Origin of the sequence: Pseudomonas aylmerensis, assembly GCF_001702265.1 — a bacterium.
Classification (GTDB): Bacteria; Pseudomonadota; Gammaproteobacteria; order Pseudomonadales; family Pseudomonadaceae; genus Aquipseudomonas; species Aquipseudomonas aylmerensis.
Map to the genome: position 1 here is coordinate 115,344 of NZ_MAUE01000023.1, position 50,494 is coordinate 165,837.

Annotated in this window: 42 protein-coding genes and 2 pseudogenes (1 of these 44 running past the window's edge); 27 read left to right on the top strand and 17 right to left on the bottom strand. The window is 61.1% G+C overall.

Going from position 1 to position 50,494, the window contains the following annotated elements; translation table 11 throughout:
* A protein-coding gene (locus tag BBG20_RS16200; protein WP_065905071.1) for an OprD family porin crosses the window boundary here: on the top strand, positions 1-768 show its 3' portion. The gene continues 480 nt to the left of window position 1, outside the view; the window shows 768 of its 1,248 coding nt (coding positions 481-1,248); its start codon lies beyond the left edge, outside the window; it ends in the stop codon at positions 766-768.
* Here BBG20_RS16200 and BBG20_RS16205 read toward each other — a convergent pair.
* The gene (locus BBG20_RS16205; protein WP_065905073.1) at positions 765-989 is read right to left on the bottom strand and encodes a DUF2790 domain-containing protein; all 225 of its coding nucleotides are present in this window, start codon (positions 987-989) and stop codon (positions 765-767) included. The two genes, BBG20_RS16200 and BBG20_RS16205, sit on opposite strands and share 4 nt — an antisense overlap.
* A gap of 110 nt (positions 990-1,099) precedes the next feature.
* On the opposite strand from BBG20_RS16205, the gene BBG20_RS16210 reads away from it, so the two are divergent.
* Positions 1,100-2,035, top strand: coding sequence for a LysR family transcriptional regulator (locus BBG20_RS16210; protein ID WP_065905075.1), 936 nt, complete (start codon positions 1,100-1,102; stop codon positions 2,033-2,035).
* A 26-nt stretch (positions 2,036-2,061) separates the two neighbouring features.
* Here the strand turns inward: BBG20_RS16210 and BBG20_RS16215 are convergent, their stop codons facing one another.
* A complete protein-coding gene (locus BBG20_RS16215) occupies positions 2,062-3,204 on the bottom strand; it encodes a cytochrome P450 (RefSeq protein WP_107339010.1) in 1,143 nt (380 codons plus the stop codon).
* A gap of 74 nt (positions 3,205-3,278) precedes the next feature.
* Here BBG20_RS16215 and BBG20_RS16220 point away from each other — a divergent pair, with 74 nt between their 5' ends.
* A complete protein-coding gene (locus tag BBG20_RS16220) occupies positions 3,279-4,046 on the top strand; it encodes an ArsR/SmtB family transcription factor (RefSeq protein WP_065905077.1) in 768 nt (255 codons plus the stop codon).
* A 107-nt stretch (positions 4,047-4,153) separates the two neighbouring features.
* Here the strand turns inward: BBG20_RS16220 and BBG20_RS16225 are convergent, their stop codons facing one another.
* Complete coding sequence (locus BBG20_RS16225) at positions 4,154-4,735, bottom strand: helix-turn-helix domain-containing protein (protein ID WP_065905082.1); 582 nt, start codon at positions 4,733-4,735, stop codon at positions 4,154-4,156.
* A gap of 153 nt (positions 4,736-4,888) precedes the next feature.
* On the opposite strand from BBG20_RS16225, the gene BBG20_RS16230 reads away from it, so the two are divergent.
* Both BBG20_RS16230 and BBG20_RS16235 read left to right on the top strand, forming a co-directional pair.
* Positions 4,889-5,809 carry a DMT family transporter gene (locus BBG20_RS16230; protein WP_065905084.1) on the top strand — a complete coding sequence of 307 codons (921 nt, stop codon included), beginning with the start codon at positions 4,889-4,891 and terminating at the stop codon, positions 5,807-5,809.
* A gap of 241 nt (positions 5,810-6,050) precedes the next feature.
* A complete protein-coding gene (locus tag BBG20_RS16235; protein WP_065905086.1) occupies positions 6,051-7,247 on the top strand; it encodes a GGDEF domain-containing protein in 1,197 nt (398 codons plus the stop codon).
* Positions 7,248-7,630: 383 nt separating this feature from the next.
* On the opposite strand, the gene BBG20_RS16240 is transcribed toward BBG20_RS16235, so the two are convergent.
* From BBG20_RS16240 to hxsD, 5 genes are all read right to left on the bottom strand, one after another.
* Positions 7,631-8,308 (bottom strand): DUF5710 domain-containing protein, encoded by a 678-nt coding sequence (locus BBG20_RS16240; protein ID WP_065905088.1) that lies wholly within the window; start codon positions 8,306-8,308, stop codon positions 7,631-7,633.
* A 177-nt stretch (positions 8,309-8,485) separates the two neighbouring features.
* Positions 8,486-9,094, bottom strand: a complete 609-nt coding sequence (gene hxsA / locus BBG20_RS16245; RefSeq protein WP_065905090.1) for a His-Xaa-Ser repeat protein HxsA — start codon at positions 9,092-9,094, stop codon at positions 8,486-8,488.
* The gene (hxsC, locus tag BBG20_RS16250) at positions 9,091-10,326 is read right to left on the bottom strand and encodes a His-Xaa-Ser system radical SAM maturase HxsC (protein WP_065905091.1); all 1,236 of its coding nucleotides are present in this window, start codon (positions 10,324-10,326) and stop codon (positions 9,091-9,093) included. The genes hxsA and hxsC overlap by 4 nt, the downstream gene beginning before the upstream one ends.
* A complete protein-coding gene (hxsB, locus tag BBG20_RS16255; protein ID WP_065905092.1) occupies positions 10,326-11,813 on the bottom strand; it encodes a His-Xaa-Ser system radical SAM maturase HxsB in 1,488 nt (495 codons plus the stop codon). Before hxsB ends, hxsC begins: the two co-directional genes overlap by 1 nt.
* Positions 11,810-12,109, bottom strand: a complete 300-nt coding sequence (hxsD, locus tag BBG20_RS16260; RefSeq protein ID WP_065905093.1) for a His-Xaa-Ser system protein HxsD — start codon at positions 12,107-12,109, stop codon at positions 11,810-11,812. The genes hxsB and hxsD overlap by 4 nt, the downstream gene beginning before the upstream one ends.
* A 545-nt stretch (positions 12,110-12,654) precedes the next feature.
* Here hxsD and BBG20_RS16265 point away from each other — a divergent pair.
* Positions 12,655-13,365 (top strand): annotated as a pseudogene (locus tag BBG20_RS16265) (LysR substrate-binding domain-containing protein); the annotation flags it as partial.
* Positions 13,366-13,377: 12 nt separating this feature from the next.
* Here the strand turns inward: BBG20_RS16265 and BBG20_RS31855 are convergent.
* The 3 genes and pseudogenes from BBG20_RS31855 to BBG20_RS16275 form a co-directional block, all read right to left on the bottom strand.
* Positions 13,378-13,587, bottom strand: a pseudogene (locus BBG20_RS31855) (SDR family oxidoreductase); the annotation flags it as partial.
* A gap of 36 nt (positions 13,588-13,623) precedes the next feature.
* The gene (locus tag BBG20_RS16270; protein ID WP_065905094.1) at positions 13,624-14,772 is read right to left on the bottom strand and encodes a hypothetical protein; all 1,149 of its coding nucleotides are present in this window, start codon (positions 14,770-14,772) and stop codon (positions 13,624-13,626) included.
* Between the two features lie 202 nt (positions 14,773-14,974).
* Positions 14,975-15,889 (bottom strand): LysR substrate-binding domain-containing protein, encoded by a 915-nt coding sequence (locus BBG20_RS16275; RefSeq protein WP_065905096.1) that lies wholly within the window; start codon positions 15,887-15,889, stop codon positions 14,975-14,977.
* A 247-nt stretch (positions 15,890-16,136) separates the two neighbouring features.
* On the opposite strand from BBG20_RS16275, the gene BBG20_RS16280 reads away from it, so the two are divergent.
* From BBG20_RS16280 to pgm, 4 genes are all read left to right on the top strand, one after another.
* Complete coding sequence (locus BBG20_RS16280; protein ID WP_016975808.1) at positions 16,137-17,159, top strand: zinc-dependent alcohol dehydrogenase family protein; 1,023 nt, start codon at positions 16,137-16,139, stop codon at positions 17,157-17,159.
* Between the two features lie 705 nt (positions 17,160-17,864).
* Entirely contained in the window at positions 17,865-19,289 is a 1,425-nt protein-coding gene (locus BBG20_RS16285) for a hypothetical protein (protein WP_065905159.1), read from the top strand.
* Positions 19,286-20,692: an aminotransferase-like domain-containing protein gene (locus BBG20_RS16290; RefSeq protein ID WP_065905098.1), complete on the top strand. Its 1,407-nt coding sequence runs from the start codon at positions 19,286-19,288 to the stop codon at positions 20,690-20,692. The genes BBG20_RS16285 and BBG20_RS16290 overlap by 4 nt, the downstream gene beginning before the upstream one ends.
* 104 nt (positions 20,693-20,796) lie before the next feature.
* The gene (pgm, locus tag BBG20_RS16295; protein ID WP_065905100.1) at positions 20,797-22,440 is read left to right on the top strand and encodes a phosphoglucomutase (alpha-D-glucose-1,6-bisphosphate-dependent); all 1,644 of its coding nucleotides are present in this window, start codon (positions 20,797-20,799) and stop codon (positions 22,438-22,440) included.
* Positions 22,441-22,506: 66 nt separating this feature from the next.
* Here pgm and BBG20_RS16300 read toward each other — a convergent pair whose 3' ends face one another.
* On the bottom strand, positions 22,507-23,202 hold the full coding sequence (locus tag BBG20_RS16300; RefSeq protein ID WP_065905102.1) for a pirin family protein: 696 nt from the start codon (positions 23,200-23,202) through the stop codon (positions 22,507-22,509).
* A gap of 218 nt (positions 23,203-23,420) precedes the next feature.
* On the opposite strand from BBG20_RS16300, the gene BBG20_RS16305 reads away from it, so the two are divergent.
* Entirely contained in the window at positions 23,421-25,874 is a 2,454-nt protein-coding gene (locus BBG20_RS16305; RefSeq protein ID WP_065905161.1) for a UvrD-helicase domain-containing protein, read from the top strand.
* Between the two features lie 60 nt (positions 25,875-25,934).
* On the opposite strand, the gene BBG20_RS16310 is transcribed toward BBG20_RS16305, so the two are convergent.
* The gene (locus tag BBG20_RS16310; RefSeq protein WP_065905103.1) at positions 25,935-26,207 is read right to left on the bottom strand and encodes a DUF1652 domain-containing protein; all 273 of its coding nucleotides are present in this window, start codon (positions 26,205-26,207) and stop codon (positions 25,935-25,937) included.
* Between the two features lie 257 nt (positions 26,208-26,464).
* Here BBG20_RS16310 and BBG20_RS16315 point away from each other — a divergent pair, with 257 nt between their 5' ends.
* The 4 genes from BBG20_RS16315 to BBG20_RS16330 are packed head-to-tail and all read left to right on the top strand — an operon-like array spanning position 26,465 to position 30,238.
* Entirely contained in the window at positions 26,465-27,274 is an 810-nt protein-coding gene (locus BBG20_RS16315; protein WP_065905104.1) for a helix-turn-helix transcriptional regulator, read from the top strand.
* A gap of 49 nt (positions 27,275-27,323) precedes the next feature.
* A complete protein-coding gene (locus BBG20_RS16320; protein WP_065905105.1) occupies positions 27,324-28,730 on the top strand; it encodes an NAD(P)/FAD-dependent oxidoreductase in 1,407 nt (468 codons plus the stop codon).
* Positions 28,731-28,756: 26 nt separating this feature from the next.
* Positions 28,757-29,098, top strand: coding sequence for a cupin domain-containing protein (locus tag BBG20_RS16325; protein ID WP_065905107.1), 342 nt, complete (start codon positions 28,757-28,759; stop codon positions 29,096-29,098).
* Between the two features lie 60 nt (positions 29,099-29,158).
* Complete coding sequence (locus BBG20_RS16330) at positions 29,159-30,238, top strand: polyamine ABC transporter substrate-binding protein (protein ID WP_065905109.1); 1,080 nt, start codon at positions 29,159-29,161, stop codon at positions 30,236-30,238.
* Between the two features lie 369 nt (positions 30,239-30,607).
* Here the strand turns inward: BBG20_RS16330 and BBG20_RS16335 are convergent, their stop codons facing one another.
* Positions 30,608-31,393: a helix-turn-helix transcriptional regulator gene (locus BBG20_RS16335; protein WP_065905111.1), complete on the bottom strand. Its 786-nt coding sequence runs from the start codon at positions 31,391-31,393 to the stop codon at positions 30,608-30,610.
* Between the two features lie 199 nt (positions 31,394-31,592).
* Between BBG20_RS16335 and BBG20_RS16340 the strand changes: the two genes are divergently transcribed.
* From BBG20_RS16340 to BBG20_RS31860, 9 genes are all read left to right on the top strand, one after another.
* Positions 31,593-32,957 (top strand): APC family permease, encoded by a 1,365-nt coding sequence (locus BBG20_RS16340; RefSeq protein ID WP_065905113.1) that lies wholly within the window; start codon positions 31,593-31,595, stop codon positions 32,955-32,957.
* 9 nt (positions 32,958-32,966) lie between these two features.
* Complete coding sequence (locus BBG20_RS16345) at positions 32,967-34,070, top strand: DmpA family aminopeptidase (protein WP_065905114.1); 1,104 nt, start codon at positions 32,967-32,969, stop codon at positions 34,068-34,070.
* Between the two features lie 366 nt (positions 34,071-34,436).
* Positions 34,437-35,870 (top strand): serralysin family metalloprotease, encoded by a 1,434-nt coding sequence (locus tag BBG20_RS16350; RefSeq protein ID WP_065905116.1) that lies wholly within the window; start codon positions 34,437-34,439, stop codon positions 35,868-35,870.
* Between the two features lie 49 nt (positions 35,871-35,919).
* Complete coding sequence (locus tag BBG20_RS16355; RefSeq protein ID WP_065905118.1) at positions 35,920-36,288, top strand: protease inhibitor Inh/omp19 family protein; 369 nt, start codon at positions 35,920-35,922, stop codon at positions 36,286-36,288.
* 102 nt (positions 36,289-36,390) lie between these two features.
* Positions 36,391-38,142 carry a type I secretion system permease/ATPase gene (locus BBG20_RS16360; RefSeq protein WP_065905120.1) on the top strand — a complete coding sequence of 584 codons (1,752 nt, stop codon included), beginning with the start codon at positions 36,391-36,393 and terminating at the stop codon, positions 38,140-38,142.
* Positions 38,139-39,440: an HlyD family type I secretion periplasmic adaptor subunit gene (locus BBG20_RS16365; RefSeq protein ID WP_065905122.1), complete on the top strand. Its 1,302-nt coding sequence runs from the start codon at positions 38,139-38,141 to the stop codon at positions 39,438-39,440. The genes BBG20_RS16360 and BBG20_RS16365 overlap by 4 nt, the downstream gene beginning before the upstream one ends.
* 2 nt (positions 39,441-39,442) lie before the next feature.
* Positions 39,443-40,888, top strand: a complete 1,446-nt coding sequence (locus BBG20_RS16370; RefSeq protein ID WP_226939994.1) for a TolC family outer membrane protein — start codon at positions 39,443-39,445, stop codon at positions 40,886-40,888.
* Between the two features lie 48 nt (positions 40,889-40,936).
* Positions 40,937-42,367, top strand: coding sequence for a polyurethane esterase (locus BBG20_RS16375; RefSeq protein WP_065905124.1), 1,431 nt, complete (start codon positions 40,937-40,939; stop codon positions 42,365-42,367).
* Positions 42,368-42,452: 85 nt separating this feature from the next.
* Positions 42,453-42,617 (top strand): hypothetical protein, encoded by a 165-nt coding sequence (locus BBG20_RS31860; protein ID WP_162946084.1) that lies wholly within the window; start codon positions 42,453-42,455, stop codon positions 42,615-42,617.
* 42 nt (positions 42,618-42,659) lie between these two features.
* Here the strand turns inward: BBG20_RS31860 and BBG20_RS16380 are convergent, their stop codons facing one another.
* Positions 42,660-42,884 carry a YgdI/YgdR family lipoprotein gene (locus BBG20_RS16380; RefSeq protein ID WP_065905126.1) on the bottom strand — a complete coding sequence of 75 codons (225 nt, stop codon included), beginning with the start codon at positions 42,882-42,884 and terminating at the stop codon, positions 42,660-42,662.
* A 185-nt stretch (positions 42,885-43,069) separates the two neighbouring features.
* Here BBG20_RS16380 and BBG20_RS16385 point away from each other — a divergent pair, with 185 nt between their 5' ends.
* The 3 genes from BBG20_RS16385 to BBG20_RS16395 all read left to right on the top strand — a co-directional run bounded on the left by BBG20_RS16385 (position 43,070) and on the right by BBG20_RS16395 (position 48,112).
* Positions 43,070-44,719 carry a VRR-NUC domain-containing protein gene (locus tag BBG20_RS16385; protein WP_065905130.1) on the top strand — a complete coding sequence of 550 codons (1,650 nt, stop codon included), beginning with the start codon at positions 43,070-43,072 and terminating at the stop codon, positions 44,717-44,719.
* On the top strand, positions 44,716-46,980 hold the full coding sequence (locus BBG20_RS16390; protein ID WP_065905132.1) for an ATP-dependent DNA helicase: 2,265 nt from the start codon (positions 44,716-44,718) through the stop codon (positions 46,978-46,980). Before BBG20_RS16385 ends, BBG20_RS16390 begins: the two co-directional genes overlap by 4 nt.
* A gap of 190 nt (positions 46,981-47,170) precedes the next feature.
* The gene (locus tag BBG20_RS16395; protein WP_065905134.1) at positions 47,171-48,112 is read left to right on the top strand and encodes an alpha/beta fold hydrolase; all 942 of its coding nucleotides are present in this window, start codon (positions 47,171-47,173) and stop codon (positions 48,110-48,112) included.
* Here the strand turns inward: BBG20_RS16395 and BBG20_RS16400 are convergent.
* Complete coding sequence (locus BBG20_RS16400; protein ID WP_065905136.1) at positions 48,075-49,541, bottom strand: sensor histidine kinase; 1,467 nt, start codon at positions 49,539-49,541, stop codon at positions 48,075-48,077. The two genes, BBG20_RS16395 and BBG20_RS16400, sit on opposite strands and share 38 nt — an antisense overlap.
* Entirely contained in the window at positions 49,538-50,248 is a 711-nt protein-coding gene (locus BBG20_RS16405; RefSeq protein WP_065905138.1) for a response regulator transcription factor, read from the bottom strand. The genes BBG20_RS16400 and BBG20_RS16405 overlap by 4 nt, the downstream gene beginning before the upstream one ends.
* Between the last annotated feature and the right edge of the window lie 246 nt (positions 50,249-50,494).

Consider the following 50,494-nt stretch of genomic DNA (forward strand, 5'->3'; position numbering starts at 1 on the left):
AGCGAGATCAACGGCCTGGCGTTGCAGGCCGGCCACTTGAGCACCACAAGCCTGCGCAACGAGGCGGGTGACGAAAAGATGATCGCCATGCTCGGCCATGTACCGCAGCGCGGGGCCGAGAGTGATACCTTCAACTACGTGGGCGGCGACTATGCCTTCAACAGCAAGCGCACCAGCGTCAGTTATTGGCACGGGCAGTTGAAGGACATCTACGCCCAGGATTTCATCGGCCTCAAGCACAGCCAGCCGCTTGGCACCTGGGTACTGGGCGCCAATCTTGGCTATTACACTGCGCGCGAAGACGGCGACCGGTTGCTCGGCAAGATCGACAACCAGGCGTTTTTCTCGCTGTTGTCGGCCAAGCGCGGCGCGCACACGGTCTATGTGGGTTACCAAGCGATGTACGGCGACAGCGCTTTTCCGCGCGTCTTCGCCAACATCAGCCCGCTGGGCAACGAGGTGCCGACCTATGAGTTCGCCTACACCGACGAGCGCTCGTGGCAAGTGCGCTACGACTACGATTTTGCCGCGCTGGGCCTGCCGGGACTGACCACCACCGTGCGCTACATCACCGGCGACAACGTAAAGACCGGTGCCGGCTACGAGGGCAAGGACCGCGAGCGCGACCTCGACATCGGGTACGCCGTGCAAAGTGGCGTGCTGAGCGGCCTGGGCATCCGCATCCGCAATGTGATGGCGCGCTCCAACTACCGCAGCGACATCGATGAGAACCGGCTGATCCTCAGTTACACCTGGAAGCTGCTCTAGACGCCGCCCTGGCAGGTGCCCATCACGCTGTATTTGAGCGTGTGGCTGACGCCCTGGCTGTCGAGATACACCAGGGTCGCGGGCTCGACCTGGCAACTGCCGGGCACCGCCGTGACGGAAACAATCTGCTGGATATCCAGCCCCTGGCTGTCATTGCCGCCGGCGGCGAAAGCGCCGGTGGCGGTGAGCAGCAAAGCAACGCCGAGCAATTGAATTTTCATGGTGTCGTCCTCTATCAACAGGCTCCAGTGTAGTGGCTGCAGCGCCGTATTAAAGACAGGAACCGGTAAATGACCCGTACGTATTGCGTAGCAATCAAGGCCCGACGCTGATGGACGTGTTCAATGGCATGCGGGTGTTTGTGCAGGTGGTCGACAGTGGCAGCTTCGCGGCGGCGGCAGAGGTGTTGAGCCTCTCCGGCGCGCATGTCTCACGTTTGATCGCCGACCTGGAGCAGCACCTGCAGACGCGCCTGCTGCAGCGCACCACCCGGCGCCTGAGCCTGACCGAGTCGGGCGAGCGTTTCCTGCTGCGCTGTCGCGGCATCCTCGACGACATCCGGGACGCCAGCGCCGAAGCCAGCGGCGCCCACCTCAACCCGCGCGGACGCCTGCGCGTGCACTGCATGAGCGGGCTGGGCGTGCTGATCACCCCGCTGATCGCACGCTACAGCGAGCTTCACCCGCAGGTGTCGATGGAACTGAGCTTGTCCCAGCACACCCCCGATCCGCTCGAGGAGGGGCATGATGTGGTGATCTCCATCGCCCACGCGCTGCCGGATTCGGCCTTCGTCAGCCAGACCATCGGCCAGCTGTTCAGCGTGCCGTGCGCAGCGGCCCGTTACCTGGCAAACCATGGCGTGCCCGACCATCCCGGGCAACTGCTGCAACACCGGCGCCTGCACCTGCAGGATTTTCAGGAAGATGAGTGGCGCTTCCAGGGCGAGGCGGGAGACCTCAGCGTTCCCCCCGGCACAGCCTTCCGGACCAACGTGGCCGACGCCATGGTCAAGGCGACGCAAGAGGGCATGGGCATCAGCCTGTTGCCGTTCTTCAGCGCTGCCCCGGCCTTGCAGGACGGCTCGCTGCTACGCCTGCTGCCGGATTATCGGCTGCGTGAGCGCACTATCTTCGCGGTGCACCCCTCGCGGCGCTTTCTGGACGCCAAGGTGCGCACGTGGGTGACGTTTTTGCAGGCCAGCCTGCCGGCGTTGTTGGCCGAGTACGTCGGGGTGGTGGAACAACCGGGGCATTGGGCGCCGCGTTGATCTCGCGGCCTGAGCTAACCCTGCGATCATCGCTGGGTGTCCCGATCACCATGGAACCTGGGAATGCGACCATTGAGGGAGGGCAGATACCGCCAGCGAAAAGCACCCACAGACGCGGCTGGCTGTCGGCGCAGCCATGCCGAGACCGCCTCGGCGGCGATCGCCAAGGCAAGCGACTGGCCTGGACATTGATGTCTTCCCGCGCCAAAGCTGAAGGTTCGTCGCTGGGTTCGTTCGAGCAAGCAGCGATCGGGTTCCGGGTTCGCGCCGGGATCCCGGTTGGCTGAGGCGAGCAATAGGAGAACGGTATCGCCGGGCGCCAGTACGTTGCCCTCGATATTGCATTGCTGGGTGACGAATCGCCGGGTGTTTTGCACCGGTGAGTCGTAGCGCGCCACTTCTGCCACCAGGTCTGCAACCTGCTGCCCGCCTTCAAGCAGTCCAGGCTCACGATGCAGCGCCACGAGGCTGTTGCCGATCAAGCCTGCGCTGGCTTCACAGGTCTGTGACAACAGGCCGATCAGGTTGGCGATCAATGCCTCGCGGTCTCTCCAGGCGGTGGCTGCGCAAGCGCTTTGGACGTGGCTCAGGAAGCGGCTACTGTCATTGGCGTCGCTCAGCAGCGCGCTGAATAATTGCCTGAGTCGAGTCGCCGCGCCATGGGCGCTGTCGAGTTGAATGTCGTCGCTCAGGGGCGACAGGCAGGCAACAAAATCCCGCGTCAGCCTTGCGACGTCCTGTAGGTGGCTGGGTGGGAAGCCTATCAGCGCTGCAATGACGCACACCGGTACGGTGAACATCAATTCATCCAGGTGCTCGACGGGGAGGGTCTCGACCAGGCGTGCCACGAGGCCTGCGATGCGTTCTGTCTCGACAGCGACCAACGCCGGTTCGATGGCCATCCTCGGGCACATGTGCTGCGGGCCCTCGTTCATGCGCATCAAGCGAGCGAAAATCATCCCCGCGGCGCCTTGCGCAATGGCCGCGGGAACCGGCTCGTCCGGCGGACGCACCCGACAGTCGGGATGCCCCAGGAGGGCGTCGACCGCGCTGGCACTACTTGCAATCCATAACCGAAGGTCGGTATCGAAGTACAGCCCACCTTGTCGCCTGAGGCAGGCGTAATAAGGGTAGGGATCGGCATGGGTTGCGGCTTCAAAAGGCGTCATTCCTGGAGTCCTGTTCACAAAGAACGGCTACTATCGAACACCTTTCATGCCGACGATTCGCTCAGGAACGAAATATGGATGCCCAAGGCAATGACAGCGCGATTTCTCGGGTAGCCGGTGCCATTGCCGAGCCTGCGAGGACTAAAATGCTGTGTGCGCTGATGGATGGCCACGCACGTACCAGTACCGAAATGGCGGTTATCGCCGACGTGAGTGCATCCACGGCGAGTGCGCATCTGGTACGGCTCAAAGACGCCGGCTTGGTAAGGCTGCACACGCAGGGTCGGCATCGCTACTACAGCCTGGCGGACGTGCAGGTGGCCCAGGCGATCGAGGCCCTCATGGTGATCAGCCAAAACGCGGACACGCGCTACGTTTCCACGACCCCGAGCCGATTGCAGTTCGCGCGTACCTGTTATGACCACATGGCAGGATCATTGGCCGTGCAGCTGCACGACCACTTCATCGCGTCAGGCTGGCTGACCGTGGCGGTTGCCGGGGACGTCCTGTATCAGCTCACGGCGAGCGGCGAAACCGCCATGACGGGGTTGGGTATCGAGGTGGAAAAGGCCAGGGCCCAGCGACGTCGTTTCGCGTGTTCATGCCTGGACTGGAGCATGCGCCGCCCTCATCTGGCGGGGGCGCTCGGCGCGGCTTTCCTGCAGATGCTCCTGAGCCGCCAGTGGGTTATTCAAGACCTCGACAGTCGCGCACTTGGATTGACAGCCAAGGGGCGGGAAGCGCTGTCTGGCCGGTTCGGGATCACGCTTGAAAGCCCACAGGTGCAGGGATCAGTGCAGCGAAAGATCAACCGATCCGCCGAACTGGCCTATGACGGCTGACGGATACGTGTCGGGAAAGCAGCCTCTGCGTGTTCGCTGAGTATGGGCACTTTGCCGGTGACTTCGGCGCGTGGCTGGTTGTTCGTGCCGTGTCCATGGCCGCCACCTCAGAGATGCTCGATCACCATCACCGCAGTAGTGTCGGCCTCAAGCGCTTCGAACACGTGAGGCGCATTCGCCAGGTAGCTTATGTAGTCGCCCGCGTTCAGCAACACCGGTCCGTCTGCCGGGCCGATGCGGGCACTGCCACTGCACAGCACCACGTGCTCTACGGTGCCTGCCGGGTGAGGCTGGGACAGGCGGACTTCGCCAGGCTGTACCTTCAACCGGTAGAGGTCGCGCCGCACTCCGGCCGGGCAGTCGGCAAGCAGTGTCGCGGCATAATTGGCCGTCTCGGCATACGTCGTCATGCCCTCGTTGGCGCGGATCACCCGCAGGGTTTGCTGGGGTTGCTCGAAGAAGCGAGTGACTTGCAGGCCCATCGCCATCGCCAGCGACCACAAGGTTTCGATGCTGGGATTACCGATTCCCGACTCCAATTGAGACAAGGTCGATTTCGCCACCCCGGCGCGCTTCGCCAATTCGGTCAAGGACAGCCCGGCGGCCAGGCGTTCGCGCTTGATTGAAAGCGCCAGCAGATCGATTCGGCTGGGATTATGGCTCATGGGGCTGTTCGTTATGTCAGTCATTTGTTCTTCAAATCATCCGATTGCGAATTGACGCTCTGGGTTAGCGTGTTCATTATAGTGGTCGTTAGTTCATTATAAAGTTCTATTTGTCGAACTCTCCCGCGAACGGCGGCCTGGGTCACGGCAATGTCGACAGCAAGGAAGCCGAGAGTGATGAAGGCGCAAACCCGTGGGACGTTCGAAATGATTTCGGCCATGCTGATCTCCGGCACGGTGGGCTGGTTCGTCATCATGTCGGGGCAGAGCCCGCAGGCCGTGGTGTTCTGGCGTTGCGTGTTCGGCGCGTTGGCGATGTTGGTCGCGTGCCTGATGCTGGGGGTGCTGCGTCGCCCGCTGATCACTGCCCGGCAGTTCATTTGGGTGTGCCTGGGCGGGGTGGCGCTGATGCTCAACTGGGTGCTGCTGTTCAGTGCCTACCAGCATGCGTCAATCGCCATTGCCACGGTGGTCTACCATGTCCAGCCGTTTATGCTGGTCGGTCTGGGGGCGCTGTTTTACGCCGAACGCCTCAGCATCGCCAAGCTCGGCTGGCTGCTGGTGGCCTTCGTCGGCCTGATGCTGATCGTGTTCGCCAAGGGCGGCGGGCAGGCCAGCGGCGCCGACTACCTGCTGGGCGTCTGCCTGGCGCTGTCTTCCGCCTTCTTCTACGCGGTGGCAGCAGCGATCACCAAGCGCCTCAAGGAGGTGCCCGCGCACCTGATCGTGCTGATCCAGATGGTGGTCGGCGTGCTGGTGCTGGCCCCATTCGTGGACTTCGACAGGGTCGACACGGTCGGGGATGCCTGGATTTACTTGATCATTATCGGCGTGGTTCATACCGGGCTGATGTCGACGCTGCTCTACAGCGCCATCCAGAAAATCCCCACGGCCCTGGTCGGGGCTCTGTCATTCATCTACCCGATCGCCGCCATCCTGGTCGACTGGGTGGCCTTCGCGCATCCGCTCAGCAGCCTGCAAGTGATTGGCGCGAGCGCCATTCTGCTGGCGGCGGCGGGCATGAACTTCGGTTGGTCACTGCGCCGTCCCGGGCCGCAGATAATCGCGCTGACTGACCGCCGTGGTCGCCAGGATTGACTTGGGCGATGTTTCAACTCGGTCACCTGTGGCTGGTGTGGCAGGCGCTGTCATATGACGTTGAGGGTTGGCATACGCTGCTGGTCGCCACTCACTTATCTGAGCAGCAGTGCCTGGCGCTGTTTTGTGGGCCGTTGTGAGCGCTCGGCCGCTTTTTGCCGCCTTTTGCCCCTCCCACCGACAGCATCCTATTCGACTAAACTCCAGCCGAGCTGCTCCTGACAGCGCCTGGTGAGACTCGATGATTGCCCATACCCCCACGCTTTTTGCCTGCGTCGCCTTAGTGGCGACGATCATGGCGTTTTGTCTGATACTGGTCGGCCAGTTCAACCAGCGTGACGGCTTGCTGACCATTGGCTTCGGTTTGCTCGCACATGCCCTGGCTTACGTGGGATACACCTTGTACGGGCACGCGCCGTTGTGGTTGACCTATGGGGCGGCGAACACTTTGCTGGCGGTTGCGCTGGCGTTCTACGGGGCCAGCGTATTTCGAATTGTCGAGTTGCCCGTCTCCTGGTGGCGGATATTTGCACCCGCTGCACTCATGCTCGTATTGATGGCAAGTTTGATCGACACGCTGGAGCCGCGAATGCTCGCGGCCACGTTGGTGTTGATGGTGCAGTGCGCCTTGATCATTTATTGGACGCGGCGCTACATCCCGGCTCAGGGGCGTGCGCGTATGCTGTTGATCATCGGATCGAGCATCAGCTTGATCGGATTGGGCATGCGCGTCGTCGCGATCATCGGCGGCGGGGCTGCCGAGATGCGCTACGACGTCAGCAACCTCAAGCAAACCATTTCAGTCAGCATCGGCACGTTCACCGCCATGATGATTTCCCTGGGACTGGTGCTGCTGGCCAAAGAGCGCAGTGAATCGCTATTCCAGCGCCTGGCGTTAAGAGACGTACTGACCGGCATTCTCAATCGCCGGGCGGTCCTCGAGCAGTTTTCCAAAGAATTGGAGCGCGCGCGTCGAGATGCGTCCTACCTGGCGGTGGCGATGGTCGACATCGACCATTTCAAGCAGATCAATGACGTGCATGGACACCTGGCGGGTGATGAAGTGATTTGCCATTGCGTCAACCACCTCACCCAACGCATTCGTGAATCCGACAGTATCGGTCGTTATGGTGGCGAGGAGTTTCTGGTGCTGCTTCCCCGCACCAGCCCCGAAAACGCCATGGCCGTTCTGGACGCGTTGCGCGCATCGGTGGCGGAGTCGCCGGCGCGGTTTGGCGAGGCAATCATCTCACTGCGCATCAGTATCGGTGTTTGCTGCGTAGTGCCAGACGAACGTGACACCACGGCGAGCCTGCTTGCCCGTGCGGATGCCGCTCTTTATGAAGCCAAGGGCCTGGGGCGCAATACATTGTGTTTGGCAGCGCCACATGTGCATCAGAGTACAACCACGTCCATTTATAGCATTGAGCCCAGGTAAAACGCTTGGCACCGGCGGTGGTGATCGGCATGGGTTATCTGAGCGGGCGGGCGCATTGCGCCGCGCTGCCTTGATCAGCTTTGTTGAACGCCCTTGTACCACTCACTACGACGTACCTATATCCAAGTAGCCATGAATCGTTATCGTGGTGAGGCGGTTTGAGCACTATAACTTCAGCGATGACAGGGACATCAATTAGCTAATAAAACCATCGACCTCGTATTGCTCCAGTGATCGTTTAATTGAGCAATACATTTCTTGGCAAAGTACACGGCGGCCCTTTTTAACTTGTCTCGCTGTTCAGTGACTACTGATTTTACTCAATACCAAAGGTGGGCCTGAGGCCCGTGGGTCCTCGAACTGTCCGGGATTGAATAGGGGAATTAGGGTTGTTCGCGAACCTGCATCCAGTCGAAAAAATCTTCGGATGCAAAGCCGACGCTGCAGTTGGCGTCGAACCGCTCGTTGATTCTGATGAGAGTCATCCGCTGAGCTTCTTGAGGTGAGGTTGGGAAGAAAGCTCCACCAGGTTCGCTGTGCATGAAAAAATCGCCGAGCTTGGCTCCGCAGTTTTCGCAGTGATTCATCAGATAACGGCTGCCCACTGTTTTGCTATAGGCCTGCTTGAATTTGTTGGTGAAGTGATGGATCTGCTTCGTGACCAAGGGAGAGAGGCTGGCGACGTTGGAGACCGTTCCGCGATATCCATGGCACTTCCATTCGCCGAGGTTGCTTGTGAGCGCGAAATCTTCGTCCTCATCCTCGTAGTAATCGAACTCTTCGTGTTGCTCGGGCAGCTTGAACGCAAACACGCGGGTCAAATTAGAGCAGCCCCAGCAGTCTGACACTGACTCTATGACGTAGTAATAAGGTGCTCTGACACTAAATTCGGGGCCGTGCTCCCACTCTGCGTGCTCTGTTACGGGCAGCCATTGAGCCAAGGGAGCGATCTCGACACCCTCGGGGATGTACCAAGTCTTCAGGCTCGGGTCCCACCTGGCACCGAGTGATTTCGCTTCATCTTTTTCTGAGAAGGGGACTTTCAGATCAATCCTTGCCATTTCCGTATCCGTACGTATTGCTGAGTAAGCGCCAGATCACATGCTAGAACCTTCTGGTGCTTTTGGGGATATTCGAATTCTAAAAACATGGCGACAAAGTTTTGTCGACTTGAATGATGTGCTGCATGGGATAACTCCTTCGTTGCTGAACGGACGCCAGCTTTAACCTGAAGCGACTTATGGAATCTTGATACCCAACGCATTCAGCGATGGCGTATCCATCCGGCCATTGACGGTCAGCCCACTGTCCATCTGAAAGGCCATCAACGCACCACGCGTCGCTTTGCCCATTACCCCATCAATGGAGCCTTGGTAATACTGGCGAACCATCAGCGCGGTCTGCACACGGGTGACCAGGTTGCTTTTCTGCTCATTGGTCGCACGACTCTTTGAAGTACTCGAACTTGTCCCGCTGGTAGTGCCAGGCGACTGATAAAGGCTATTGCTGCTGGGGGTGCTGCTCGAAGCACTCGGCGCGCTGTAGCTTCGGGTGCTGGTAGCGGGTGGGCTGTAGTAGCGAGGTGCGCTATAACCACCTGAGCCGCTGTAGTGAGAACTGTGCGAACTGTGGGACCGGTGAGAACTGTGCGATCGATGTGCCGCATAGATGTTGACGGTGTCTGGCGCATTGAGCGTATCGGCAAATACCGGAGGCTGTAGCTTGTCGTTGGGTTGCCAGTTCGCATCGGCGAGCGACATATGGGCCGCCTGTGCCAGGGTAGTACCTGCCATCGGCAGCAAGCTGATCCCACTGATCAGAACTTTCCAGCGGTCGAGCAATTTCACTGTGCACTCCTTGCATAGGCGTTAAAAGCCTCGGTCGATAGTGGTTGTACGCCGCGGCTCTGCCAGCGGTCGTTGTGGGATTTGAAGAAACCAGAGCAATGTTTGACGGCAGCGCATTGCTGGCAGGTATCGATGAACAGGTTCTTCCAGTCCGAGATGCTCTGGCGGGCGAAAAGCGAGAGGTGGGCCGGGATCAGACACAGGGGCAAGTTGTAGATCGAAACCGGCACTCCGCGGTTGAACAGAAAATACGCGGCTTGGCTCAACGACTCCTGATAGTCCAACGGGTCAATCCACAGTTCTTCGTAATTCTTCCTTGCCAGGCCGGTACTTTCGATACCCATCAACGCAACATGCCGCACGAAGGGCAGGTTCCTGAATACGTAGTGGGCGAGTTCGGGCAAGCGTGGCGTGGTCAGGCGATTGAGCACCACGCGTATCTCGATGATCTGGTTGGCGCGGGCCAGGTTGTAAAGACCTTGCAGGGTTTCGCTGAAAGCGCCTGGAGCCTGCACCACATGGTCATGGTCTTCGGCATTGTCTGCATAAAGCGGGATGCCCCAGCTCAACTGAGGGTGGCCGATGGTAGAGAGCGCTGCGATCCAGCTTGAGTCTTGGAACAGACGCCCGTTGCTGAGCACATGAATGGATTTCTGCGGCAAAACGGCTTTGCACTTGGCCAGGATTTCGAGCAAACCGTCGCGATAAAGCGTTGGTTCTCCGCCGCTGATTCCCAGATTTTCCTCGCCCGGGTCCATCAGGTCGATCAGCCGTAGGTTCTCCTCGATGTGCCACCGGTCATTGATATCTTTGGGCGGCTGCGAGCACATCAGGCAGAGGCTGTTGCAACGATCGGTCATGAACAGCAGGTTGCTGTCTGAGCCTCGTCTATAGAGCACTCGCACCAACGCGTTGCCTGGTGTGATGGCAATGACATCGCCGGGCTGCACGACATCCGCGTCTTTTGGGGTGTGCAGGTGTGGCCGCGCGCTGTCGAAGTCGCCGATCAATGGCTCCGGGATCAGGAATCCACCCACTGGTAATGAGAGCAGATGCGGGCTCCGTAGCCGTTCTTCGTTTGGCAGCCAAAGCAGCAGGTCACCGAGCTCAGCGTTTCCGGCACAAACAGCCAGGCCTTGTCCGATGAACTCATCCAGAGTGATGACCTTGAGCAGTTTCGGCTCATTCAGGTGATGGATTTCGAAGTGGGTATCTTTGCGCAGCATCGCCATCAGCCCCTGTAACCCGGAAACCGGACATCGTTGTAAGAGCGCCTGTTCAACCAAGACAGCAGCACCCTCTGCACGTTGTCGTCGCCATCGCAAAGCAGGCCGAAAAGATGCTTCAGCAACCCCATGTTCTTCTTGCAGAAGCTGCTGAACACTCGGTGTCCGATCGGGTCAGCTTGGCGGGCATAGTGTTCGATGGGGTCTGCACCACAGTACGGTACAAGTGCGCAGTCGGTGCAGCCCGGCAGCGCCTCTGCTACACCACTGGCGAGCAACGCATTCATAACCGGCGATGCGAGTAATTCAGACAGGGGTTGCTGCACGGTGCCGAGCTTCAAGCCGTCTTCACCCATCTCCAGCAACATTCGGGCTTCGTCCGAGGGATAGACGTAACCGTCATAGTTGTAAACCAGCGCCGCAGTGCCTGCGCCAGCAGGGGAGCGCAGATCTACATAGCCGGAGGAGAAGGGGGTCAGGATATTTTTCAGCAACAGGCTCGTATAACTCTCTGAGAGGTATACGCCCTGTTGGTTGATATGCAGCAAATAGGCTAGTGCCTTCTTGTAGAAGGCCAGGTATCGCTCAATAGGATAATCAAGTCGATGTGCACTCTTGGTGGCAAACCCATAAGGACTCAGAGGCCGAAGCGAAATGCTGGAGAAGCCTTGGCTAACATACTCATCGATGATCGCTTCAGGTTGTTCAAGGCTTCTTGAAGTCAGCGTGGTCAGCGCGGAAACTGCATCATGACCAAGGCGCTCACGGACCCACTGGATGCCTTTGACAGTGCGTTCGTAGGAGTCTCGTGACGGGGTAGGGCGGTTGGCATTGTGCAAGGGCGCCGGCCCATCGAGCGATGTCGAAAACTGGATGCGGTTTTGCTCTGCGAAGTCGAGTATTTCCTCCGTCAGGTGGTGCAGCGTGGTCGTGATGACGAACTGGATATCCCGTTGTTCGTCCACGTTCCGTTCAACGACCCATTCGACAATCTGGCGGACGCGATCGAAGGCCAGAAGCGGCTCGCCACCCTGAAACTCCACAGTCAGGGCGGGAGCGTTCGATTCGAACAGGCGATCGACCGCCGCCTGTGCATCCGCTTCCGACAGATCGTGGCCGGATCCTCCCAGAGGGGCCCGTGACACCTGGCAGTACTGGCAGGTGTGGTTGCAGCGCAATGTAACCACGAACAAGTGCAGTGCAGGACCCTGGAAGAGGAAGTCCTTGCGGCTGCGATACTGCGCTGCCATTTCCGGGAATGGGTCGTGGCAGCCTGGTTCGTAGATGAAGTGGCGGGCCAGCAGGTCCTTGTAAAAAGGCGTACTTGCTTGAACGTCGAAGTAACTGAGGGCTCGTAATTGCGCGTCGTTCACGTGCATGTACTCACCGGTATCGGAGGTGAGCAGGATGTCACGGTCATGTCCCGTGTTCATGCGCATGAATCGAAAAGGTAGCAAGCGGTAGTGCTTGGCGTCTGTCGCAATCAGTGTCACTGGGAAATCCCACATCCAGCGAGAGCGGCTCGGGCCAGTACTTCGCGCAGCCCAGCAGTTTCACGGTTGATATGATCGCGTAGAGCGAAGTCGTTCAGCTGCTGGAGGATCAGCGAATGAGCCTGTTCCGGGGAAAGCGTTAGCCTTACTTCAGCTGGGTGGGCCGTCAGGCTTATCTGATTGGCTTCAATACCGACCTGGATCGCGACAATGTCGGCCAGAGAATAAGCTACGCGTTGCACTACGCTGAGGGAGTAGGCTGCGCTGTCGAGTTTCAGCGTGACTGGCCATGTCATCGGAATCGGTCCTTCAAATCCGTTGGGAACATGTGGATTTTGCCGGTTGCCAAGGCATTATGCCATCATCTTTTTTTCATTCGCACGCAATTGTCGAGTGTGGTGGGTGGTGCGCTCACTACGGCTCGGTCATTGATACCGGGTAGGATCGAGGATTCTTATCACCATCAGTGTCCCCATTCTCATCAATAGCCTGCTTGGCTTCAGGCTGGGGGCATCCTTTTAAATCATCCGAAGCATGCCCCAAGTCTGGCAATCCTCTGGAAGTGGATGGATCTCCATGGCCTATGAAAAGCCAGAAATGATCAGATAAACGGCCTGCCAGACGGCTTCTATAGACTCTCAGGATCCCCAAAAAACATTTTTACTTACCTCTGGAAAGGTAGTTTCAGGCAGAAAAAATGAGTTATGCCCCTATTTTTGCCCCCACCCGTACCGGGTGTGTGAGCGATCGAGAATGACGATTGCTGACAGAAGACCAAGCTGGTATGGGGTGGCTTTCAGCGTCAGTCAAAAATTGTGAATGGGGGGAGGAGTTCCTTCCAGAGCAACTGTTCAAGCGCGTACAACCGCTGTTGGGCGATCTCGAATGCGCGGTCAACGACGTCACGTCGGAGCGCAACACTCCATCCGGCCTGATCCGCCTAAGTGCGTCCGAGTCGTCATTCAAATGCTTGATCCAGCACGTCATGCCCCAATTCCTCCAGGACAACCCGCAGATCCATATCGAGTGTGTGGCCGATAGCCGCTTGGTCGACATCGTCGCCGATGGGTTCGATGCCGGCATTCGCCTGTTTGATGATGTCCCGCGGGACATGATCGCGGTGCGCTTCGGCCCCGACGTGCGATTTGCCGCAGTGGCTTCGCCCGGGTACCTCAGCCGGCACCCGGCGCCTAGTGCACCCCATGACCTCAAGGCGCATCGATGCATCCGGTTTCGCTTTGCCAGCGGCACGCTGTTTTGCTGGGACCTCGACCATGCGGGCAGGTCAGCCAGCATTGATGTCAACGGGCCCATGACCATGGACAATCTCAACCTGATGACTAAGGCCGCGCTGGCGGGCATTGGCATCGCGTGGGTGCCTGAGCAGCAGGTCGAGGCGCACTTACAGGCCGGGCGGCTGGTCCATCTGCTGCCTCACTGGGGGCCTTCCTATGCCGGTGCATGTCTTTACTACCCGGCTAACCGACACCCGCCGATGGCCTTGCGGATGTTTGCGGAAGCGGTGCGCGAGTGGGTACGCCAGCAAGCTTGACGGCGTTTAGCCCTACTGGTCGTCGCCGTACCAATATTGAGCGGTTACACCGCCGTCTATAAGGAAGTCGCTGCCGGTAATGAATGTGCCTTCAGGGCCCATCAGCAGCGCGGCGACCGTAGCGACTTCATCGGGCGTACCACCCCGCTTGGCGGCGGATTATTCGATCATGCGGCGGTAACCGTCCCCGCGCGGGCCACTGAGCTCATCCCGGGCCAAGGGCATCCGTAGCGGCTGCAGTAGATTTGCAACAGGCCGCTAGACCTTGAGCACGGTATCGTGATCGCTGGGAAAGCGAGTGAAGTGCTGTTCGTAGGATTGCACATCCACCGCCAGCACCAGGTTATCGCCGGCTAGCGAGACTGTCAGCACCACCGGTACCGCACCATTGTTGAGCAGGCGCTTGTCCACCCATTTCCCGCCAACCTTTTTGCGGATCACGGTACGAATGGTGCGCGCTCCCCTTAACTTCGCCGCTACCATATGCCGGGTCCATGACGGCGACACCGAGCTGCCCTGCAGCGGAGGAATCTCGTGGTATCCAAAATCGTCCAGCGGCACTTTCACCGGGGCTACGGCGCTGACTTTTACGGGAGTGTTGAGCGACAGCACATGCAGCGTGCTGCCACGGTAGCAGTGATACAGCACGTGCCGCACTTGGACGGTGGCATCACGCTTGCGCCCAAGCAGGTCGACGAACACCGTGAGGCACTCATCAAACGGTTCGAGCTTCCCAGGAAGGATCTGAAACGCCTCGTAGTAGCCACCGACGCCCGCCTGCAAGGTTCGCTGCTCCCCTAGGTCCTCTTGCATCAGCATCAGCGGTACCATATGAGCGATATGAAAGCGCTTGGTATCTTCCGGGTGCTCCGCGAAGACGCGCGCAAACGTCTCGCCGCGTAGGCGTAGCCAGTGCAAGAGATCGAACGAGCCGCTGCCAGCGATATACACCTTGCCGAAGTAGGGAAGGACTTCCTCCACACGGGTTGCATCGACGGTTTGGAAGCACATGTTGGCGCCAGCAACGCCGATCACCTCGTATTCCGAAAAGCCGCTGTTGTCGGCAATTTGAGTCGCTACCTGGAAACAACCAAATACCCCCGCCCGGCGCACCGTTTCGCGCAACTCATCCGGTAGTGGCAGCGAGTTGTTGAGGACCGCTTGCAGAACCTGGGCGAAAGCGTCGATGTGGCTTACAGTGCCCGCCACCAGGCACTCGATCCTGCCGACCGGCCCCTCGGCCGTGACCATCTTGCGGACAAGGCGGGTGACTTGCAGCCCGTGCCTGGCAAAGTCTTCGGTGGTGCCACCTGTGGGAGTACGTGCCGCTTCGCGCCCCAGGCTCTTGGTTATCAGCACATCGGCGATCGCGATACGCACGTCCTCGAAAAACGCAATGACTGTCATAATTTCCCGTGATCTACAGGCTCATCGTCATGGCAAATTGACATTGTCGAGTAACGAATACAAGTTGCATTTTATTTTCGAGAACTTTCCGCTGCGTGTACTTGAACTGAACTTTGGAATCAAGTGGCGTTGGGCTGACTGCAGTGGGTTAGATTTTCATATGGCTATATGTCAATAATCGTTTTTTGATATGCGCAGTTTTTTACAGGCTATCCGGATCCCCAAAAAACATCTGAATCCGCGACCGCAACCACCGCTCCCCCGGATCATTATCCTGCGACCCTCGCCACGCCATGTGCAGTTCAAACGAGCGCACCGGCAACGGCGGCTCTTCGGCGCGCAGGCCGCCGGCGGCGGTCAGGGCTTCGGCGGCGTAGTCGGGGACGATGGCGACGATGTCGGTGCCTGAGAGCAAGGTGCCCAGGCCGTTGAACTGCGGCACGGCGAGCACTACGTGGCGCTTGCGGTCGAGCTTTTCCAGTTCTTCGTCGATGAACCCGCTCAAGTCGCCGGCAAACGACACCAGCGCGTGGGGGCGGGCGCAGAAGTCGTCCAGGCTCAGGGAGCCCGGCACACTGTCGGCGCGCAGCAGTTTCGGCAGGCTGCGGCGCAGGACTTTGCGCTTGGCGTTGGCCGGCAGGTCGGCGGTGTAGCTGACGCCAATCGAGATTTCGCCGGAAGCGAGCAGGCCGGGCATCAGGATGTAGTTGACGCGGCGCACCACCAGCACGATGCCGGGGGCTTCGGCGCGCAGGCGCTTGAGCAGTTGGGGCAGCAGGGCGAATTCGACGTCATCGGACAGGCCGATACGGAAAACGGCGGTGCTGGTCGCCGGGTCGAACTCGGCGGCGCGGCTGACGGCGGTGGAAATCGAGTCCAGGGCCGGGGAGAGCAGGGCGAAGATTTCGACCGCGCGGGCCGACGGCTCCATGCTGCGGCCAGTGCGTACGAACAGCGGGTCATCGAACAGCCCACGCAGGCGCGACAATGCCGCGCTGATCGCCGGCTGGCCCAGGAACAATTTCTCGGCAGCGCGGGTCACACTGCGCTCATGCATCAAGGTTTCGAATACGATCAAGAGGTTAAGGTCGACACGACGCAGGTCGTTACGGTTCATCTTGTGTCCTGGAAGAGTCAGCAAACTTGACGAGAGCGGCCACATAGGAACAATGACCGGCATGAATCTTACGGGGAAAGGCTGGTACTCTGCACAGGATAATTGAGTTTTCCTACGATACTTGAGGTCAATTCCTCAGTTGCGGAATCAATAACAGACATGTCGACTATTAACGGCGACCGGTGGTCTTACCTGGAAAGCCCAGATAGAGTTCATGGCATTAGAGGTTACTTTGACGAGGTTTGCGATGTCCCGCACGATCCGTTTTCACAAGTTTGGTCCGGCCGAGGTGCTCAAATGCGAAGAGCATGCAGCCGCGCAGCCCGCACCGGGCGAAGTGCAGGTGCGTGTCGAAGCGATTGGCATCAGCTGGTATGACATTCTGTGGCGCCAGAACCTGGCGTCTTCCCATGCACGCCTGCCGTCCGGCCTTGGTCATGAGATGGCCGGTGTCGTGGTTGCCGTAGGCGATGGCGTGGATGACTTGGCCGTCGGCGATAAAGTCGCCAGTTTTCCGGCCGAGAGCCCCAATGATTACCCGGTGTATGGCGAACAGATCGTCCTGCCCCGTTCGGCCCTGACCCGCTACCCGGATGTCTTGAGCCCCATAGAAGCCAGCGTGCACTACACGCCGCTGCTGATCGCCTACTTTGCGTATGTGGACCTGGCACGCGTCAAGCCCGGCCAATTTGCCCTGGTGACGGACGCCAGCCACTGCGCCGGTCCTTCCTTTGTGCAACTGGGTAAAGCCCTGGGTGTGCGGGTGATTGCCGCCACCAAGGACAGCGAAGAGCGCGAATACCTGCTGTCCCTCGGTGCGGAGAAAGTCATCGTCACCGAAGAACAGGACCTGCTGATGCAGATCAACAAGTTCACCGACAACCGCGGCGTGGACGTGGTGTTCGATGGCTTGGGCGGCCCGCAGATGTCGCTGCTCGGTGATGTGCTGGCGCCACGTGGCAGCCTGGTGCTCTATGGCCTGCAAGGTGGCAACCAGACGCCATTCCCGGCCTGTGCGGCGTTCCAGAAGAACATTCAGTTCTTTGTGCACTGCATCGGTAACTTCACCGGCAAGCCTGAGCTGGGCATCATCCAGGACCAGGTCGCCTTGCAGCGCGCCTTGCGGGATATCAACCAGCTGACTGCTGACCGCGTGCTGGTACCGCTGAAAACCACGGTGTTTCCATTCAATCAGTTCGTGGAAGCACACCGCTACATGGACGAATGCCCGTGCCGCGAGCGTGTGGCACTGCAGGTTGAAGCTGTTTAAGGCGTAGGAATATTCGCAAACGAGTGTTCCTGACCGCTGGCGCATGGGGCAAATGCGCCATTTGACAGGGCTGAAGCCGCGCAGGCTTCAAGTTGACCTCCCTGCATTTGAGCCCCTGATTCCTGGCTTTCCCCCTGACGCCGCGTTGAATTCCAGCGCGGCGTTGTTGTGTGCGCGTCATTAACGCCTGCGGTGTTGTCTATCTGCACTGGTTTTCGGCCAGCTTCTGTATCTATTAATCATTATTCCAGCGCTGATAATTGCCCTTCACTTTCATCTCAAGGACTGAGCAATGATTGACTATTTGATGCGTCATCCGCGAGGGCTTCGAACTCATCGCGTAGCCGAGACGTGGTGCAGGGCGAGCACTTACTTGCAGGGGAAGTTCACAGTGTGGACAGCAAGAAGTTGCTTGAATCAATTTGTCGGATGTTTCTTCAAGTTGTTGGATAAAGGTGCGTAGGAGGGCGTCGGAATAGTCCTAGGATGGCCGCCTCGGCGCGCTTCGGCCCAGTAATAAAGGCTGTCTGTGCGTTTTCCAGGCGTGAGCCATGCCCGAAGAGATCCGTGTCGTTTTGTTGCGCGGTGCTAGTGTCTATTCATCGGTGCACCTGGCGACGGGCGAACTTCTTATCTGCGCAATAGCTCAAGCAAACACTGTCAGCAGTTGCTTGAAACTGATATTTCAACTCAGGTAGTAGAATGATGAGCACTATTCACGAACAAGCCATGACGTATGTTTACCAGCAAGTTCTGCAACGCTTGATCGGGCACTTTAATCGCGCTGAACGTACTGCACTTCAATTGTTGATCCAGCGTATCGTGGTCGCGGCGGGTGGCATGGAACAGGTGGGGGATTATAAGGTGCTGATCGCCCACGGCGGCGGCGAGGTCAGCAGCTACACCCTGGCGCTGCTGCGCGCTGCGCAACTGAGTATTGCCGGCCGGGCCCCGCGTACCTTTCACTTGCGGGTCGCGACCCTGCGCTACCCCGGCATGACCGAGAGCAGGCTCGACACCCTCAATCGAGGCTACGCCCGCCTGTTTCTCCACGACGACCCGCGCGTGGAGTTGTTGATGGTGGAAAACCACGACGTTCACCCCTTTAACCACCTTCGCCCGGCCAATGCCGCCGGGCGCGAAATCAGCCAGCGCAATCGGGTGATGGTGGGGCACATGACCGCCGGAGACTGTCGCGCGGCGCTGAGCAATGACACCTACCTGGCCTTGGGGGATTTCTACCAGCGGGCCAGCACCTGGCGCGGCGGTGTGCATGCGCTGGTCAGTGGCGATTCGCCACGCAAGCAGAGCCACTTGCTTGCCTGGCTGAAGAAAACCGCGCTGGGCACCGGTGTCGCCGCCCCCAAAGCCTGGCCGCAGTCGCTCAACGGCTTGTTCGCGCGCATGGAAGAATGGAGCACCGCTTACTACGACGACCTGTACGGCGAAGAACATGCGCCGCGCGTCACGCCCAGTCTCGCCGGCCACCGCCACTTGGCGTACATCGGCATTGCCGACCTGCTCGATGGCGTCGACCCGAGGTCGTCGTCCTTGCTCACCGAGTTCATGGCCCACACCCCTGACGCCCTGGGCTTTCATTTCAGCCATCCGGCCTTTTCCCATCCCTTGCTGATGGCTCACCTGCGTGGGTTGCAGGCCGAGTGCCTGCGCACGCTGGACTACGAAATGGGCGTCGAAGGCTTTATCCAGCAGGTGGCGCCGTTCATGCGCCGCCTGCACCTGAGCGAGGCGATGTTCGCCGAGGCTTGCACCGGTGATGGCCGCACCTTGTCGGCCACCCAGGCCAACCAGTTTTTCGGCCTGGATGAAACCCAGCTGACTTGCCTGTTGTTCTCGCCGTTTATCCATCATGGCGAAAGGCTCGAAAGCTATTTGCGCCAGTGCCATCCCGGCATGTTGGTGGCCCTGCCTGAGCTGCACAAACTGCTGCAGGGCAAGCCCTGCGCCGACATGCTGCAGCAGTGGGTGGTGGACACCAGTGGCTTGCCGCTGCCGTTGTTGCTGCACCTGTACCAGAAACGGCCGATGGTCATTACGGGCAGTAAACCGCGCGGCGCCCGCGCAACGGCCCGCAACCCTGCGCAGGCCCTGCAATTGTCCGGTCAATGAGCCTGCGCGGCGAGCGGCAGGCTGACTTCGCGTATCAGGCGGTCTATCGCTACATGATCAGCCTGATCAACCAGGTCAGTACCGATGCCCGGGTAAAACTGCCGTCCTTGCGCCAACTGGCCGGGCGCCTGAACGTATCGATCTCGACGATCCAATACGCGTATTCGCTGTTGGAGAAGGAGGGCAGGGTCTATTCGGTGGCGAAATCGGGCTATTACGCCTGGCCGCTGTCGGTGAGCCCGTCGGCCTGGGCGGGCGGCGATTTGCTCGATCGGCTCTACGCGGCGGCCCGTCGCCCCGGCATGCTGGTGCTCAGCGGCGATGAGCCGGCGTTGCTGGCATCCCTGGATAGCAGCTTGTTGCGATTGGAACGCGAGTTGGTGCGTCACTATCCGCACCCGTTGCAGCCGTGGTCGCAGCCGTGCGGCGTGTGGGAGTTGCGCGCGGCGTTGGCGGCGCGCTACACCACATCGCCCACGCGCTGCTGGCACGCCGACGAGGTGTATATCGGTGCCGATTTGCGCGGGGTGTTGGACATTCTGATCGAGGTGCTGGGCCTGCGGGGCACCACGGTGATTGTGGAGTCACCGTGTGATTGGCTGATCCTGCGTCTGTTCCAGGATGCCGGGGTGCACCTCATCGAGTTGCCCTGGACGCCCGACGGGCACCTGGACATGGCGACCCTCGATCAACTGTTACGTGATGAGCCCGTGCACCTGGTGTTGCTGTCCTCGGCTGTCAGCTTGCCCTCGGGGGTGGCGATGTCGATCAGCGAACGCCTGGGCGTGGCGCAGTTGCTCGAGCAATACGGCTGCTGGCTGCTGGAGAACGACACCTTCGGCGAGCTGGGTTTCAAGGGGGCGCAAGCGCCCCTGCGGGAGTTGGTGAACCCCGAACGGTTGATCGTGTTTTCTTCGTTCGAGAAGGTCCTGGGCGCGGAAGCCCCCTTTGGCTATCTGCTGTCCCGGCGCATGAGCAGTGAATTGCAGCGTCAGTTTCTGCTGCGTTCATTTCGCTTGTCGTCGATCCGCCAGCGTGCCATTGCGCGCCTGTACCAGAGCGGCCGGATCGATCAGCACTTGCGCGCACTGCGCCAGCAATTGCGCGAGCAGGCCGCCGAAATGGGCCAGCGCCTGGACCAGCACCTGGGAGACCAGGTGACTTACCGCGCGCCCGCCGCCGGGGCGACGTTCTGGCTGGGCTGCACCCGGCCGGTCGACATGCGCCAGGTGTTCCAGCGCCTGCTGACTGAACACGTGGTGATGGCCCCGGGTGAACTGTTCAGTGTCAGCGGCCTGCATCGCCAGCACCTGCGCATCAGTCATACCTTTGAAGGGCAAACCAACCTGGATATTGCCCTGGCGGCATTGAGCGACGCGCTGCGGCAGGCACAGATGGGGTGAATACGTGAATTTTCTCTTGATGCTGTAGGATCGATACCGTCGCGCAGCAGTCGAACACTCAGTAAACTGCGACTTTTCCGATTCCTTCTTTCCGAGGTTCATGCATGACAATCAGTCCTTTTGCGGGCAAGCCGGCGCCAGCCCAGTTGCTGGTGGATATCCCGCGACTGGTCACGGCCTACTACACCGGCCAGCCTGATGCAGCAATCTCCACCCAGCGCGTGGCCTTTGGTACCTCCGGGCACCGGGGCTGCTCGTTCGACCTGAGCTTCAACGAATGGCATGTGCTCGCCATCAGCCAGGCCATCTGCCTGTATCGCGAAGCCCAGGGCATTAACGGCCCGCTGTTTGTCGGCCTGGATACTCACGCACTGTCGACGCCAGCCGGCGCCAGTGCGCTGGAAGTGCTGGCCGCCAACGGCGTGCACGTGATGCTGGCCGAAGGTGATGAATACACACCAACGCCGGCGATTTCCCACGCCATCATCTGCTACAACCGCGGTCGTACCAGCGGCCTGGCCGACGGCATCGTGATCACGCCGTCACACAACCCGCCGCAAAGCGGCGGCTACAAGTACAACCCGCCCAATGGTGGCCCGGCTGATACCCACGTCACCAAGTGGATCGAAGCCAAGGCCAACGAACTGCTGGCGAACAAGCTGGCTGGCGTCAAGCGCATCACCCACGCGCAGGCCCTCAAGGCGGACACCACCCATCGCCATGACTACCTCAATAGCTACGTGGCGGACCTGGTCAATGTGATCGACATGGACGCCATCCGCAGCGCCGGCCTGCGCCTGGGCGTGGACCCGCTGGGCGGAGCAGGGGTGCGCTACTGGTCGGCGATTGCCGAGCATTACCGCCTGAACCTGGACGTGGTGAACACCGAAGTCGATTCGACGTTCCGCTTCATGAGCGTCGACTGGGATGGCCAGATCCGCATGGACCCGTCCTCCAGCTACGCCATGCAAGGCCTGATCGGCCTCAAGGAGCGCTTCGACGTTGCCTTCGCCTGCGACCCGGACCACGACCGCCACGGCATCGTGACCCCGTCCGGCGGCCTGTTGGCGCCCAACAACTACCTCGCGGTGTCGATCGACTACCTGTTCCAGAACCGTCCCGACTGGCGTGCCGACGCGGCCGTGGGCAAGACCGTGGTCAGCAGCGGCCTGATTGACCGCGTGGCCGCCCGCATCGGTCGGCGCCTGTACGAAGTGCCGGTGGGCTTCAAGTGGTTCGCCGATGGGCTGTTCGAGGGTTCGCTGGGCTTTGGCGGTGAAGAAAGCGCCGGTGCCTCGTTCCTGCGCAAGGACGGCACGGTGTGGAGCACCGACAAGGACGGTTTGATCCCGGCGCTGCTGGCGGCAGAAATGACCTCGCGCAAAGGCCAGGACCCGAGCCAGATCTACCGTGGCTTGACGGATGCGCTGGGCGAACCCTTTGCCATTCGCGTCGACGCCAAGGCGACGCCGGCGCAAAAGGCCCTGTTGGGCAAGCTGTCGCCGGAGCAGGTGACCTCCACCGAACTGGCCGGCGAAAGCATCAAGCAGATCCTCAGCCATGCGCCGGGCAACAACCAGGCGATTGGCGGCTTGAAAGTGATGACCGAAAACGGCTGGTTCGCCGCGCGTCCGTCCGGCACCGAGGACATCTACAAGATCTACGCCGAGAGCTTTATCGGCGAAGATCACCTCAAGCAGCTGGTAGAAGAGGCACAAGTGCTGGTTGACGGCGCCATCAGCGAATAACCCGCTGAAGGCGCCGGCCTGCCGGCGATAGCGCTCGCAAGACCGCCATCGCCGGCAAGCCACGGCTCAAGCGAGGTCGACCAATACGATCTCGCTGTCTTCAATTGCCGTCACGTGCAACACCTGCTCATCTTCCACGGCAACCCCGTCTCGCGCTTGCGCACGCAAGCCATTGACTTCAATCACGCCCGTCGCCGGCACCAGATACGCCCGACGCCCTTGGTCCAGGCGGTATTGCGCAGTTTCCCCAGCCTTCAGATTGGCCGCTACCAGGCGTGCATCGGCGCGAATGCGCAGGCTTTCGCTGTCTCCGGCCTTGCCGCTGGCCAGTGTGACAAAGCCTTCTCGATCACCCTTGGGGAACGGCTTGGCGCCCCACGACGGCGGCAAACCGGCCTCGTTCGGGATAATCCAGATCTGGAAGATCTTGGTGGGTGTCGCTTCCAGGTTGTATTCGCTGTGGGCGATGCCGGTGCCGGCACTCATCACCTGTACGTCACCGGCCTCGGTGCGGCCTTTGTTGCCCAGGTTGTCGGCGTGGCTGATGGCGCCTTCACGCACATAAGTGATGATTTCCATGTCCCGGTGCGGGTGCTGCGGGAAGCCGGTGCCAGGGGCGATGATGTCGTCGTTCCACACCCGCAGGTTGCCCCAGTGCATGCGTTTGGGATCATGGTATTCAGCAAATGAAAAATGATGATGGGCATCGAGCCAGCCGTGGTGGGCGCCGCCCAAGGTGGTAAAAGGTCGAAGTTCAAGCATGATCGTCTCCTGTTGATGGCGCCTATGATCCAGCAGGGCATAATCGATAAAAAGCGTAAAAAATGCCTGATTCCTATCAATCGATTAGATTGGTAGCCGGCGCTTGTACTTTCAGTTCATCGCCTAACTGCATGACGGCAAAGCAATTGGTGGAACTGAACGGCAATTCCGGCGACCATGGCGAACTTGTTGAAACTCAGCTCATCGCAGGAGTCCGCGTGCCGCAACACAAGCCTGATCTGCCCCCTGAACTGCGCCCCCTGGCAGAAATGCCCCTGTTGAAACGCCTCGCCGCTCGCCTGTTTGGCCATGGCCTGACCCGGTTGCGTGCCCAGCACCGGTTTTCCTGGTTGCACGGCCAGGCCGATGGTTTTCGCAGCGGCCATGAAGCAGGGGTGGAGTACGGCTATCGCGAGGGCAAGGCGGACGGCCTTGAAGAAGGCCGCCAAGTCCTGCTGATCCGCGACTTCCGCCCGGACGAGCACCGTGCGCCGGGCGTGGATGACAGCCTGTTCGACGATTGGCGCCTGCCGCTCACGGCCGATATCAAGAAGCGTATCAAGGCTGACGTTGCCCGACTCCTGCCGGCCCATGCCCAACCGAGCGCGGCGCAATGGAAGATGATCTTCAGCGATACGCCATCAACCTCGGTGATTGCCGGCGCCGGCGCGGGCAAATCGACCTCGCTGGTGCTGCGGATTCTGCTGCTCACCCATTACCTGGGCTTTGAACTCAGCTCGATGACCGTCGTGACGTTCACCCGCGAGTCGCGCAAAGACTTCATCAACAAGCTCATGGAAATCCTCAACCTCTGGGGCCAACCCCTTGGTTTTAAAGAAGCCCAGGCCGTGGTGCGCACCTTTCATTCGCGCATCCTGCCGATGGTGCGCAGCCTGCCGGGCTTTGAGCGCCTGCAGGCGTTCGAGAACCTCAGCGCGGGTTTCGAAGAGGCTGACAGCAACCCGTTCGACCTGCGTATCGGTGATGCCCAGCGCCAGCAGATGAATGCCTGCTATCACCAGTTGCATGGCCGCCACGCGCGATTTCGCGAGCTGATGACACCGCTGGCCCGACAAGGCCTGCAACTCAAGGAGTTGGAGCGCGACCATCCGGATGTGCAGAAGCGCATGGCAGTGACCGAACTGGCTGCCAAGCGTGATGAAGAGCTCTGTGATGTGATCGAGGACCTGTGGTTCCGTGCCGGCGCGTGGCCGATCAAGGGCATTGAGCCCAGCCGCCAGACCTTCGAAATCAATGGTGCGCAGTTTCACTGCCATGGCTATATCCCGGAGCTGGATGCCTGGGTAGTGCTGGGCTTCGACTCGCGGGAGAACGCGCAGATCAGCCGGCCGAATGCAAAACTGTCGGTGCGTGCAGAGTGGGCGGTAAAGCGCACCCTGTTTCAAGCTTTCTGTCATAAGCCATTGATATGGTTGGATAGTTACGATTCGTCCAAGCGCCTTTTGAGCAGCCTCGCCGGTGACGCCAGTGCCGGGCCCGGCTTTGATTACAAGGTCAAGGGTGAGCTGGCCTCGGCGCCGTTGCTGGACAGCTTTGTCATGGCGGCGGGGTTTATCGAGAACCTGGGGCTCGACGTGCCGACCGCCGTCGGCAACATGAGCTTTGCCAAGGACGATCCCGATCGCTTCTTCTTCGAGGCCCTGAGCATTTTCTGGAAAGCCCTGGAAGACCATCTGCTCGATCAATCCCCGCCGATCATGACCTACAACCGGATGTTTTCGCTGTTCGGCGAAAATACCCCGGAAAACCTCAAGCTGCTCAGTGATCCGCTGTTGCGCCCGATGTCGCACCTGATGATCGACGAGTTCCAGGATGTGTCGCCGCAGATCGTCTCGTGGATCCGCGCCAGCCTGCGCGAGATCCGCAGTCGCGGCCCGGCGATGCATGTCGGGCGGGGGGCGCAACGCTCGTCGTTGTTGTGCGTGGGCGATGACTGGCAGTCGATCTACGGCTGGCGCGGCAGTTCGCCGAAGTACTTCATGGCATTCAACCAGGAGTTCCCGTCGCCGAGTACCACGCGGGTGATGCTGGGTGAGAACTACCGCAGCCATCAGCACATCATTGATGCTGCCGAACACATTGTGCGGGCCGCACCGGCGATCCCTGGCAAGAAAGCCAAGGCGGCTGGCACACCCAAGGCGTTGGTGCCGGTCACCGTACTCGAACGTGACGACGCCGCCTTAGGTCGCAAGCTGCTGGAGCACTATCAGCAGGGCGATTCAGTATTGATGTTGTATCGAAAAAGCAGCGATAAACTATTGATTCAAGAGCATATTCAGTCTGTAATTAATGTGGATTCTAGTTTGCCAATCCAGGCGCGCCGGTTGAAACAGCTGACCTATCACAGCGCCAAGGGCCTGCAGGCGGATGCGGTCTTCCTGCTGGGAGATTGCCAGCACGTAACCAGCTCGCCCTACAAGAACCAGGTCTATCGCATGGCGGGCCTGGGCAAGGACGGTGACAGCGAGCCCTATGACACAGCGCAAAAGGACGAAGTGCTGCGCCTGGCTTATGTCGGTATTACCCGAGCGGTGAGCCACTGCTATTGGTATGTGGAGAAACCGGAAGGTCCGGCAGTGAATGTGCCGAAAGCCTCGGAGCGGGTGGATGGCAGGAAAGCATTCTTCGACGACCAACGAATCCTTGTGTAGGGGCCGGCTTGACGGCGATGCCTACCCAGATCGTTGACCCATTGTTTGATGGATGAGCTGTCAGGCCCGCAACGACAGCGGCGGCACGAATGACTCGAGTTCATCCTCCACCGCCTCGATGATGCGCTCCACGTCGGCGGCGTTCATCACCGTGGCACACGGGATGCCGGCAATGGCGATCAAGGTTTCGCCGCTGACACGGTCGAACAGGCGGGCGATCATACTGCCGGGCGCGTCCATGCTCGCCTCGAAGCCCATCGGATGAAAATGCCAGCGCATCAGCTGGCAGGCGTTGGGGAACGTCACTTTGTTCATATTGCCCACCTTGTACATTGAGCGCTTCCTTTAGCTCGCGGCAGGGAGCCATGACCTTCACTGGTCGTGGCGTCGGAGAACTTCAAAATAGCATTCGTTCGCAAGCCCAAGGAGACTTTTTTAGCCCCGTTCGGCGGTTGTTTTCGATTCGTTTGATATGGATCACGGCTTACAAGAAATTAGGCAAAAGGCCATTAGTCAGAAGTTGCCACCGTCCATTGAACGCACCGCGAAAATTCGGCAATCTCCAGGGTTTACCCGCCGCAGAGCTCTTCATGCCCGACCTCAGCCCCGACGATGACAGCCAGTGTTCCCACGCCACGCGTGAACTGGTGCTGCGCCACCACCTGTGCTGGCGGCATCGGGACCTGGACGGGGTGATGTCCTATTACCACGCGGATATCCAGTACCACGACTTCTTCCAGAACCGCGTGGTCGGCTATGCCGAGTTGCGTGAGTACCTGCAGGCCAGCATGCCCCGCGAAGCGGACGAGGCGATTGAACACTCCGATCGCATTCGCGCCGATGGCGACACCGCGTTTATCCAGTACCGCATCACGCTGCGGGGCAGCCAGGGCCTGGTGTCGTTTCGTACCAGCGAGGCCATCACGGTGCGGGACGGGTTGATCTGGCGGGTCAATGAATACGCGTCGCTGGTGCATGAACAGCCGACGCAGGCGACGCGACCCACGGTCAGCCGCCTGGGCCTGTCGCCCCAGCAATTGGGGCACATGGCCAATGACCTGCAGCAATACTTCGAGCGCAAGCAACCCTACCTGGACCCGGAGCTGGACCTGCAGCGGGTTGCCAAGGAGTGTGGCTACAGCCGCAATCAGATTTCCTACCTGCTGAACCAGGTGCTGGGGCAAAGCTTCTACCGCTACGTCAACCAGGCGCGGCTCCAGCATTTGCTCGCAGCCCTGGACAGCGCGGTGCCGCCGATCAAGGTCGATGACCTGGCGTTTGCGGCCGGTTTCAATTCGCTGTCGGCGTTCTACAGCGCGTTTCGCCAGCACACCGGCCAATCGCCCAAGGCCTACGTCAAACAAATTTCCCTGCGTGCACGCGCGCAAGACAGCCAATAACGCCGCGCTCTAGGATCCAGCCTATCGAAACGAGGTAGGGGAGCTTGGCATGCCGGCATGGCGCAATATCAGTTTATGGATGGACCAGCTGGACGACCCGCTGACCGCGCGGGCCTCCCTTGAGCATGACCTGGACGTCAATGTCGCCATTATCGGCGCCGGTTACACCGGCCTGTGGACCGCCTATTACCTGAAACGCCAGGCGCCTGAACTGAAAATCGCGATCATCGAGGCGCAAACCGCCGGCTTCGGTGCCTCCGGCCGCAACGGCGGCTGGCTGATGGGCAACCTGCTGGGTGAAGACCGCCTGCTGGCGGGCCTCGCGCCCGAACAACGTCGCGCCTCGTTTGACCTGTTGCACGCCATCCCCGACGAAGTGGCGCAGGTGCTGGCCCATGAAGGCATCGACTGCGACTACCGCAAGGGCGGCGCGTTGTACTGTGCCGCGCGCTACCCCGAGCAGGAAGGCAGCCTGCGCCGCTACCTGGATAAATTGCATGCCCAGGGCCTGACGGAGGCCGACTATCGCTGGCTCGGCCCGCAGCAATTGGCCGAGCAGATTCGCATCGCCAAGCCCTATGGCGGTATTTATGCACCGCATGTCGCCACGATCAACCCGGCCAAGCTGGTGCGCGGCCTTGCGCGGGTAGTGGAGCGCATGGGTGTCGCGATCTACGAAAACAGCCCGGTCACCCACTGGCAGTCCGGTAGCCTGCGCACCGCCAAGGCCAGTGTGCGCGCCGCCTGGGTGGTGCCGGCTGTGGAGGGGTATGCCACGACGTTGCCGCCTTTGGGCCAGTACCAATTGCCGGTACAGAGCCTGATCGTTGCCACCGAGCCGCTGCCTGCCAGCACCTGGGATCAAATCGGCCTGAACCATGGCCAGGCATTTGGTGAGAGCAGCCGCCAGGTCACTTATGGCCAGCGTTCGGCGGACAACCGCCTGGTGTTCGGCGCCCGTGGCGGTTATCAGTTCGCCGGCAAGTTGCGGCACAACTTCGATTTGACCGACAGCGAGGTCGAGCTGCGTCGCTACCTGTTCGGCGAACTCTTCCCACAGCTCAAGAACGTGCGGATCACCCACTCCTGGGGCGGCAACCTCGGCATGTCGCGCCGGTTCCGCCCGCACATGCTCTGTGATCACAAGACCGGCATCGCGCTGTCCGGCGGCTATGGCGGGGAGGGCGTCGGTGCGACGAACCTGGGCGGCCGCACCTTGGCCGACTTGATCCTGGGCCGCGACACGCCGCTGGTCCAGCAACCCTGGGTGATCCGCGAGCGCGGCCTGGACGCGCTCAAGGCCTGGGAACCGGAACCCTGCCGCTGGCTGGGGTACAACGCGATCATTCGCAGTTTTGTCCATGAAGACCAGGTGTTGGCCAACCCCAACACCGCGCCCTGGCGCCGCAAGCTGGCGACCGGCATGGCCGAGTTCATGGAAGGTTTCATGCACTAAGTCGTTTCACTCACACGGGAAAACCCATGAGCATCACTCAATTCAAAGACACGCTGAATGCCCACTTGCCCGACGCATCACCGGTGGCCGTGCCGTTGGGCGAGCCCATCGCCGTGGCGTCGACCCTGAGCGTGGAGCGCAACGACGGCGTCGAAACCGGCATCTGGGCGTGCACGCCGGGCCGCTGGCGTCGGCAGATCAAATCCCAGGAGTTTTGCCACTTTATCCAGGGTCGCTGCACCTTCACCCCGGACCACGGAGAAACCATTCACATAGAAGCCGGCGACGCACTGATGTTGCCAGCCAACAGCACCGGTATCTGGGATATCCAGGAAACCGTGCGCAAGACCTACGTATTGATTCTGTAACGCTTTGATCCTTGATCGCCTGCCATAAAAACAGCCCTAAAACCGCCAGGAAATCGAACCATGAAAGCCATTGCCCTGTTGCCCTTGATGTTGGTGGCCTCTATCAGCCAGGCCGCCGAGACGGTGAAAATCTACAACTGGTCGGACTACATCGCGCCGGACACCACCAAGAACTTCCAGAAAGAAACCGGCATCGGTTTTACCTACGACGTCTACGACAGCAACGAAACCCTGGATGGCAAGTTGATGACCGGTAAATCCGGCTACGACGTGGTGTTTCCGTCCAACCACTTCATGGCCCGCCAGATCCAGGGCGGCGCGCTGAAGAAGCTCGACAAGAGCCAGTTGCCGAACTGGAAGAACCTCAACCCGGTGCTGCTCAAGGCCCTGGAAAACAACGACCCGGGCAATGCCCACGGCTTCCCGTACCTGTGGGGCAGTACCGGCATCGGCTACAACATCGACAAGGTCAAGGCGGTGCTGGGCGATAACGCGCCAGTGGATTCCTGGGACTTGATCTTCAAGCCCGAGAACATGGCCAAGTTGCAGAAGTGCGGGGTGGCGATCCTCGATAACGGCCCGGAATTGTTGCCCGCCGCGCTGAATTACCTGGGCTTGCCGCACCACAGCAAGAAGGCCGAAGACTACAAGAAAGCCGAAGACCTGCTGATGAAAGTGCGGCCTTACGTGGCGTACTTCCACTCCTCGAAGTACACCGCTGACCTGGCCAATGGCGATATCTGCGTGGCCGTCGGTTTCTCCGGCGACATCCTGCAAGCCGAAAGCCGCGCCAAGGAAGCCAAGAACGGCGTGAACATCGGCTACAACATTCCCAAGGAAGGCGCCGCCATCTGGTTCGACATGGTCGCCATGCCCGCCGATGCGCCCGACGAAAAAGCCGGCTATGCGTTCATGAACTACCTGTTGCGCCCGGAAGTGATGGCCAGCATCACCAACTACGTGCACTACGCCAACGGCAACCAGGCCGCCGACAGCCTGGTGGACCCGGCGATCAAGGCCGACACCAAGGTCTACCCGAGCCCCGAGATGATGGGCAAGCTGTTCGCGCTGGAAGCCATGCCGCTGAACATCGACCGGATTCGGACGCGGGTGTGGAACACCATTCGTACCGGGCGCTGAAGATAGGGGGTGGAGTGGCTACTGCGGCAAGCCTGTTTAGTGTGGTGAACCATTTGCTGTGGTGAACCGGCTCGTTGTGGTGAACCGGGTTGTTGTGGCGAGCGGGTTTACTGTGGCGAGCGGGCTTGCCCCGCGTTGGGCTGCGCAGCAGCCCCATTCAGTGAGCATGCGGTGTATCAGGTACTCATCTGAGGCTGGTTTGGGGGCTGCTTCGCAGCCCAACGCGGGCGGTGCGACGATTCGACAAGCCCGCTCGCCACAAAAGAAAGGAAAAGCCACCTTCTGCAATAGGGCCACCCTGCACAATCGAGCCACCATCAAACCCCACCTCACACAACACCCCGCCCATTCATCCCTGAGCCCTCCGGCTCAGGGATTTTCCAGATCATGCCCCAACGACTGGATAAACAACGAAAACAGCTCCGGCTGTGACGAAATATCCAGCTTCGCGTAAAGATGCCGACGGTGCACCTTCACCGTGTCCGGCGAGATGTTCAGCCGCTCGGCCATGGCCTTGGAAGAGAACCCGCGCAGCACCAGGCGGGCGATTTCCAGTTCGCGGTCCGACAGCACGCCGCAGCCGAACTGGCCCAGTGCATCGCGAATCTGGCTGTCCATGGCCGGCGCGCGCTGGGTGCTCTGCTGCCAGTGCTGCTGCATCAATGGCAACACCCACGCCGCCAAGGTGGTCATCAGCCCGGTCTCATCGGCGCTGAAGCGCCTTTGCATCCCCAGCGACAACGACAACGTGCCCGCCCCAGGCAGTTGCAGGATGAATTGCACCTCGTCTTCCAGCACATTGTCGTGGAAGTAATTGAGGAAGTATTCACTCTGGCGAAAATGGTCCGGCGCCACTTCTTCCAGGCGGTACACGCCGCTGGCGTAGCCTTCGCGGCAAGCCTGGAAGAACGGGTCGAGCAGGTACAAGCCATTGAGGTACACCAGCATCGAGGCCGGCTTGCTGCTGGGCTGGGCGTCGTATTCTTCCAGGGCCTGGGGGGCGCCCTCCACGGGATAGTAAATCGCCAGGGCGTTATCGAACGGCAAACACTGGTGCAGCAACAGCACCAGCTGTTTCCAGAAGCGCTCGGTGCCGATGTGCGCGACGGTGCGGCCCAGCCCTGCGTGCATGCCGACTTCCCGGAACAGGCTCATGTAACAGGCTCCCGCCAGCAAAAGATCGGCCAAGGGTTCGGCTTTTGTCGGGTGCCGTCAAGGGGAGTACGCCAATAGGGGAATTGGCTGACATAAACCCAGCGTTTACCTTCGCCATTATCCAGTGGGAAACATATCCCGCGATATTCAGACTTTTCGTTTCTGCCTCACACCAAGAACAACGACAGAGGATAACGATATGAGCACTTCACCCACGCCCGACGGCGTGCTGAAACCGACCCTGAGTGTCTTCGATGTGGTGGCCATCACCGTGTCCGCGGTGACGCCCGCCAGTTCCGTCTTCGTGATTGCGCCCTTTGCCATTCAACAGGCCGGCAGCGGGGTGTTCCTGGCGTTTGTGATGGCCGGGCTGCTGGCGCTGATGTTCGCTTTTTGCTACGCCGAACTGGGCCGCGCCCATAACAGTGCGGGCGGTGAATATGTGTATGCCAAGCGGGTGTTTGGGGGGATGGCCGGCTATGCGACGTTTCTGACGGTGCTGGTGATGTTGCTGTTTATCCCGCCGGTATTGGCCACGGGCGCCGCGACCTACCTGAACAACGCGCTGGGCACGCATTTCGACGCACAGACCGTCGCGCTGGTGATCGTGGTGTGCAGTTACGCGCTGGGCATCCTCAATATCAAGCTCAATGCCTGGATCACCGGCACGTGCCTGCTGTTGGAAGTCGCGGCGTTGCTGGTGATCGTGGTGATCGGCTTTGGCAATCCGGTGCAGCCCGCCAGTGTGCTGTTCCAACCGCAGATCGTCGAAAACGGCGTGTTGCACCTGGCGCCCTGGGCCTTGGTGATCGGCGCGGTGGGCATTGGTCTGTTTTCCTACAACGGCTATGGCCCGGCGGTGTTGCTCGCCGAAGACATGAAGTGCGGCGGCAAGGGCGTGCACAAGGCGGTGTTGTGGTCCCTGGGCCTGGTGGTCGTGATCGAACTGGTGCCGATTACCGCGCTGTTGATCGGCGCGCCGTCGCTGAGCGCGATGATCAGCAGCCCGGACCCGATCGGCTATCTGCTGACCAGCCATGGCAACGAAACCCTGTCGCGACTGGTCAGCGCGGGGATCTTCCTGTCGGTGTTCAACGCCATCGTCGCCATCGTGATCCAGATCGGTCGCGTGGTGTTCAGCAGCGGGCGGGATGCGCTGTGGACGCCTACCATCAATAAGCTGTTCACCCGCATCCATCCGCGCTGGGATTCGCCTTGGCTGGCCACGCTGTTCCTGGCGATCCCGTCGGCGCTGCTGAGCTTCAGCTCCAACCTGGCCGATCTCACCTCGTTCAGCGTGCTGCTGATCATGCTGGTGTACCTGGTGGTGGCGTTGAGCGCGTTGATGAGCCGCGTACTGCTGCGCGACCGCGAGCACCCTTACCGCATGCCGCTCTGGCCGCTGCCGGCGCTGGTGGCCGTGCTGGGCGCCGGGTACCTGTTAGTGACCTTGCTGGTGGCAGCCTCGGTGCGCGACATCATGATCATCATCGGCTTGCTGGCCTTGTCGGTGATTCTGTATTGCATCAGTGGCCGGTTGAGTCCGGCGTTCCAGAAATTGTAAGGAGTGGTTATGCGTGCACGTCAACTAGGCATCACTTTGGGGCTGGGTGTCCCCGGCGAATTGAATGCCATCACCGATGTTCCCGGGGTGCGGGTCGGCCACAGTACGCTCAACACGCGCATTGATGGCAAGCAGGTGCGCACCGGGGTGACCGTGGTGCAGCCACGGGCCGGGGAGGCGCGCCAGCAACCGTGCTTCGCCGGTTACCACGTGCTCAACGGCAATGGCGATGCCACCGGCCTGGAGTGGATCAGCGAGGCGGGCCTGTTGACCACGCCGCTGGCCATCACCAACACCCACAGCATCGGCATTGTGCGCGACACCTTGATCGCCCTGGAGCGCGAGCGCCTGGCGGACCCGGCGGTGTACTGGTGCATGCCGGTGGTGATGGAAACCTACGATGGCCTGCTCAATGACATCTGGGGCCAGCACGTAAAGCCTGCGCATGTGCGCGAGGCGCTGGATAACGCCGCCGGTGGCCCGGTGCAGGAGGGTGCCGTCGGCGGTGGTACGGGGATGATCTGCCATGAATTCAAGGGCGGCATCGGCAGCGCCTCGCGCTGCTTGCCGGCGGAGCAGGGTGGCTGGACCGTCGGCGTGCTGGTGCAGGCCAACCATGGTAAACGCCAGGAATTACGCGTCGACGGCTACCCGGTGGGGCGTCAGTTGCTGGATATCCCCTCGCCGTTTGCCGAGCGCGGCACGCCGGGGATGGGCTCGATCGTGGTGATCATCGCCACGGACGCACCCTTGCTGCCGCATCAGTGCCAGCGCCTGGCGCAACGCGCATCCATCGGCATCGCGCGCACCGGCGGCGGTACCGAGGATTCCAGCGGCGACCTGTTCCTGGCGTTCGCCACCGGCAACCACGACTTGCCGCCCGCCGATTACGCGCGCAAGGACCTGCCGCTGAGCAGCGCACTGCAGATGGTCAACAACGATCATATTTCGCCGCTGTTCAGCGCGGCCGCCGAGGCGGTGGAGGAAGCCATCATCAACGCGATCCTGGCCGGGGAAGACATGCTGACCGACGCCGGCGTGAAAGTGCCTGGACTCGGCGCCGATACATTGTTGGAAGCACTCAGCAAGACCGGCTGGCGTCTGCCCCGGTAATACGGGACACACAGGATTAATACGTTAAGGTAATGGCTATTTAGTGTTGTGAATGACACCCTGCCAATATATTGGATCCATTAATTAAGCAGGCCGCCCAAGTTGGGCGGCTTTACTGCTATTTAATATTTAAATAACCGGCACGGTCTTTTGTCCGACAAAAACTCGCCGGCCCAATAAATACGGCCTTGAACTTCTGAAAGTTGCTGGCGTGCCACTGTTTTGCCAAAGAAATACAAGTGGACGAAAGATTTCAAGTTGTGTCAGTTTTCTTACGCCTTCAAAAGAGGCGAGTGATAGGACGATCTCGCCCGCGGGGTTCCTATCGATCAAAACTGATGCATTTGCAAACAAGGAAGTACGTTTATGTCAAAAGTAAAAGAGCAGGCTATTGTGTCGGCGGCGCAAGTCAGCACGGCGTATTCGCAAATCGATAGCTTCAGCCATTTGTATGACCGTGGCGGCAACCTCACGGTCAATGGCAAACCGTCCTATTCCGTCGATCAGGCAGCCACCCAGCTGCTGCGCGACGGCGCTGCATACCGGGACGTGAACGGTAACGGCAAGATCGACCTGACCTACACCTTCCTGACCTCGGCCTCCTCGAGCACCCTGAACAAACACGGGATCTCGGGTTTCAGCCAGTTCAACGCCCAGCAGAAAGACCAGGCGGTACTGGCGATGCAATCCTGGTCGGACGTGGCCAACGTGACCTTCACTGAGAAGGCCACCGGCGGCGATACCCACATGACCTTCGGCAACTACAGCGGCGGCCAGGACGGCGCGGCGGCCTTCGCCTACCTGCCCGGCACCGGCGCGGGCTACGACGGCACCTCGTGGTACCTGACCAACAGCAGCTACACGCCCAACAAGACGCCGGACCTCAACAACTACGGCCGGCAGACCCTGACCCACGAAATCGGCCACACCCTAGGCCTGGCTCACCCTGGCGACTACAACGCCGGGAATGGCAACCCGACCTACAACGACGCGACCTATGGACAGGACACTCGCGGCTACAGCGTCATGAGTTACTGGAGCGAGAGCAACACCAACCAGAACTTCAGCAAAGGCGGGGTCGAGGCCTATGCGTCGGGCCCGTTGCTGGACGACATTGCGGCGATCCAGAAGCTCTACGGTGCCAACTACAACACCCGCGCCGGCGACACCACCTACGGCTTCAACTCAAACACCGGGCGTGATTTCTACAGCGCCACCTCGAATGCCGACAAGCTGGTGTTCTCGGTGTGGGACGGGGGCGGCAACGATACCCTGGACTTCTCCGGTTTTACCCAGAACCAGAAGATCAACCTCAATGAGGCGTCGTTTTCCGATGTCGGCGGCCTGGTGGGCAACGTGTCCATCGCCAAGGGCGTGACCATCGAGAACGCGTTCGGCGGTGCCGGCAACGACCTGATCATCGGCAATAACGCGGCCAACGTGATCAAGGGTGGCGCCGGCAACGACATCATCTACGGCGGTGGCGGTGCCGACCAACTGTGGGGCGGCGCGGGCAATGACACCTTTGTGTTCGGCGCCAGCTCCGACTCCAAGCCGGGTGCGGCAGACAAGATCTTTGACTTTACCTCGGGTTCGGACAAGATCGACCTCAGCGGCATCACCAAAGGCGCAGGCCTGACCTTCGTCAATGCCTTCACCGGGCATGCCGGCGATGCTGTACTGACCTACGCGGCAGGCACCAACCTGGGGACCCTGGCGGTCGACTTCTCCGGTCACGGCGTGGCGGATTTCCTCGTCACTACCGTAGGCCAGGCGGCCGTCAGCGACATCGTGGCGTGATGCACGAGCGCGGCGCTTCGGCGCCGCGCTTTGAGGATGGAGCCGCTCAATGAAAGGTTTTTTTCAATCGATCGCCTGCGCTGTGCAGGTGATAGTCGTGTCGGCAGGAGCCCACGCAATGGCGAGCAGTCTTGTATTACCCAGCAGCGCCCAACTGGCGGGGCACTGGCAGTTGCACCAGGCGGATCAGGTCTGCGCCCTCGACCTGCTGGAACAGGCCAACGCCTTGGGCGGCGACGTGGCGTGCGTGGCGCAATGGTTGGGGGACACGCCCCGGACCTGGTCGCCGACCCCCGACGGCATCTGGCTGATGAACGCCGAAGGCAGCGGGATAACCCATTTGAATCGCCAGAAAGAAGGCGAATACCAGGGGCGCACGGCGTCGGGTGGCGTGGTGGTATTACACCGCGCGCCTTAGTTGCCGTTATAACGCTATAACTCAAGTTTATTAGTTGGCCGCTCCTGATCGGGGGTGCGGGCAACTATTGCGTGTCGTTTGGTTCAAGGAAGATAAACCACTATGGCCAAGCCTATTGCCGTGGCGCCTTTATTCAAGGCGCTGGGTGAATACAAGAGCATCCTGATCAGTGTCGGCTGTTTTACCGCGCTGATTAACCTGTTGATGCTGGTGCCGTCGATTTACATGCTGCAAGTGTATGACCGCGTGCTGTCCTCGCAGAATGAAACCACCCTGGTCATGTTGACGCTGATGGTCGTGGGGTTCTTTGCGTTTATTGGCACACTGGAAGTTATCCGCAGTTTTATCGTGATCCGTATTGGCAGCCAGTTGGAACGCCGTTTCAACTTGCGCGTGTACAAGGCCGCTTTTGAACGCAACCTGCAACGCGGTCAGGGGCATGCCGGCCAGGCGCTGGGCGACTTGACCCTGTTGCGCCAGTTCATCACCGGCCCGGCGCTGTTCGCGTTTTTCGATGCGCCATGGTTTCCCCTCTACCTGCTGGTGATTTTCCTCTTCAACGTGTGGCTCGGGGTCCTGGCCACGGCGGGTGCGGTGCTGCTGATCGGCCTGGCGTGCCTCAACGAATACCTGACTAAAAAGCCCTTGGGCGAGGCGGGCGCCTATTCCCAGCAATCGAGCCAACTGGCCACCAGCCATTTGCACAACGCCGAGACCATCCAGGCCATGGGCATGCTCGGTGCCCTGCGCAAACGCTGGTTTGCCGTGCATTCGCAATTTCTGGGGTTGCAGAACACCGCCAGCGACACCGGTTCGGTGATCACGTCCTTGAGCAAATCCCTGCGTCTGTGCCTGCAATCACTGGTGTTGGGCCTGGGCGCATTGCTGGTGATCAAGGGCGATATGACTGCCGGGATGATGATCGCAGGCTCCATCCTGATGGGCCGCGTACTGAGCCCCATCGACCAGTTGATCGCGGTGTGGAAACAGTGGAGTTCGGCCAAGTTGGCCTACCAACGCCTGGACGATCTGCTGCGTGAATTCCCTCCCGACAGCGAGCCGATGAAGCTCCCGGCGCCGCAGGGCCAGATGAGTTTCGAGCAGGTCAGCGCGGGGCCGCCCGGACGGCGCACGCCGACCCTGCATCAGGTCAGCTTCACCCTGGGCGCCGGCGAAGTCCTCGGCGTGCTCGGCGCTTCCGGTTCCGGCAAATCCACCCTGGCCCGCGTGCTGGTGGGGGTGTGGCCAACCCTGGGCGGCACCGTGCGCCTGGATGGCGCCGACATCCATCGCTGGGACCGCGAAGACCTCGGCCCGCACATTGGCTATCTGCCCCAGGACATTGAATTGTTCAGCGGCAGCATCGCCGACAACATCGCGCGTTTTCGCCAGGCCGATCCGGCCTTGGTCGTGCAGGCTGCGCATCAGGCCGGCGTGCATGAGCTGATTCTGCGCCTGCCGCACGGCTACGACACGCTGCTCGGCGACAACGGCGGCGGCCTCTCTGGTGGGCAGAAGCAGCGTGTGGCCCTGGCCCGCGCCCTGTATGGCGGGCCGCGCCTGATCGTGCTGGATGAGCCCAACTCCAACCTCGACACCGTCGGCGAAGCGGCCCTGGCCAGCGCCATTGTGCAGATGAAAGCCCAAGGCAGCAGCGTGGTACTGGTCACCCATCGCTCTTCGGCATTGGCCCAGGCCGACAAATTGCTGGTGCTCAACGAAGGCCGCCTGCAGGCGTTCGGCCCGAGCCAGGAGGTGTTGCGCGCATTGTCCGGCCAGCCGGAAGCACCGAAGGAAAGGCCCGGTGTGAGTTTCAGTCGTCAGTATCAAGCGGGAAGGAATCCAGGCGCATGAGCAGTCTCACTTTTGAACAACGTGACGCGCGGTTCTTCGTGCGCATGGGCTGGTTGCTGACCGTGGTCGGCGCCGGTGGATTTTTCCTCTGGGCCAGCCTGGCGCCGCTGGACCAGGGCATTCCGGTGCAGGGCACCGTCGTGGTCTCGGGCAAGCGCAAAGCGGTGCAAACCTTCAGCCCGGGCGTCGTCAGCCGGATCCTGGTGCGCGAGGGCGAAACGGTTAAACAAGGCCAGCCGCTGTTTCGCCTCGACCAGACCCAGAACCAGGCTGATGTGCAGTCGCTGCAAGCCCAGTACCGCCTGGCCTGGGCCAGCGTGGCGCGTTGGCAGAGCGAGCGCGACAACCGTTCCAGCATCCGCTTTCCCGCCGAGCTGAGCAGCAACCCCGATCCGGCCCTGGCCCTGGTGCTGGAAGGCCAGCGCCAACTGTTCAGCAGCCGCCGCGAAGCCTTTGCCCGTGAACAGGCGGGGATCCGCGCGAACATCGACGGCGCCACCGCGCAACTCGGCGGCATGCGCCGGGCGCGCAGCGACCTGACCGCCCAGGCCCAATCCCTGCGTGATCAACTGAGCAACCTGCAGCCGCTGGCCGACAATGGCTACATCCCGCGCAACCGCCTGATGGAGTACCAACGCCAACTGTCCCAGGTGCAGCAGGACCTCGCGCAGAACACCGGTGAAAGCGGCCGCGTCGAGCAGGGCATTCTCGAATCGCGCCTGAAACTGCAGCAGCACAGCGAGGAATATCAAAAGGAAGTGCGCAGCCAATTGGCCGACGCTCAACTGCGCAGCCTCACGCTGGAACAGCAACTCACCTCGGCCGGGTTCGACTTGCAACACAGTGAAATCAACGCGCCGGCCGACGGTATTGCCGTCAACCTCGGCGTGCACACCGAAGGCGCCGTGGTGCGCGCCGGTGAAACCCTGTTGGAAATCGTGCCCCAGGGCACGCGCCTGGAAGTCGAGGGGCATTTGCCGGTGCACCTGGTGGACAAGGTCGGCACGCACCTGCCGGTCGACATCCTGTTCACCGCCTTCAACCAGAGCCGCACACCACGCGTGCCGGGGGAGGTCAGCCTGATCTCCGCCGACCAGATGCTCGATGAAAAAACCGGTGCGCCGTATTACGTGCTGCGCACCACGCTCAGCGACGCGGCCGAGCAAAAACTGCAGGGCCTGGTGATCAAGCCGGGTATGCCGGCCGAGATGTTCGTGCGCACCGGCGAGCGCTCGCTGCTCAATTACCTGTTCAAGCCGCTGCTGGACCGCGCCGGCTCCGCGCTGACCGAGGAATGAGCATGAGATCGCTGCTTATTGCCGTGTTATTCAGCTGCGCCAGCGCTCACGCCGCCATGGGACCGTTCGACGTCTACGAGCAGGCGCTGCGCAACGATCCGGTGTTTCTCGGCGCCATCAAGGAGCGCGACGCCGGCCTGGAGAACCGCACCATCGGCCGCGCCGGGCTGCTGCCCAAGCTGTCCTACAACTACAACAAGGGCCGCAACAATTCCCAGGCCACTTTGCCTGACGGGCGCGGCGGCAATTATCACGACGACCGCAACTACAACAGTTACGGCTCGACCTTCAGCCTGCAGCAGCCGCTGTTCGACTACGAGGCCTACGCCAACTACCGCAAAGGCGTGGCCCAGGCGTTGTTCGCCGATGAAAGCTTTCGCGACAAGAGCCAGGCGCTGCTGGTGCGGGTGCTGACCTATTACACCCAGGCGCTGTTTGCCCAGGACCAGATCGACATCGCCCGCGCCAAGAAGAAGGCCTTCGAACAGCAGTTCCAGCAGAACCGGCACCTGTTCGAGCAGGGCGAGGGCACTCGCACCGATATTCTCGAAGCCGAGTCGCGTTATGAGCTGGCCACGGCCGAGGAGATCGAGGCGCTGGACGAACAGGACGCCGCGCTGCGCGAGCTGGGGGCGTTGATCGGAGTACAGAGCGTCAACATCGACGACCTGGCGCCGCTGAGTCCTGGTTTCGCCGCCTTCAGCTTGAGCCCGGCCAACTACGAAACCTGGCACGAGTTGGCGATCAGCAATAACCCCACGCTGGCGTCCCAGCGCCAGGCCCTGGAAGTGGCGCGCTATGAAGTGGAGCGCAACCGCGCCGGGCACCTGCCGAAAGTCACCGCCTATGCGAGTTCGCGCCAGCAGGAGTCGGACAGCGGCAACACCTACAACCAGCGCTATGACACCAACACCATCGGCGTCGAAGTCAGCCTGCCGTTGTATGCCGGTGGCGGCGTCTCGGCGTCCACTCGCCAGGCCAGCCGCGCCATGGAGCAGGCCGAGTACGAGCTGGAAGGCAAGACGCGCGAGACCTTGATCGAACTGCGTCGCCAATTCAGCGCGTGCTTGTCCGGGGTGAGCAAGTTGCGCGCGTACCAGAAGGCGCTGACGTCGGCCGAAGCGTTGGTGGTGTCGACCCGGCAAAGCATCCTTGGCGGTGAGCGGGTCAATCTTGATGCGTTGAATGCCGAGCAGCAGCTGTACAGCACACGCCGAGACCTGGCCCAGGCGCGGTATGACTACTTGATGGCCTGGACCAAGCTGCATTACTACGCCGGCAATTTGCGCGACACCGACCTGGCCAAGGTAGACGAAGCCTTCGGCACCAAGAGGATCGAGCCTCCCGCTGCAGACAAGCCCCCTGTTACGAACAAACCGCCTGAGGCAAGCCGACCCCCTGTGGCGAGCGGGCTTGCCCCGCGTTGGGCTGCGCAGCAGCCCCAATAAAACCACACACAATCTCCGGCCAATTCCAACAACAAGAGAGACAAGACCATGGGTGTATTTGACTACAAGAACCTCGGCACCGAAGCCAGCAAAACCTTGTTCGCCGATGCCACCGCAATCACGTTGTATACCTATCACAACCTGGATAACGGCTTCGCAGTCGGCTATCAGCAACATGGCTTGGGGCTCGGCCTGCCGGCCACACTGGTCGGGGCGTTGCTCGGCAGCACAGACTCCCAGGGAGTGATCCCCGGCATTCCCTGGAACCCCGACTCGGAAAAGGCCGCCCTGGACGCGGTGCACGCAGCCGGTTGGACGCCAATCAGCGTCAGCGCACTGGGCTACGGCGGCAAGGTGGATGCGCGAGGCACTTTTTTTGGCGAGAAGGCCGGCTACACCACGGCCCAGGCCGAAGTGCTGGGCAAGTACGATGACGCCGGCAAACTGCTCGAAATCGGCATCGGCTTTCGTGGCACCTCGGGCCCTCGGGAAAGCCTGATTACCGATTCCATCGGCGATCTGGTCAGCGACCTGCTCGCCGCACTGGGCCCCAAGGACTATGCGAAAAACTATGCCGGCGAAGCGTTTGGCGGCTTGCTCGAGACGGTGGCCGACTATGCCGGCGCACATGGCCTGAGTGGCAAGGATGTGCTGGTCAGCGGCCACAGCCTGGGCGGCCTGGCGGTCAACAGCATGGCCGACCTGAGCACCAGCAAATGGGCGGGTTTCTACAAGGACGCCAACTACCTGGCCTACGCCTCGCCCACCCAGAGCGCCGGCGATAAGGTCCTGAATATCGGCTACGAAAACGACCCGGTATTCCGTGCTCTGGACGGCTCCGCCTTCAACCTGTCGTCCCTCGGCGTGCATGACAAGCCCCACGAGTCGACCACCGACAACATCGTCAGCTTCAACGACCACTACGCCTCGACGCTGTGGAATGTGCTGCCGTTTTCCATCGCCAACCAGTCGACCTGGGTGTCGCATTTGCCCAGCGCCTACGGCGACGGCATGACGCGTGTGCTGGAATCGGGGTTCTACGAGCAGATGACCCGTGACTCGACGATTATCGTCGCCAACCTGTCCGACCCGGCGCGCGCCAACACCTGGGTCCAGGACCTCAACCGCAATGCCGAGCCGCACAAAGGCAATACCTTCATCATCGGCAGCGACGGCAATGACCTGATCCAGGGCGGCAAGGGCGCGGACTTCATCGAAGGCGGCAAGGGCAATGACACGATCCGCGACAACAGCGGGCACAACACCTTTTTGTTCAGCGGGCATTTTGGCCAGGATCGGATTATCGGCTACCAGCCGACCGACAAGCTGGTGTTCCAGGGCGCCGACGGCAGCACCGACCTGCGCGACCACGCGAAGGCCGTGGGGGCCGATACGGTGCTGAGTTTTGGCGCCGACTCGGTGACCCTGGTCGGGGTCGGGCTGGGCGGCCTGTGGGGCGAGGGTGTGCTGATCAGTTGAGGAGGGCGCGACGGATTATCGGCGGTCCATGCGTTTAACGGTTACCTGCGAGGTGTATCGCCTGTTGCCGTACGAGGGTTTGAGCATGTCCCGACTTCGATTGTTGCTGTGTGCCGTGGTGTTGGGGTTGAGTGGGTGTGCGGTGTACCCGGCCTATCCGGGCCCATGTTGCTACCGCCCGTACTACCACTCCTACTATTACCATCCTTACTATCGCCCGTATTACTACCATCCGTACTACCGGTATTGATCGGTCCCAACAAAAAGCCCCGCATTGCGGGGCTTTTTCATCTCAGTCTTCCTTGCGCACCGTGGCGACGTCATCGGCCTTGACCCGGATGTGCTTGCCGGCAATGTCGGTGAATTCGTAGAAACCGTCGGCGGTCTTGGTCTTGGGGGTGTCCTTGGTCAAATACTGCGTGCCGTTTTGCAGCGTCACTACGGTTTGCGTCGCGCAACCGGCCACTAGCAGAAAAGTGAGTGCAACCAGTGGCAGACCCAAATTCTTCATGTTCATAACCCTTACCTTTAACCCTGAAAAAACCACGCCAGGGGCGTGGGCCACAAATGTTACGCCATCGACTCACCCATCTGATCACTTTTATACAAAAAGTTGCCTGCGCCATTTATCTATTAGCGATTGCCACCAGGCTTTTGCGACGGCACTCTGTATGCATAAACAGTATTTGATCAAAGCGCGCCATGGCCAATCCCCTCGAAGACCCGCTCTATTACCTGCATAACTTCCGCCAGGTCCTGCAATGGCTGGAGCAACGCTATGCCGACCTGCTGGATACTGACGAACAGCATTTCATTCAGCAATTTGACAGGTTGCCGCAAGCCTCCCAGGCGTTGCTGGTGCGCATGGTGATGCGCAAAGGTGTGCATTTTCGAGCAGGCAAGCTCAATTACCTGGAGGTCGGTTGTCCGCATGCCGCCGCCGAGCCGTTGCTGGAACTCGGCTGGGTGGATGGGCAGTGCCTGCTGGCTTTCGAGGAGCTGTTCGCCTTGCTGCAAAAAAGTGAACTGCTGGGCACCTTCAAACCCTGGATCGAGCAGCCCAGGGGCAAGAAAGCCGATTGGCTGGAGGGCCTGGCCGCCCAGTTCAGCGAGGCACGCAGTTTTGCCGACTGGTGCCCCGACCTTGCCGACCGCCTCTACAGCCTCACCGTCATGGAGTTGTGCGACCGCCTGCGCCTGATGTTCTTCGGCAACCTGCACCAGGACTGGTCCGAGTTCGTGCTGGCTGACTTGGGCATCTACACCTACGAAAAAGTCGAGTTCTGCGCCGAGTCCCGGGGCTTGCGCAGTCGCGACGACGTGCACGGGTTCCTGTTCCTGCACCAATGCCAGCAAGCCTTTGAGGCCGGCGAAGCATTGGCACAGGTGCTGGCGCAAGTGGCGACGCTGCACACCGACAACCCGTGGCTGGAAAAACGCCGGGCCAAGCTGCTGTTCCAGATCGGCCAGTATTGCGAGCGCAGCGCCGAGCTGGACCTGGCGCAGCAGATCTACCGGGGCTGTGCCTATCCGGGCGCCCGCGCGCGGCTGATTCGCGTATTGGAACGCCAGGAGGACTACGCCCAGGCCATGGCCCTGGCGAGTGCCGCGCAACAGGCGCCGGAAAGCGCCGCCGAGCAACAGCACCTGTTGCGCGTATTGCCACGCCTGCGGCGCAAGCTCGGCGCGCCGCCGTTGCCCAAGGCCAAGCCACGGCCTGTCACGCGCCTGGACCTGGCCCTCGCGCTGCCCGAGCCGTTGATGTCAGTGGAGTACTGCGTGCAGGCGCACCTGAGCGAGCCCGATGCGCCGGTGCACTACGTCGAGAACGGGCTGATCAATTCATTGTTCGGCCTGTTGTGCTGGGACGCGATCTTCGCGCCGCTGCCGGGTTCGTTTTTCCACCCGTTCCAGCGCGGCCCGGCCGACCTGCACAACGAAGACTTCCACCCGCGCCGCGCGGCATTGTTCGCTGCGTGTTTTGCGCAACTGCAGGATGAAGGCTACAAGACCACCATCCGCCAGCGCTTTAGTCAAAAATGGGGAATCCAGTCACCCTTCGTGTTCTGGAACCTGCTCAGTGAGGAGTTGCTGGAACAGGCATTGGCCTGTTTACCGGCCGAGCACCTGCGCTACTGGTTCGAGCGGCTGTTGCTGGATATCCGCGCCAACCGCACCGGGATGCCGGACCTCATCCAGTTCTGGCCGGCGCAAAAGACCTACCGCATGATCGAGGTCAAGGGCCCCGGCGACCGCCTGCAGGACAACCAGCTGCGTTGGCTGGAGTTCTGCGGTGAATACCAGATGCCGGTCACCGTCTGCTATGTGCGGTGGGCGGAGCACGCCGCTTGAGCTATACCGTGGCCGTGCGCGCACTGTGTGAGTTCACCGCCAAGGTGGGCGACCTCGACCTGCGGTTCACCCCATCGCCCAGCGCCCAGGAAGGCATTGTCGGCCATCGCACCGTGGCCTCGCGGCGCAGCGCGCACTATCAGAACGAAGTGGCCCTGGAGGGCGAGTACCAGCAGCTCAGGGTACGGGGCAGGGCGGACGGCTATGACCCGGACGCCAATCGCCTGGAAGAGGTCAAGACCTATCGCGGTGATCTCGACGCCCAGCCCGCCAACCATCGGCAGCTGCATTGGGCCCAGGTCAAGGTGTATGGCTGGCTGATGTGCCAGAAGCTCGGCCTCACCGAGATCGACCTGGCGCTGGTGTATTTCGACATCGTCGGCGAGGGCGAAACCCTGCTCAACCAGCGCTTCCAGGCCGCCGAGCTGGAGCCGTTCTTCAACCGGCAATGCGCGCTGTTTCTCGGCTGGGCCGAGCAGGAAATGCAGCACCGCGACGCGCGCAACCTGGCCGCGCAAAGCCTGGCCTTTCCACATGCCGACTTCCGCGCCGGCCAGCGCACCCTTGCCGAATCGGTATACAAGGCGGTCAGCACCGGCCGCTGCCTGATGGCCCAGGCCCCCACGGGGATCGGCAAGACCATCGGCACGGTCTTCCCACTGCTCAAGGCGCTGGCGCCGCAGCAGCTGGACAAGGTGTTTTTCCTGACCGCCAAGACTCCGGGGCGCAAACTCGCGCTCGACGCCTCCCAGGTGCTGTTCGACAGCAGCCCCGACCTGCAATTGCGCGTGTTGGAGCTGGTGGCGCGCGACAAGGCCTGCGAACACCTGGACAAAGCCTGCCATGGTGATTCCTGCCCGTTGGCCAAGGGTTTCTATGATCGACTGCCCGCCGCGCGTACTGCCGCATCCAAGGTGCGCCTGTTGAACCAGCGCAACTTGCGCGAGGTCGCCCTGGCCCATGAGGTATGCCCGTACTACCTGAGCCAGGAGATGGCGCGCTGGGCCGACTTGGTCGTCGCCGACTACAACTACTATTTCGACTTTGGCGCCATGCTGTTCGGCCTGGCCCAACTCAACCAATGGCGAGCGGCGGTGCTGGTGGATGAAGCCCACAACCTGGTGGAGCGTGCCCGTTCGATGTACAGCGCGAGCCTCGACCAATACAGCCTCAAGACCCTGCGCGACATCGCCCCCGAGCCCCTGAAAAAGCCGCTGCAGCGCCTGAACCGTGAATGGAATGCGCTGCACAAGGACCAACTTGCGCCGTACCAGGCCTATGCCGCCCGCCCGGAAAAACTCCTGCAGGCCCTGAGCCTGTGCGCCAGTGCCATGGGCGACTATTTCAATGATCATCCCGAGGCGCTGGCGGGTGACCTGCAAGCCTTCTACTTCGAAGCGCTGCAATTTGCCAAGGTCGCCGAGCTGTTCAACGAGCACTTCATTTTCGATATCAGCAAGCGCCAGTTCAGTGGCAAGCGCAGCAGTTCAACCCTGTGCCTGCGCAATGTGGTACCCGCCGAATTCATCCGGCCCCGGTTGACGGCGGCGCGCAGCAGCGTGCTGTTTTCCGCGACATTGAGCCCGCGCCACTTCTACGCCGACTTGCTGGGCCTGCCGGCGGACACCGCCTGGATCGACGTCGAATCACCGTTCAAGGCCGAGCAGCTGCATGTGCGCATCGTCGATGCCATCTCGACCCGGTTTGTGCACCGCGACGCCTCGCTGGAACCCATCGTCGAACTGATCGCCCAGCAGTTCGCAGAGCAACCGGGCAACTACCTGGCATTTTTCTCCAGCTTCGATTACCTGCAGCAGGTTGCACAGCGGCTGGCCGAGCGACACCCGCACATTGCGCTCTGGCAGCAGTCACGCGGCATGGCCGAAGCCGAGCGCCAGGCGTTTCTCGACCAGTTCACCGAGCACAGCCAGGGCATCGGCTTCGCCGTGCTCGGCGGCGCATTCGGCGAGGGCATTGATTTGCCCGGCGCCCGCTTGATCGGCGCGTTTATCGCCACCCTGGGCTTGCCGCAATTGAATCCGGTCAATGAGCACATGAAAACGCGCATGGGTGCAATTTTCGGCGCCGGCTACGACTACACCTATCTGTACCCCGGCATTCAAAAAGTCGTGCAGGCCGCGGGCCGGGTGATCCGCAGCCAGCATGACCGCGGCGTGGTAATGCTGATCGATGACCGCTTCGGCGAAGCGCGTGTGCGCCAGTTGCTGCCGCGCTGGTGGGCGCCGGCGACGGTAACCTGACCGGCTGGCCACGCGGGAGCGCAGGGCTTGGGAATTTGCCTGCCCGCCGTTGGGGCGGCGTTGATGACCGCGCATTTGGCGCAAATGATGCTGGTGCAAATCCTGTGGCTCTATCACTCTGCCTGGGCGCCACTCCACGCGCCTGTGTCGCGCTGAAGCGCCGAGCGAAACCTACACAAGGAGGCCAGTGATGAACGCTATCGAGCAGGACAGGATCCAGGTCAACGGGATTGAGTTGAGTGTGTACATCGCCGGTCCGGAGCAGGGCCGGCCGATCTGGCTGCTCCACGGTTTTCCCGAGTGCTGGCATTCCTGGCGCGAACAGATTCCCGCGCTGGCGGCGGCTGGGTTCCGGGTGTTTGTCCCGCAAATGCGCGGGTACGGCCAATCGAGTTCGCCGCACGAGATTGCCGATTATGACGTGCTGACGCTGTGCGCCGATATCCAGCAGGCCATGGATCACTTCGGCCATGCACAGGTGGTGATGGTCGGCCATGACTGGGGCGCCGTGGTGGCCTGGCACCTGGCGCTGCTCGAACCCGAGCGCATTACGCACTTGATCACGTTGTCGGTGCCGTTTGCCGGGCGTGCGCGGCGGCCGGTGATCGAAATCCTGCGTGAGCTGTACGCCGACCGCTTCAATTACATCGTGTACTTCCAGCAACCCGGCGTCGCCGAGCAGGAACTGGACGCGGATATCGAACGTACGCTGCGCTTGTTCATGCAGGATGAAGACTTGTTTTTGCAGAAGCGGTCCGCCGACTCAAGCTTGTTCGACGGTGCGCAGCCCCCTGGTCCGCTACCGGCGTGGTGTTCACGAGAAGACCTGGACGTCTACGTGCAGACCTTCGCCGAGCATGGCTTTCGTGGCCCGCTGAACTGGTATCGCAACTTTGAGCGCAACTGGCAACGCAGCGAGTTCCTGGCCGGCCGGCAGGTGCTGCAACCAACGCTGTTCCTGATCGGCGACCGCGACCCCGTTGGCGTGTTTGAAGCCCACACCCTCAAGCGCATGCCGGAGTCGGTGCCGAACCTCGAGCAGCAGGTCCTGGCCAATTGCGGCCACTGGATCCAGAACGAGCAAGCTCAGCGGGTCAACGCGTTGATGCTCGGGTTTCTAGGGAAAACGTAAAGGTCGCGCCGTGCCCTGGGCTGTCGACCAGACGAATGCTGCGCCCGTGCAATTGCAGGATGCGGTGCACGATGCGCAGGCCCAGGCCACCGTCGCGCCGCGCGCCACCGATGGTGAAGGCACGCAGGAACAAGCCTTCACGCAGTTCGGCGTCGATCCCCGGGCCACTGTCGCTGACGGTCACCGCCACGCCATCGGCGACCGGCGACAGGATCACCTCGACTTCGCCATTCACCGGTGTATGGCGCAAGGCATTGTCCAGCAGGTTGGTGAGCACGCGTTCGATCAGGCCCAGGTCCGCCAGCACGGTAGGCACCTGCGGAGGCAGGGTGGCAGTCAGGGTGATGGCGCGCGCCTCGGCGGTGAGTTCGAATTTCTGGAAGATGTCCTGCACCAGGTCCGGCAGGGAGAAACCTTCGATCACTGGCTGCACAAAGCCGTGTTCCAGGCGCACCAACTCCAGCAGCGACTGGGCCAGGCCACCGACCTTGCGACTCTGGTCCAGGGCAATGCCGAGGTAGCGCCGGCGCTCTTCGGGGCTCAGGCTGGCATCCTTGAGGGTCAGGGTTTCCAGGTAGCCATGCAGGGACGCCAGCGGCGTGCGCAGGTCATGGGAGATGTTGGCGACCATTTCCCGGCGTTCCTGGTCCTGATGGGTGATGGCCCGCCACTGTTCGCCCAGGCGGTTTTCCATCTGCACGAAAGCGTGGTCGAGCACGGCGATTTCGTCGCCACTGTCGAGTTCCGGGGTGGCCGACGCCTGGGTTTTCGGCGCGCCGTTGATATCGAACTGACCGACCTTGTCGGTGAGCTGGCGCAACGGCCGGGTGATCCACGCGAAGGCGATGAGCCCCGCCAGCAGGCACAACAGGGCCACCAGGCCGATGGACCACAGCGCAATCTTCAGCGCCATGCCCGTGGTGTCCTTGGCGTCGTACACATCATGGGCTTCGCCGAGCAGCACCACGTAGAGGAAGCCGGTTTGCTGGCCGTTGGCCTTGAGCGGCGCGGCGCTGAACACCTTGCGCCCATCGACGCTGCGCGGGTCATCGCCAAGGATCGGCAGCATGGCGCCGCTGAGGAAGCGCCGGATCGGTGCCAGGTCAACCTGGTTGCGCAGCAGGTGGCCGCTGGGTGCGGCATTGCCGACCACACGGCCGTCGATGTCGAGCAGGTACACCTCGACGCTCGGGTTGACCAGCATCAACTGGCTGAAGAGGTTACGTACGGCGTCGGGCTTGAGGCCATCGGCGTCCATCAACTGTGTGTCACGGGCGATATGTGCGGCCAGGTCACGGGACAGGCCTTGCACCACTTCCAGCTCGTGCATGCGGTTGGAGCGCACTTGCAGCCAGGCCGAGGTGCCACTGCAGATCACCAGCAGCACGGCGAACACCACCGACAGGCGCTGGGTCAGGGTCAGCTTCATGGCGGGCTCTCGGCGAACTTGTAGCCCCGGCCCCACACCGTGAGGATGCGCGCGGGGTTGGCCGGGTCGGCCTCGACCTTGGCGCGCAGGCGGTTGATATGGGTATTCACCGTGTGTTCATAGCCTTCGTGGCTGTAGCCCCACACGGCGTTGAGCAGGTCCATGCGCGAGAACACCTTGCCGGGCTGGCGCGCGAAGAAATACAGCAGGTCGAATTCCCGTGGGGTGAGGTCCAGGCGCTGGCCTTGCAGAGTCGCGTCACGGGTCAGTGGGTTGATGAACAACTGGCCGAGGTCGAGGCTGCCGGCGTCCATCTTCAGGTTGCGTGCCATTGCATCGACCCGGCGCAACAGTGCCTTGACCCGCGCGACCAGCTCCGGCATCGAAAACGGCTTGGCCAGGTAGTCATCCGCGCCCAGCTCCAGGCCGAGGATGCGGTGCAGTTCGCTGGAGCGCGCGCTGGTGATGATGATCGGCGTGTAGCGCGTCATGGCGCGGGCGCGCCGGCAGATTTCCAGGCCGTCGACACCGGGCAGCATCAGGTCGAGTATCAATGCATCCCAACCGCCTTGCTCAAGCAGGCGCAGGCCTTCGTCGCCGTCGGCGCTGTGCACCACCTCGAACTGCTCATCGCGCAGGTGCAGGCAGATCAGGTCGGCAATATGCGCATCGTCCTCGACCACCAGGACACGTTTGGGCTGATCCATGTAAGAGAAACCTTCGCTTGTCGTTCGCGCATTGTGCGGCTTTTGCAACAGTGTAGTTATCACGAATTGTTTAACTCTGCGTGAGGATTCCGCGACCGTAATTCCTCCAACATCCGCCTATCGAAAGAGCGCGGGTTGTGGTGGTTCTGGTTTTGGCTGTGGCAGGGGAGCTGGCAGTGGAAGGGATTGTGGTTGTGGCAGTGACTCTGGCAGTGGTTGTGGTTGTGGCGAGCGGGCTTGCCCCGC

Coding starts and splice junctions, on each gene's coding strand:
- BBG20_RS16205 (WP_065905073.1), bottom strand. CDS start 989: ATGAAAATTCAATTGCTCGGCGTTGCTTTGCTGCTCACCGCCACCGGC.
- BBG20_RS16210 (WP_065905075.1), top strand. CDS start 1,100: ATGGACGTGTTCAATGGCATGCGGGTGTTTGTGCAGGTGGTCGACAGT.
- BBG20_RS16215 (WP_107339010.1), bottom strand. CDS start 3,204: ATGACGCCTTTTGAAGCCGCAACCCATGCCGATCCCTACCCTTATTAC.
- BBG20_RS16220 (WP_065905077.1), top strand. CDS start 3,279: ATGGATGCCCAAGGCAATGACAGCGCGATTTCTCGGGTAGCCGGTGCC.
- BBG20_RS16225 (WP_065905082.1), bottom strand. CDS start 4,735: ATGACTGACATAACGAACAGCCCCATGAGCCATAATCCCAGCCGAATC.
- BBG20_RS16230 (WP_065905084.1), top strand. CDS start 4,889: ATGAAGGCGCAAACCCGTGGGACGTTCGAAATGATTTCGGCCATGCTG.
- BBG20_RS16235 (WP_065905086.1), top strand. CDS start 6,051: ATGATTGCCCATACCCCCACGCTTTTTGCCTGCGTCGCCTTAGTGGCG.
- BBG20_RS16240 (WP_065905088.1), bottom strand. CDS start 8,308: ATGGCAAGGATTGATCTGAAAGTCCCCTTCTCAGAAAAAGATGAAGCG.
- hxsC (WP_065905091.1), bottom strand. CDS start 10,326: ATGGCGATGCTGCGCAAAGATACCCACTTCGAAATCCATCACCTGAAT.
- hxsD (WP_065905093.1), bottom strand. CDS start 12,109: ATGACATGGCCAGTCACGCTGAAACTCGACAGCGCAGCCTACTCCCTC.
- BBG20_RS16270 (WP_065905094.1), bottom strand. CDS start 14,772: ATGACAGTCATTGCGTTTTTCGAGGACGTGCGTATCGCGATCGCCGAT.
- BBG20_RS16275 (WP_065905096.1), bottom strand. CDS start 15,889: ATGAACCGTAACGACCTGCGTCGTGTCGACCTTAACCTCTTGATCGTA.
- BBG20_RS16280 (WP_016975808.1), top strand. CDS start 16,137: ATGTCCCGCACGATCCGTTTTCACAAGTTTGGTCCGGCCGAGGTGCTC.
- BBG20_RS16285 (WP_065905159.1), top strand. CDS start 17,865: ATGAGCACTATTCACGAACAAGCCATGACGTATGTTTACCAGCAAGTT.
- BBG20_RS16290 (WP_065905098.1), top strand. CDS start 19,286: ATGAGCCTGCGCGGCGAGCGGCAGGCTGACTTCGCGTATCAGGCGGTC.
- pgm (WP_065905100.1), top strand. CDS start 20,797: ATGACAATCAGTCCTTTTGCGGGCAAGCCGGCGCCAGCCCAGTTGCTG.
- BBG20_RS16300 (WP_065905102.1), bottom strand. CDS start 23,202: ATGCTTGAACTTCGACCTTTTACCACCTTGGGCGGCGCCCACCACGGC.
- BBG20_RS16310 (WP_065905103.1), bottom strand. CDS start 26,207: ATGTACAAGGTGGGCAATATGAACAAAGTGACGTTCCCCAACGCCTGC.
- BBG20_RS16315 (WP_065905104.1), top strand. CDS start 26,465: ATGCCCGACCTCAGCCCCGACGATGACAGCCAGTGTTCCCACGCCACG.
- BBG20_RS16320 (WP_065905105.1), top strand. CDS start 27,324: ATGCCGGCATGGCGCAATATCAGTTTATGGATGGACCAGCTGGACGAC.
- BBG20_RS16325 (WP_065905107.1), top strand. CDS start 28,757: ATGAGCATCACTCAATTCAAAGACACGCTGAATGCCCACTTGCCCGAC.
- BBG20_RS16330 (WP_065905109.1), top strand. CDS start 29,159: ATGAAAGCCATTGCCCTGTTGCCCTTGATGTTGGTGGCCTCTATCAGC.
- BBG20_RS16335 (WP_065905111.1), bottom strand. CDS start 31,393: ATGAGCCTGTTCCGGGAAGTCGGCATGCACGCAGGGCTGGGCCGCACC.
- BBG20_RS16340 (WP_065905113.1), top strand. CDS start 31,593: ATGAGCACTTCACCCACGCCCGACGGCGTGCTGAAACCGACCCTGAGT.
- BBG20_RS16345 (WP_065905114.1), top strand. CDS start 32,967: ATGCGTGCACGTCAACTAGGCATCACTTTGGGGCTGGGTGTCCCCGGC.
- BBG20_RS16350 (WP_065905116.1), top strand. CDS start 34,437: ATGTCAAAAGTAAAAGAGCAGGCTATTGTGTCGGCGGCGCAAGTCAGC.
- BBG20_RS16355 (WP_065905118.1), top strand. CDS start 35,920: ATGAAAGGTTTTTTTCAATCGATCGCCTGCGCTGTGCAGGTGATAGTC.
- BBG20_RS16360 (WP_065905120.1), top strand. CDS start 36,391: ATGGCCAAGCCTATTGCCGTGGCGCCTTTATTCAAGGCGCTGGGTGAA.
- BBG20_RS16365 (WP_065905122.1), top strand. CDS start 38,139: ATGAGCAGTCTCACTTTTGAACAACGTGACGCGCGGTTCTTCGTGCGC.
- BBG20_RS16370 (WP_226939994.1), top strand. CDS start 39,443: ATGAGATCGCTGCTTATTGCCGTGTTATTCAGCTGCGCCAGCGCTCAC.
- BBG20_RS16375 (WP_065905124.1), top strand. CDS start 40,937: ATGGGTGTATTTGACTACAAGAACCTCGGCACCGAAGCCAGCAAAACC.
- BBG20_RS31860 (WP_162946084.1), top strand. CDS start 42,453: ATGTCCCGACTTCGATTGTTGCTGTGTGCCGTGGTGTTGGGGTTGAGT.
- BBG20_RS16380 (WP_065905126.1), bottom strand. CDS start 42,884: ATGAACATGAAGAATTTGGGTCTGCCACTGGTTGCACTCACTTTTCTG.
- BBG20_RS16385 (WP_065905130.1), top strand. CDS start 43,070: ATGGCCAATCCCCTCGAAGACCCGCTCTATTACCTGCATAACTTCCGC.
- BBG20_RS16395 (WP_065905134.1), top strand. CDS start 47,171: ATGAACGCTATCGAGCAGGACAGGATCCAGGTCAACGGGATTGAGTTG.
- BBG20_RS16400 (WP_065905136.1), bottom strand. CDS start 49,541: ATGAAGCTGACCCTGACCCAGCGCCTGTCGGTGGTGTTCGCCGTGCTG.
- BBG20_RS16405 (WP_065905138.1), bottom strand. CDS start 50,248: ATGGATCAGCCCAAACGTGTCCTGGTGGTCGAGGACGATGCGCATATT.